The following is a 50516-nucleotide window of genomic DNA, read 5'->3' on the forward strand; positions in this document are numbered from 1 at the left end:
CTGGTGCTGGTGAAGCAGATCCCGTTGTACTCCACCTGCGAGCACCACCTGGTGGCATTCCACGGCGTGGCCCATTCTGCGACCACCACCGAGCGACTGTTCGATCAACCCCGCGCCGAGGCAGCGATCCGTGAGCTGTTGATCGCCGTCGGTGAGGATCCCGACCGGCACGGCCTCGAGGCCACACCGGCTCGCGTCGCTCGCGCTTACAAGGAGATGTTCGCCGGGCTGTACACCGACCCGGATAGCGTGCTGGACACCACATTCGACGAACAGCACGACGAACTGGTGCTGGTGAAGCAGATCCCGTTGTACTCCACCTGCGAGCACCACCTGGTGGCATTCCACGGCGTGGCCCATGTCGGCTACATCCCCGGTGAGGATGGCCGGGTGACCGGACTGTCGAAGATCGCTCGGCTGGTCGACCTGTACGCCAAGCGGCCGCAGGTGCAGGAACGTCTGACCGCTCAGATCGCCGACGCGGTCATGCGCAAGCTCGAGCCTCGCGGGGTGATCGTGGTCGTCGAATGCGAGCATTTGTGCATGTCGATGCGCGGGGTGCGTAAACCCGGAGCAGTCACCACGACCTCTGCGGTGCGGGGACAATTCAAGACCGACAAGGCATCCCGGTCCGAGGCGCTGGAACTGATCCTGCGGAAGTGAGCCCAACGAACGTGCGGGTCATGGGGGTCGTAAACGTCACCGACGACTCCTTCTCCGACGGAGGACTGTTCCGCGACCGCGACCGGGCCGTCGAACATGGGCTCGCGCTTGCCGCCGAGGGCGCCGCCATCATCGACGTCGGCGGCGAGTCGACCCGCCCCGGCGCCGCCCGCGTCGATCCCGCCGTCGAGTCGGCGCGCGTGCTTCCGGTTGTCAAAGAGCTTGCGGGCCACGGTCTTACCGTGAGCATCGACACCATGCACGCCGGCGTCGCGCGGGCCGCGCTCGAGAACGGCGCGCAGATCGTCAACGACGTGTCCGGCGGGCGGGCCGACGCGAACATGGCCGGGGTGGTCGCAGACGCGAAAGTCCCCTGGGTGCTGATGCATTGGCGTTCGGTGAGCGCAGAACGTCCGCATGAGGTGCCACCGTACGACGATGTGGTGGCCGAGGTGCGCGACGAGCTGCTCGCCGCGGTGGACGCCGCCACGAACGCGGGCGTCGATCCGGCCAACCTCATCATCGATCCAGGGCTCGGTTTCGCGAAGACCGGCGAACACAATTGGGCGCTGCTGCGCGCCCTACCCGAACTCGTCGACACCGGGATCCCGGTTCTGATTGGAGCGTCTCGAAAGCGTTTCCTCGGAACGCTTCTCGCCGGCTCCGACGGACTTCCGCGACCGCCGGACGGCCGCGAAACCGCTACTGCGGTGATCTCCGCACTTGCCGCCCTGCACGGTGCGTGGGGAGTCCGCGTGCACGACGTACGCGCCTCGGTCGACGCGCTGAAGGTCGTCGAGGCCTGGGGTGGGAGACAGGGACGCGATGACTGACCGAATCGAGTTGCGCGGCTTGACCGTTCGCGGCAACCATGGCGTGTTCGATCATGAGCGGCGTGACGGGCAGGACTTCGTCGTCGACATCACCGTGTGGATAGACCTCGCCGCTGCCGCCGCCAGCGACGACCTCGCCGACACCGTCGACTACGGCGCACTGGCAAAGCGCGCCGCCGCCATCATCGAGGGCCCGCCCCGCAACCTGATCGAGACCGTCGCCGGCGAGATCGCCGAGGACGTGATGACCGACGAACGGGTGCACGCCGTCGAAGTCGTGGTGCACAAGCCCAAAGCCCCGATCCCGCAGCAGTTCGCCGACGTCGCAGTGACGGCCCGGCGGTCCCGTCGGGGAACCCAGCGTTGACTTTCGCGGACGTGAGGAGCACCGATTGACTTCTGTCGTGCTGTCGATCGGCTCAAACCTCGGCGACCGGCTGGCGCACCTGCGATCGGTCGTCGACGGCCTCGGCGCCGCGGTGCGTGCGGTCTCGCCCGTCTATGAAACCGACGCGTGGGGCGGAGTCAAGCAGGGGCCCTTCCTCAACGCGGTGGTGACCGCGGATGACCTGCGCCTTGATGCGCACGGTTGGCTGCGGCGCGCGCACGAGTTCGAAGACGCCGCCGGCCGAGTGCGCGAGCAGCACTGGGGCCCCCGCACCCTCGATGTGGACCTCATCACCTGTCATGACGGTCCGACCGAGGTGGTGCTGCGCGAACCGGCCCTGACGCTGCCGCATCCCTACGCCCACCTGCGCGCCTTCGTGCTCGTCCCGTGGTTGGACGTCGACCCGGACGCGGCGCTGACACTGGGCCACGAAACCCGACCCGTCGTGAAACTGCTCGCCGACCTCGATGCGGCCGAGCGCGACGGCGTCCGCCGCACCGACCTGGCGATGACCTGATGGGCCCGACCCGCAAGCGTGACCTCACGGCCGCAACGGTCATCGCGGCCGTCCTCGGCTACCTGCTGGTGACGATCCTCTACCGGTGGTTCCCCCCGATCACGGTGTGGACCGGCCTATCGCTGTTGGCCGTGGCGATCGCAGAAGGGGGCTGGGCCTTTTACGTTCGATCGAAGATCAACGACGGGCAGATCGGCGACGGACCGGGTTGGCTTCATCCGCTGGTGGTGGCCCGGTCGGTGACGATCGCGAAGGCCTCGGCGTGGGTCGGCGCGCTGGTGCTCGGATGGTGGGCCGGGGTGTTGATCTACCTGATGCCGCGACGTGAATCGCTGCGTGTCGCAGGCGAAGACACGACGGGGGCGGCGGTGGCCGCGGTGAGCGCGGCAGCCCTGGTGATCGCCGCGCTATGGCTTCAACATTGCTGCAAGTCCCCACAGGAGCCGCCGGAAAACGGCGAAGGAGTCACGGAGTAGCCGGACGACAATAGCCGCTTGCGAATCGCCGTCATGCACGACACGCGCAGTGACCTGTGACAGGTACAGTCGCCCCATGACCGTTCTGTCCCGTGGGCCCCGGCCGCGGCGCAGCGGTCGGCGGCCGGGCTGGGTCTTGCTGACGATGTTGCTGGTCTTAGCAATCTTGGCGAGTTCGGCGCTAGTGTTCACCAACCGGGTGGAATTGCTCAAGCTGGCGGTCATCCTGGCGTTGTGGGCAGCGGTGGTCGCCGCCTTCGTGTCGGTCATCTATCGGCGCCAGAGCGATATCGACGCGGCCAAGGCCCGAGACCTCAAGCTCGTCTACGACCTGCAGCTGGACCGCGAGATCTCCGCGCGACGCGAGTACGAGTTAACGGTCGAATCGGAACTGCGCCGCGAGCTCGCCAGCGAGATACGCGCGCAGGCAGCCGACGAGGTGGCCGCGCTGCGCGCCGAGCTCGCCGCTTTGCGGGCCAACCTCGAGTACATCTTCGACACCGACCTCAGCGACCGGCCCGCCATCGAAACCGAGCACGGGTTGGCGCGTCCCGGCCGGGTCACCAGCAGCAGGCTCGATACCGACGACAGCCCCACCGATCGGACCGAAGAGAACCCGATCATCGATGTTTCTGCCGAACCCCACGCGCCGGAACACGAATGGACGTCGAGTTCGTTGTTCGGCGGATCTCATCGCAGGACATCAGACACCGAACCGTCTGCCGACGACCGGTTGGCATGGACGGCTGAACAACGCGCCGCCGATCATCGCGCGGCCGAGGAGCGGGCCGCCGCCGAGCAGCGCGCAGCAGCCGAAGCCCGGGCCACCGAGCAGCGGGCCGCGGCCGAACGGCGCGCCGCAGAACAACGGGCCGCCGAAGAGCGCGCCGCCGAAGAGCGACGCCTGGCCGAGCAGCGTGCCGCCCAGGATCGCGCCATCGCCGAGCAGCGCGAGGCCGCTCAGCGCGCCGCTCAGGAGGAAGCTGCCCGACCGGCCTGGACGCCCACTGCAGCACAGAACGGCTCCCTCGGCGAGTACGTGGGGAGGCGCCGCGCGCCTGAGCCCGAGACGCCGCCGCCGCGAGGACGCCACTACGCGCCGGCAGATGCCGGTGATCCGGGGCATCCGGACGCGTCCACGCCGGAGACCTTCGCCACACCCCCGACACCCGAACCACCGGCCGCGCCGCCGGCTCCCGAGCCGGACGCTGCGGCCTCGACCAGCAACGCCCCACGTCACCGCGGCGCCGACGACCCCGATTCGGGCGGCGGCTACTCGGTTGCGGAGCTGCTGGCCAGGTTCGAGGTCGGTTCGCGCGGCGGTGGTCGGCGCCGGCGCCGCGAAGATTGAGCTAATCTCGATGCGACCGTCCGGTACCCGCGACGCAGGACCGGAACGAAATATACCTTCTGCGAGGCTCGCTGCAATGGAGCAGTCCCTTTGGGCTCCCCACGACGGACCCATGCGTCCGGCCCGGCTGTCGGTCGGCATCGTCTCGGCCGGCCGGGTCGGGACCGCGCTAGGCGTGGCACTCGAGCGGGCCGGTCATGTGGTGGTGGCGTGCAGCGCGATATCGCGGGCCTCGCGTCAGCGGGCCGAGCGCCGTCTGCCCGACACCACCGTGCTGCCCGTCGACGAGGTCGCCGGCCGCGCCGAACTGCTGCTGCTCGCCGTTCCCGACGCCGAATTGGCGTCGGTGGTGTCCGGTCTGGCGGCCACCGACTCCGTGCGCCCGGGCACCATCGTTGCGCACACCTCCGGTGCCAACGGCGTCGCGGTGCTGAGCCCATTGACCGAAAAGGGTTGCATGCCGCTGGCCATCCACCCGGCGATGACGTTCACCGGGGCCGACGAGGACATCGCCCGCCTGCCCGACACGTGTTTCGGTATCACCGCCGCAGACGACATCGGTTACGCCATCGCGCAGTCGCTGGTGCTCGAGATCGGCGGTGAACCGTTCCGCGTCCGCGAAGACGCCCGCACGCTGTACCACGCGGCGCTCGCCCATGCCAGCAATCACGTTGTCACCGTTGTGCTCGACGCTGTCGAGGCGCTGCGCGCCGCGCTGAGTGGTCAAGAGCTGCTGGGCCAGGAGCTCGTCGGCGACGATCCGGGTGGCATCGCCGAGCGCGTGGTCGGTCCGCTGGCGCGGGCATCGTTGGTGAACGCGCTTCAGCGTGGCCAGGCGGCATTGACGGGCCCCGTCGCCCGCGGTGACGCCGCCGCCGTCGGCCATCACCTGGACGCGCTCGCCGAGGTGGATTCCGCACTGGCGCAGGCATATCGGGCGAACTCGTTGCGTACCGCGCAACGAGCCCACGCTCCCGACGACGTGTTCACCGTGCTCGAGGAGGCGGGGTAGAGGTGACCGTCCGCAAGCCGCCGAAGTTCGCCGCCAGGGAGCTGAACGTCTACCGGTCACCGCGCGAGGTCTCCGATGTCACCCGCGCGCTGCGGCAGACCGGGCGGCGGGTGATGCTGGTGCCGACCATGGGCGCGCTGCACGACGGGCACCTCGCCCTGGTGCGGTCCGCCAAACGCGTTCAGGGCGCGGTCGTCGTGGTGTCGATCTTCGTGAACCCGTTGCAGTTCGGCGCGAACGAAGACCTCGACAAGTACCCGAAGACACTCGAGGCTGATCTTGCTCTGCTGCGCGCGGAGGGTGTCGAGATCGCGTTCACCCCCACAGCGGCCGACATGTACCCCGACGGTCCACGCACGTCGGTGCATCCTGGCCCGCTGGGCGCGGAACTCGAAGGTAGCTCGCGGCCAACGCATTTCGCGGGTGTGCTGACCGTCGTCCTCAAGCTCCTGCAGATCGTCGGGCCCGATAGCGCATTCTTCGGGGAGAAGGACTACCAGCAGTTGGCCCTGATCCGGCAGATGGTCGCAGACCTCAACATCGACACGAAGATCGTCGGCGTGCCCATCGTGCGCGAACCCGACGGGCTGGCGTTGTCGTCACGCAACCGCTATCTCACCGACGTCGAACGCGAACAGGCGGGCGCGTTGTCGGCCGCGCTGCTGGCCGGCATGTACGCGGCGGGGGAGGGCGCCGCAAGCGCCGTCGATGCGGCCCGCGCCGTTCTCGACGAAGTGCCGGCTATTGATGTCGACTACCTCGAGGTGCGGGATCCGATGCTCGGACCTGCCCCGCTGCTGGGCGCCGGCCGATTGCTCGTCGCGGCCCGTCTCGGCACCACCAGACTGCTCGACAACATCGCCATCGACATCGGGACGCCGTCTGGGCCCGGCCCGCATGTTCCCTACGACGAACACGAATTGCCCTGGAGGAATTAATGTTACGAACCATGCTTACGTCGAAGATCCACCGCGCGACGGTGACGCAGGCGGACCTGCACTACGTCGGATCGGTGACGATCGACGAGGATCTGATGGACGCCGCTGGCCTACTGGAAGGCGAACAGGTGACCATCGTCGACATCGACAACGGGGCCCGGCTGGTCACCTACGCCATCACCGGCGAGCGCGGCAGCGGCGTGATCGGGATCAACGGCGCTGCAGCACATCTCGTGCACCCCGGTGACCTGGTGATCCTGATCAGCTATGGGATGATGGACGACGCCGAGGCGCGGGAGTACAAGCCCCGCATCGTGTTCGTCGACGCCAACAACAAGCCGATTGACCTCGGTCACGACCCTGCGCACGTGCCGGCCGACGCGGCCGATCTGGTATCGCCGCGGTAATCGTGCTGCTCGCAATCGATGTTCGCAACACACACACCGTGGTCGGCCTGATCACGGGATCGGGTGAGCATGCAAAGGTCGCCCACCACTGGCGGATCCGCACCGAAACCGAGGTGACGTCCGACGAGCTCGCACTGACGATCGACGGGCTGATCGGTGACGACTCCGAACGCCTGACGGGTGCGGCCGGGCTTTCGACCGTACCGTCGGTGCTGCACGAGGTGCGCGAGATGCTCGACCAGTACTGGCCGTCGGTGCCGCACGTACTGATCGAACCCGGGGTACGCACTGGTATACCGCTGCTGGTCGACAACCCGAAAGAGGTCGGCGCCGACCGGATCGTCAATTGCCTTGCGGCGTTTCACAAATACGGCACGGCGGCGATCGTCGTCGACTTCGGGTCATCCATCTGTGTCGACGTGGTATCTGCCAAGGGGGAGTTCCTCGGCGGCGCGATCGCGCCCGGCGTCCAGGTGTCGTCCGATGCCGCGGCCGCACGGTCGGCCGCGCTGCGCCGCGTCGAGCTGACCCGGCCCCGATCGGTGATCGGCAAGAACACCGTCGAATGCATGCAGGCCGGCGCCGTGTTCGGTTTCGCAGGCCTGGTCGACGGTCTGGTGTCGCGGATCCGCGAGGACATCGACGGGTTCGGCGGCGACGACGTGGCCGTGGTCGCTACCGGGCACACTGCGCCGATGCTCCTGCCCGATCTGCGCACCGTGGCCGACTACGACCGTCACCTGACGCTCGACGGCCTGCGACTGGTCTTCGAACGCAATCGCGACAGCCAGCGTGGACGGCTCAAGCAGGCCCGCTGATCGCTTAGACGGCCACGGCGCCTGCTCGCCAGGGCGCAGTCAGAAGAACGTGCGGATCAGGTCGACGACACGGTCGGTGTCATCGAGGACCGGGATCATCCGCCACTTGTCGAACGTCGTGCAAGGATGCGAGATCCCGAACCGCAGCCAACCGCCCACCTCGACGGCGGGTTGGTCGTCCGGCCCCACCCGCAGGAACGCGTGCTGATCATTGAGCCTTGTCACCGCGCTGTCGGTCAGCGTGAGCGGCAACGGCAGGTCCTGGTCGAACGACACGTCGCGCCGGCCCATCGTCAGCAGTGCCAGACCCGGTTCGGGGCGCGATGTCACCTGTGCCCACACTTCGAGAGCCGGCCGCAGTTCGTCGCGCAGCGGCGACGTGCTGGCATACAGCCCGTGGTCGTGGGTCAGGTAGCAGCCGCTGCGGACGATGGTGCGCACGGTGCGGCCGCCGACCGATCCGATCGCGAGCACGTCGGCTACGGTGTCGAAATACGTACTGCCGCCGGCGGTGACGACGGCTGTCTCGGTCTCGAAGACATCGGCCAGTCGTTCGACGGCAGACCGCATCTCCGACAGGTACGCCCTGACGCGCCTGTGGCCTTCGGCCGTGACGACGTGACCCAGCGCCGCCTCATAGCCGGCGACACCGACCAGCCGCAGCGCCGGGCAATCCGCGGCGGCGCGAGCCACCGCGGCGGCGCTGGCCGCGTCGCGGCAGCCCGTTCGCCCGCCGGCCAGGCCGATCTCCACACAGACGTCGACCGGCCGGCCCGCGGCCGCCAGGTGCCGGGCCATCAGCTGCACCCCGTCGACGGAATCGACCCAGCATGTGACCGCGAAGTCGGGGTCACGGGCCGTTTCTGCGGCCACCCACCGCAGCGCCGCGGCGTCCACCAGCTCGTTGGCGACTATGAAATCGCGCACACCGAAGGCGCGGTACACCCATGCCTGGCCGATCGTCGCGACGGTTACCGCGCATGCGCCCGACGAGAATTGCCGCGCCAACAACTGCGGTGACATATGCGTCTTGCCGTGCGGCGCGAGCTCCACTCCCCGGTCGCGGCACCACCGCGCCATCGTTGTGAGGTTGTGCGACAAGGCTTCGGCTCGAAGAACGCACACCGGGCCGGCCACATCGCCGACGTCGAGCACCGGAGCGGAAGCGCGGATCTGTGCGGGGCTGGCCCCCCACCATGAAGCGGGCAGCCCCTTGAACCGCCAGTCGAGCGGCTCGTCTGCCAGGGCGGCGAGGCCCGCTGCGTCGATCGCTCGGGTCATTTGTTCATTTAAGCTGGCAGGTCGTGACATCACCTGAGCAGCCCAATAACGACGCGGCAGACATCCCCGAACAATTTCGGATCCGTCAAGGCAAGCGGGAGCGGTTGCTCGCCGAGGGTCGCGAGCCCTATCCAGTGGAGGTCGAGCGCACCCACACGCTGGCAGAGATCCGCGCCGCCTATCCCGATCTTCCCATCGACACCGCGACCGGCGAAGTCGTGGCGGTCGCCGGCCGGGTCGTCTTCGCGCGTAACTCCGGCAAGCTGTGCTTCGCCACCCTCCAGGAGGGTGACGGCACCCAGCTGCAGGCGATGATCAGCCTGGCCAAGGTCGGACAGGAATCGCTGGACCGATGGAAGTCGGATGTCGACCTCGGCGACATCATCTCCGTCCACGGCGAGGTGATCAGTTCACGTCGCGGCGAATTGTCTGTGCTTGCCGACTCCTGGCAAATAATCTCCAAAGCGCTTAGACCGCTGCCCGTGGCTCATAAGGAAATGAGCGAGGAGTCGCGCGTGCGGCAGCGTTACGTCGATCTGATCGTCCGCCCCGAGGCCAGAACGATCGCTCGGCAACGCGTTGCGGTCGTGCGCGCCGTGCGCTCGGCGCTGGAGCGGCGCGGTTTTCTCGAGGTCGAGACGCCCATGCTGCAGACGCTGGCCGGCGGCGCCGCCGCTCGCCCATTCGTCACCCATTCCAACGCGCTGGACGCCGACCTCTACCTCCGCATCGCGCCGGAACTGTTCTTGAAGCGATGCTTGGTCGGTGGATTGGAGAAGGTTTTCGAACTGAATCGGGTGTTCCGAAACGAAGGCGCGGATTCCACACATTCACCGGAATTTGCAATGTTGGAGACATACGAGGCCTACGGCACCTACGACGATTCCGCTGTGATGACACGAGAACTTATACAAGAGGTCGCCGATGAGGCGATTGGAACCCGAGCCGTGCCATTGCCTGATGGCACAAGCTACGACCTCGACGGCGAATGGGCGGCCATACAAATGTATCCGTCGTTGTCGGAAGCACTCGGTGAAGAAGTGACCCCGCACACCTCGGTAGAGCGGTTATGGGAGTTCGCCGACAGGCTAGGTGTCGAGATTCCCCGAGACCGCGGATACGGCCACGGCAAGCTGGTAGAGGAACTGTGGGAACACACCGTGGGAAACTCCCTTTCGGCCCCCACATTTGTTCGTGACTTTCCCGTCGAGACCACCCCGCTTACCCGTGCTCACCGCAGCATTCCCGGTGTCACGGAGAAGTGGGACCTGTACGTGCGCGGTATCGAGCTCGCTACGGGATATTCGGAGCTAATTGATCCGGTGATCCAGCGGGAAAGGTTCGCTGCTCAAGCCCGCGCCGCCGCGGCAGGAGACGACGAGGCAATGGTGCTGGACGAGGATTTCCTCACCGCTCTTGAGTACGGTATGCCACCGACAACTGGCACTGGAATGGGCATCGACAGGTTGTTGATGGCGCTGACCGGACTGTCAATTCGGGAGACCGTTTTGTTTCCGATTGTTCGTCGACAGACCCACTGACTGCCCTCATCCTCAACGCTGTTGAATGACCTGTCTTTATGTGGCAGATTGGTGCTCGGTTCAACAATGAGCTGGGCATCTTGTGCTCATCATGAAGGGCGTGTGTGAAGAAATGGCCAAGAAAGTGACCGTCACCCTGGTCGACGATTTTGACGGTGAAGGCTCCGCCGATGAAACCGTCGAATTCGGCCTCGACGGTGTGAGCTATGAGATCGATCTTTCTTCGAAGAATGCCGCGAAACTGCGCAACGATCTCAAGCAGTGGGTCGACGCCGGGCGTCGGGTCGGCGGCCGCAGGCGCGGGCGTTCGGCCGCGTCGGGCAGGGGCCGCGCTGCGATCGACCGGGAGCAGAGCGCAGCGATCCGTGAGTGGGCAAGGCGCAACGGTCACAGCGTGTCTACGCGCGGCCGTATCCCTGCCGACGTCATCGACGCTTTTCACGCTGCCACCTGAAATTGGCAACGAAATCCGCCGTTGCCAAAGCACGATCCCGGCCGGGCCGGGATCGTGCTTTCGCTAGTGGCGAACTATCCGCGCCGGGTCGAAGGAAACGATTTGTTCCACCAGCGCGTTGCTGACCTACGGAGCCCGGGTACATGGGGATACGGCATACCGCCAAGCAGGGCACCGGGGACGGCCGCCCATTAGAGTGGGTGGCAGGTACGCCGTGCGGTGTACGGCCGCATTACGTACCGACCAATTTATGGAGAGCAGGTAACCACCGATGTTTGAGAGATTTACCGACCGCGCCCGCAGGGTCGTCGTCCTGGCTCAGGAAGAAGCCCGGATGCTCAACCACAACTACATCGGCACCGAGCACATCCTGTTGGGACTTATTCACGAGGGTGAGGGCGTGGCCGCCAAGTCGCTGGAGTCACTGGGCATCTCGCTGGAAGGCGTGCGCAGCCAGGTCGAGGAGATCATCGGCCAAGGCCAGCAGGCCCCGTCCGGCCACATCCCGTTCACCCCGCGTGCCAAGAAGGTTCTCGAGCTGAGCCTTCGCGAGGCGCTGCAACTCGGCCACAACTACATCGGTACCGAGCACATCCTGCTCGGCCTGATCCGCGAGGGTGAAGGCGTGGCCGCCCAGGTTCTGGTCAAGCTGGGCGCCGAGCTGACCCGCGTGCGTCAGCAGGTCATCCAGCTGCTGAGCGGCTACCAGGGCAAGGAAACGGCCGAGGCAGGCACCGGAGGCCGCGGCGGCGAGGCGGGCAACCCGTCGACGTCGCTGGTTCTCGACCAGTTCGGCCGCAACCTGACCGCCGCCGCGATGGAGGGCAAGCTCGACCCCGTCATCGGCCGCGAGAAGGAAATCGAGCGGGTCATGCAGGTTCTCTCGAGGCGCACCAAGAACAACCCGGTGCTGATCGGCGAGCCCGGTGTCGGCAAGACCGCCGTCGTCGAGGGCCTGGCGCAGGCCATCGTCCACGGCGAGGTGCCCGAGACGCTGAAGGACAAGCAGCTCTACACCCTCGACCTGGGTTCGCTGGTCGCGGGCAGCCGCTACCGCGGTGACTTCGAGGAGCGCCTGAAGAAGGTGCTCAAGGAGATCAACACCCGCGGCGACATCATCCTGTTCATCGACGAGCTGCACACGCTGGTCGGTGCCGGTGCCGCCGAGGGTGCCATCGATGCCGCGTCGATCCTGAAGCCGAAGCTGGCCCGTGGCGAGCTGCAGACTATCGGCGCCACCACTCTCGACGAGTACCGCAAGTACATCGAGAAGGACGCCGCGCTGGAGCGTCGCTTCCAGCCGGTGCAGGTGGGTGAGCCGACCGTCGAGCACACCATCGAGATCCTCAAGGGTCTGCGTGACCGCTACGAGGCACACCACCGCGTCTCGATTACCGACAGCGCGATGGTCGCGGCCGCGACACTGGCTGACCGCTACATCAACGACCGGTTCCTGCCGGACAAGGCGATCGACCTGATCGACGAGGCGGGGGCGCGGATGCGCATCCGCCGGATGACGGCGCCGCCAGACCTGCGCGAGTTCGACGAGAAGATCGCCGATGCGCGCCGGGAGAAGGAATCCGCGATCGATGCGCAGGACTTCGAGAAGGCCGCCGCGCTGCGGGACCGGGAGAAGCAACTGGTCGCCCAGCGCACCGAGCGTGAGAAGCAGTGGCGCTCAGGCGACCTTGACGTCGTGGCCGAGGTCGACGACGAGCAGATCGCCGAGGTGCTGGGCAACTGGACCGGCATCCCCGTGTTCAAGCTGACCGAGGAAGAGACCACTCGGCTGCTGCGCATGGAGGAGGAGCTGCACAAGCGGATCATCGGCCAGGAGGACGCCGTCAAGGCGGTCTCCAAGGCGATCCGCCGCACCCGTGCCGGCCTGAAGGACCCCAAGCGTCCGTCCGGCTCGTTCATCTTCGCCGGCCCGTCCGGTGTCGGTAAGACCGAGCTGTCCAAGGCGCTGGCCAACTTCCTGTTCGGCGAGGACGACGCGCTCATCCAGATCGACATGGGTGAGTTCCACGACCGCTTCACCGCCTCGCGGTTGTTCGGTGCCCCTCCGGGCTACGTCGGCTACGAGGAGGGTGGCCAGCTCACCGAGAAGGTGCGGCGCAAGCCGTTCTCGGTCGTGCTGTTCGACGAGATCGAGAAGGCCCACCAGGAGATCTACAACAGCCTCCTGCAGGTCCTCGAGGACGGCCGTCTGACCGACGGCCAGGGCCGCACGGTCGACTTCAAGAACACCGTGTTGATCTTCACCTCGAACCTGGGTACCTCCGACATCTCCAAGGCTGTCGGCCTCGGCTTCACCCAGGGCGGCGGGGAGAACAACTACGAGCGGATGAAGCAGAAGGTCAACGACGAGCTCAAGAAGCACTTCCGGCCTGAGTTCCTCAACCGCATCGACGACATCATCGTCTTCCACCAGCTGACTCGCGACGAGATCATCCGGATGGTCGACCTGATGATCAGCCGGGTGGAAAAGCAGCTGAAGGCCAAGGACATGGCTTTGGAGCTGACCGACAAGGCGAAGGCCCTGTTGGCCAAGCGCGGCTTCGACCCGGTGCTGGGCGCGCGCCCGCTGCGGCGCACCATCCAGCGCGAGATCGAGGACCAGCTGTCGGAGAAGATCCTCTTCGAGGAGGTCGGTCCCGGCCAGCTCGTCACCGTCGACGTCGACAATTGGGACGGCGAAGGCTCCGGCGAGGATGCGGTGTTTACCTTCAAGGGCACCAAGAAGCCGGCTGCGGTCGCAGAGCCGGACCTCGCCCAAGCCGGTGCCGCGGGCGCAGCAGCCGCCGAATAAGCGACACAACGTCAGCCTGAGACTGCCGTCGCGCGTATATGTACGTCGCGACGCTCTCAGGCTGACTTTGTGTTTAGGATGTGCGATGTAATCAGGCGGGCGAAGGAATCTGGTGAGAATCCAGAACGGTCGCGCCACTGTGACAGTCAGACCCGGCAGCCGCCGTCGACCTTCTAACTGGGACGCGAAATCCCGGAGAGGAAATACCCATGACGTCTCCAGAGGCACGCAAGAGCGCAGCGCCCGCCCTCGACATCTCGGCGGCAAAGGCGGTCGTCTGGCTGTCGGCGACAGCGTTCCTTGCCCTGCTGGTGCTCTACTTCGTCGGCCTGGATCAGGGCGCGACGTCGGTGTTCGGCGGCAACACCTCGGTGCACGAGTTCATGCACGACGCACGTCATCTGCTCGGCTTCCCCTGCCACTAGTTCCGCCGTCGCATGGAAAAACGAATAATCGGGCGCGGCCTGCTGGCCGGCGCAATCGCGAGCGTCGCGGCATTCGTCTTCGCACGCACCTTCGTCGAACCGGTGATCGAACAGGCGATCGCGTTCGAGGAACTACAGGCGGGCGGCCACGATCACGGGGCTGAGCTTTTTACCCGCGGGGTGCAGGCCAACATCGGCATGGGTTTCGGCGTACTTGCGTTCGGCGTTGCGATGGGCGCGCTGTTGGCGGTCGTCTTCTGCGTGGCCTACGGCCGGGTGGGGCATTCGTCACCGCGGCTGCTGTCCGTGCTGCTCGCGGGCGGAATGTTCCTATCGCTCTACGTGGTTCCGTTCCTGAAATACCCCGCGAGCCCGCCCGCGGTGAGCCTCGAGGAGACGATCCGGCAGCGCACCCTGCTGTACCTGCTGGCGGTGGTGGCATCGGCGGTGCTACTCGTCGCGGCGGTCTCGCTGGGTCGCCGCTTGCTCGAGCGCTTCGGCGCTTGGAGCGCGACGCTGATCGCGGCGGCGGCTTATGTGGCCGTCCTCGCGGTCGTGATGGCGGCGCTGCCGACCATCGACGAGACACCGCAGGGTTTCCCCGCCGACGTGCTCTACGAGTTCCGGCTGTACTCGCTGGGCACCCAGGCCGTCCTGTGGACGATCATCGCGGTGGTGTTCGGCTCGACGGTGCACGGGCTGCTCGGTGAGCGGCAGCGCGAGAAGAGTTACCTCGCCGCGTGAGTGAAGTCGTCCGGCTGACGCTGGTATCGCATGCCATGACCGACGCGATGTCGGCCGGCCGGTTTCCCACCGACGAACCGCTGAACTCGGTCGGGCACCGCCAGGTGGACGCCTCGGTGGAGCTCGGCATCACCGACAGCGCGTTCTGCGGGCCGGAGAAGCGCACCAGGCAGACTGCGGAACTGCTTGGCCTGCAAGCTGATATCGATAACAGGCTGGCCGACCTGGACTGCGGCCGGTGGCGCGGCGATGTTCTCGGCGGCGTCCGGCCTGCCGACCTCGCCGTCTGGCTGACCGACCCGGCCAGGGCACCGCACGGCGGCGAGTCGATCGTCGACCTGGTCGACCGGGTGCGCGACTGGATGGACACGCTCACCGCACACCGCGGCCGGCTGGTCGCCGTCACGCACCCCGCGGTGGTCCGCGCAGCGATCCTGGTCGCGCTCGACGCGCCCGTAAAGTCCTTCTGGCGGATAGACGTTGCACCCGTCAGCCTGACCGTCATGCACTTTCGCGGCCACGCATGGAATGTGCGCTGCCGCAAGTGAATCAGGCGACGGGTATCAAGTCGAACGTCTGATGCACGATCGACAACAGCCAGCCCGCCGCGGTCTGACTGCGGAACTTCGGCCAGTTCAACTGGAAACTGACCACATACGGTTGCCCGGTCCGGTCGACGGCGTACCAGCTGAAAGTCAAGTCGCCCGGCAGGTTTCCGCCCTTGGCGCCGATGTAGGGCCACTTGGCGCGGTCCAGGTCGATGCCAGGGATCGCCGACAGAATCTGCTTCACCGGAGCCGCCGGGCCGACCGCTGAGGCCTGAAGCGCGGCATGCACGCGGCAGATGTCAGCAGCCGAGCCGTACCACTCCGCCCCGATGTCAGAGGCCGGCGTGTGGGTACGCTCAGGATCGGGATCATACGGCCGGGTGTCGGTCTCCTTGAACAACCGGGCGCGGCCTTCCTGCGACGACGACGCCTCCTGCCACTGCTCACGCAGATTCGGTCTGCCCCATCCGATCGAGAACAGCTCGTGCGTGGTCGGGAACGGCGTCATGCTCGTGGGGTCGTGATGTCCGGCGGCCGCCAGCGCCCGCTCGACGGCACCGGGACCGAGCCGGTTGATCAACAGGTCGGTGGCCATGTTGTCGCTGGCGGAGATCATCTGCTGGGCGGCCGTGCGCACCGACACGGTGGTGCCGTCGGGAACCTTGTCCAGGCCCGCCGCGCCGACGGCTTTGCCCTCCTTGGTGACCTTGAGCTGATCGTCCCAGCTGACCGAGCCGTCCTTGACGGCGTTCGAAACCGCCAGCAGCACATAGAGTTTGAAGATCGACGCCAACGGCAACGACAGATCGGTGTTCGTGCCCGCAACCAGGGAGCAGCGGCCGCTGTTCACACTCGATACCGCATAGGAGTACTTCGCACCGGTCTTGGCGATCTCGGTATCGATGTCCTGCCACGATTTGATGACCGGCGGCACCAGCTTCACATCGAACCGGTCCACCAGGCCGGCGTCGTTGGTGCGCAGCTCGATGGTCTGGGGCACCTGGTAGGACGTCAGCACGTGAAGGGTGGCGTGCCTGGCGCCGACGTCCAGATCGGTGAGCGTGAACGGGCGGTCCCACCAGATCTTGTCCATGGTGACGCCGACGTCGTCCATGATCGGCGGCGCGGCCAGCGTGCGGATCCCGTTGGGCCCGATAGGCCAGTCCGAGTTCAGCATGTCCAAGATCTGCTTCGCGCGCAGACCCTGCGGAGTATTCGTGTCGATGCGGATGCTCTGTGCGGCCCCGGCAGGTCCGGTCGGCCCGGCATCGGCGCAACCGCAAGCCAGGGCGGTGATCAGCGTGACGACGACCGACAGTGCGATCGCGCAGCGGCGCGCCCTGCTCGCGTCAGCCCTTGGCGTCGGTCCCTGCAACGTCCAGTACAACCTCGAACTCGAGCAGCGACGCCCCGGTGGCAACCGGATTGGCCCGTTGACCGGCATGCGCCTCGATGGCCGGGCCCTGTGCCCAGGCCTGGAACGCCTCCTCGGACTCCCACTGCGTGACCACGAAATAGCGATCCTCGCCCTTGACGGGCCGCAGCAGCTGGAAGCCGAGGAAGCCGGGCTGGTTGTCGACGGCGTGGGCGCGGTGGGCGAACCGCTTCTCCAGCTCGGGGCCGGCGTCCGGCGGGACCTCGATTGCGTTGATCTTCACCACAGGGTTCTGGCTGGGCATGCGGTCAAGGCTACCGCCTGCGCGCAGGGCGTCCGACGCACCTAGGGTTCCCCCTATGCGGCGCCTCGACCGGTTCTTCGAACTGTCCGCGCGCGGATCGACGCTGACATCGGAGATCCGCGGCGGCGTGGTCACGTTCATCGCGATGGCCTACATCGTCGTGCTCAACCCGATCATCCTGTCGGACGCCAGGGACGTCGATGGCCACAGCCTCGACTTCGCGCAGATTTCGGCTGCGACGTCGCTCGCCGCCGGCGTCATGACGGTCCTATTCGGCCTGATCGCCCGGTTGCCGTTCGCCTTCGCTGCGGGTCTGGGCATCAACTCATTCCTCGCCACGACGGTCGTCGGCTCGGTCACCTGGCCCGAGGCGATGGGCCTGGTGGTGATCAACGGCGTCATCATCGTGGTGCTCGCGGCGACGGGCCTGCGCACGCTGATCTTCGACGCCGTGCCCATGCAGCTCAAGCTTGCGATCACCGCGGGCATCGGCGGTTTCATCCTGTTCATCGGCCTCGTCGATTCGGGCTTCATCGGCTCGACGGGCATGCCGTCACCCCCCGTGGGGCTTGGCGTGCATGGCGCCGGGTCCATCAGCACGGTCCCGACGCTGGTCTTCGTGGTCACGCTGCTGCTCACCTGCATCCTGGTCGCCCGCCGGGTGCGCGGCGCGATCTTTGTCGGCCTGCTGGCGGGGACCGTGCTCGCGGTCGTGATCGAGGCCGTCTGGCATCTCGGCTCGGCGACCGATCACCCCGGTGGATGGGGGCTGTCGGTGCCGACGATGTCGGGGTCGCCGTTCGCGATTCCCGACCTGTCGCTTGTCGGCGCGTTCAGCCTCAACAGCTTCGGCCGCATCGGCGTATTGGCCGCGGTCATGCTGGTGTTCACGCTCGTGTTCGCCAACTTCTTCGACGCGATGGGCACCTTCACCGGTCTGTCGCGTGAGGTGAACGTCGCCGACGACCGCGGCACGTTTCCGCGCCTCCGGTCGGCGCTCATCGTGGAAGGTGCCGGGGCGGTGGTCGGTGGCGCGACGTCGTCCTCGTCCAACACCGTCTTCCTCGAGTCGGCGGCCGGCATCCAGGAGGGCGCGCGCACCGGGTTGGCGAATCTGGTGACGGGCCTGCTGTTCTTCGCGGCGATGTTCGTGACGCCGCTCGCGTCGATCGTGCCCAACGAGGTCGCCGCCGCCGCACTGGTCGTCGTCGGCGTGATGATGTTCTCGCATCTGCGCGACGTTGACCTGTCGGAGTTCGCCGTCGCTGTGCCGGTCGTGCTGACCGTCGCGGTCATGCCGCTGTCCTATTCGATCGCCAACGGAATCGGCGTGGGGTTCATCGCCTGGGTCGTGGTGCAGTCGGCGGTAGGCAAATGGCGCGAGATCAGCCCGCTGCTTTGGATCGCAGCCGCAGGATTTCTGGTGTACTTCGGACGCGGTTGGCTCGAATCGATGATCGGCACGTAACCCGATGGGTCACGAATTCCTCACGCGCAGAGGAGGTCACGGTGTGACGATCGTGCTTGTGCACGGCCTCATGGGTCGCGGCAGCACGTGGTCACGCCAGCTGCCATGGCTGACCTCCTACGGCGAGGTGTACACCTACGACGCGCCGTGGCACCGCGGCCGCGAGGTCGCCGATCCGTACCCGATCTGCACGGAGCGGTTCGTCGACGACCTCGGTGACGCGGTGGCGTCGCTGGACGGGCCCGCTGTCCTCGTCGGCCATTCGATGGGCGGACTGCATTCATGGTGCCTTGCCGCATCGAAGCCCGAACTCGTGTCGGCCCTCGTCGTCGAAGACATGGCGCCGGATTTCCGCGGACGCACCACGGGTCCGTGGGAGCCGTGGTTGCACGCCCTGCCTGTCGAATTCACCTCACAGCAACAGGTTTACGACGAGTTCGGACCAGTAGCCGGGCGGTATTTCCTCGAGGCTTTCGACCGCACGCCGACCGGTTGGCGGCTGCACGGGCACACCACGATCTGGATTGACATCGCCGCGGAGTGGGGCACCCGTGACTACTGGGCGCAATGGCGCGAGGTCAGCGCGCCCGCCCTGCTCATCGAGGCGGGCAATTCGGTGACGCCGCAGGGGCAGATGCGGCAGATGAACGAAACCGGCCGCCGCGCAACGTATCTGCGCGTGCCCGACGCCGGTCATCTGGTCCACGACGAACGCCCGGACGTCTACCGGACGGCGGTCGAGTCGTTCCTATCGCCGCTCGCCGGTCGCCCCTGAAGCCGGCCAGAAGGGCTGCTTCTCGAAGCGGGTGCGGATCGCGTCGAGATCGTGAGCGACGCGGAACCCGTCGCGGTCATCGTCAGAGAGCCCGCGCACACCGCGGTCCCGGTGCGCGGCCCAGCTCAACAGCGCCGCCACGGCGAAGGGGGCGATCAGAATCAGAAAGGTCAACGCCGTACTCATGGCAGTAATGCTGCGCCCGCATACATCCCGCCAACAGTGGCAGCAGTGACACGTTACGCTAAAATACTGCCATGGCCATCGAGAAGGTGTCGGCGCTGGTGCTCGACGGTTTGGCGGTGTTCGAGTTCGGCGTGATCTGCGAGGTGTTCGGCATCGACCGCTCCGAGGACGGGGTACCGAACTTCGACTTCAAGGTGTGTGGTCCGGAGCCCGGCAAGCCGGTTCGGACGACGGTCGGCGCGTCGGTCGTGCCCGACCATGGGCTCGACGACCTGGTCGGCGCGGACCTGGTCACGATCCCGGCCATCAGCGGCTCCGACTATGTGCCTGAGGCGCTGAAGGCGGTCAGGGCCGCGGCGGACGCGGGCGCGATCGTGCTGACCGTGTGCTCGGGTGCCTTCGTCGCGGGCGAGGCCGGGTTGCTGGACGGCCGGGCGTGCACCACGCACTGGATGCATGCCGACGAACTTGCCCGGCGGTTCCCAACCGCACGCGTTGACCGCAACGTGCTGTTCGTCGATGACGGCGACCTGATCACCAGTGCGGGTACGGCGGCGGGCATCGACGCGTGCCTGCACCTGGTGCGTCGCGAACTCGGCAGCGAGATCACCAACAAGATCGCGCGCCGCATGGTGGTGCCGCCGCAGCGTGACGGCGGCCAGCGGCAGTACATCGATCAGCCGATCCCCGTTCGATGCTCGGAAAGGTTTGCGCCGCATCTCGATTGGATCCTGGCCAACCTGGACAAACCGCACTCCGTGGCCACCCTCGCCCGTCGCGCGAACATGTCGGCGCGAACCTTTGCACGCCGGTTCGTCGAAGAGACCGGCACCACCCCCATGCAGTGGGTGACCGACCAGCGCGTGCTCTACGCCCGGCGGCTGCTCGAAGAGAGCGATATGGACATCGACCAGATCGCCGACCGGTCGGGTTTCGGCACGGCCACGCTGCTGCGCCACCACTTCCGCCGGATCATCGGCGTGACGCCATCGGATTACCGGCGCAGCTTCGCCTGCGCCTAGCCTTCGCCGGCAAGGGCAAAACGACCGTCGGCCGTCTGCTCCACCAGCCCGTCGACGAGCAGGGAATCCAGCGCGCGGTCCCGCTGCGCGGTGTCCGACAGCCACGCCACGTCGAGCTCGGCGCGGGTTACCGGAGAATCGTTGCCGCGCAACACATCAAGTAGCCGTCCCCGGACCTGCCGGTCGGTGCCGGCGTACCGCTGTACCCGCCGCGCAGGCGTCGCCGACGCCGGATGCCCCGCCGATCGCCACTCGCATGCGCTCAGCGGGCACACGCCGCAGCGTGGCGCGCGCGCCGTACACACCGTCGCGCCCAATTCCATCAGCGCGACCGAAAACCGTGGTGCGTCAGCCTCTTTCGGCAGGAGCGCGGCGACATCGTCGAGATCGCGCGGCGAGGTCGACGCGGCCGCGTCGGCCCGACCGTGAACGGCGCGGGCCACCACCCGGCGCACGTTGGTGTCGACAACCGGAACCCGCTGCCGGTAGGCGAAGCACGCGATGGCGCGCGCCGTGTACGCGCCGATGCCCGGCAGCGACAGCAGTGCCTCGACGTCCGAGGGCACGACATCGCCGTGGTCGCGGGCGATCACTACCGCGCACTCGTGTAACCGTTTCGCCCGCCGCGGGTAGCCCAGCTTGCCCCATGCACGCAGCACGTCGGCCGCGCTCGCCGTCGTGGCGGCCGACGGCGTCGGCCAGCGCGCCACCCAGTCCAACCAGATCGGCTCCACCCGTGCCACCGGCGTCTGCTGCAGCATGAACTCGCTGACCAACACCTGCCACGGCGTGACACCGGGTCGCCGCCACGGCAGGTCTCGCTGCTCGCGGTCGTACCAGTGCAGAAGCTCGGTCGAATCGATCATGAGGGGCTCAGGCAGAATGACGGCCATGCCCAACCCGAACCCGGTAACCGCTTGGAAGGCACTCAAGGAGGGTAACGAGCGATTCGCCGCCGGTAAGCCCGAACATCCGCACCAGGGCGGTGACCGCAGGGCAGAGCTGACCAAGGGGCAGCACCCCATCGCGGCGCTGCTGAGTTGTTCGGACAGCAGGATCGCCACCGAGATCGTCTTCGACCAGGGACTTGGTGACGTCTTCGTGGTGCGCAACGCCGGCCACGTGCTCGACGCCGCAGTGCTCGGCTCGCTCGAGTACGCGGTCGCGGTGCTGAACGTGCCGCTCGTCGTCGTCGTCGGTCACACAAGCTGCGGAGCCGTGCAGGCCACGGCGGCAACCGTCAACGGCGAACCCGCGCCGTCGGGCCACATCCGCGACGTCGTCGCGCTGCTGACGCCGTCGGTGCGCGCGGCCCGCAGCGCCGGCTTCACCACCGTCGATGAGTTCGTCGTCCAACACGCGAAGGAAACCGTCGCGCAGTTGCGCATTCGCTCGTCGGTCGTGGCCCAGGGCATCGCGGCCGGCAGCCTCGCGGTGGTCGGCGCGACGTACAGCTTGGCCGACGGCCACGTGGTCCTGCGCGAACATCTGGGAGACATCGGCGAAAGCTAAGGGGCCGACACGCCGGTCCACCTCGGACAATTGTGTGTGACCTGGCCTTACCGTGAGTTTGTGCTGGATCTAGAGCCGCATGGCCCACTACCCACCCAGATTTACTGGCGTCGCAGGGCACTTGCGTTGGGCATGGCGGTCCTGGTCGTCGGAATTGTCGCCGCGATCGTGGTGATGGTCGTCATGAACTCCGGTGGCGAGACGAAAAACGCCGAAAAGCCAACGCCCGTACCCGCAGCCGCCCCAACGCCGCTTCCCGGCGAAAACCCGGCGGTGAAGACGCCGATTGTGCCGCCGGCGGTCGCTGCGCCCGCGCCTACGCCGACCCCGACCGCCGCGGTCATGCCGCCGCCCGTGCTGAAGGAGGGTGACGACTGCCCCGACTCCACGTTGGCGGTCAAGGGCATCACCAGCCAGCCGGAGTACGTCGTCGGCGACCAGCCGAAGTTCACCATGGTCGTCACGAACATCGGGTTGGTGGCCTGCAAGCGCGACGTCGGAGCTGCGGTGCTCGCTGCCTACGTCTACGGCCTGGACAACACCCGGCTGTGGTCGAACCTCGACTGCGCGCCGTCGAACGAGACCCTGGTCAAGACGTTCAATCCAGGCGAGCAGGTGACGACCGAGGTGACGTGGACTGGCATGGGTTCAGCGCCCAACTGCCCGCTGCCGCGCCAGCCAATCGGACCAGGCACTTATAACCTGCTCGTCCAGTTGGGCAATCTGCGCTCGGCCACGGTGCCGTTCGTGCTGGCTCAGCCGGCCCCGCAGCCTGGCGTACCGGCAGACGGCGCCCCGGCGCCCCAGCAGGCGCCCGCACCCGCGGGCTAAGCCAACCGGTCAGCGATCGTCGACTCGGCGAGCTGCGACAAACCCTCGCGGATATGGCGGGCCCACATCGAGCCGATGCCTTCCACTGATTGCAGATCGCTGGCGCTCGCGGCGAGCAGGCCCTGCAGCGAGCCGAATGAGCGCACCAGCAGGTCGACATGGGCGAACTGCAGACGTGGAATGCCCGCCATCGCCCGGTAGCCGCGCGAGCTCATCGCAGAGTCCTGCGCTTCTGCAGTCGACGGGTAACCGAAAACCCTTGCCAACGTGGTGAAGTCGAGCAGCTCGGTGTCGGTGAGCCCGTCGAGTTCCTCGAGCGTCGCGGTCACCTGCGCGGGTGTCGGCGGGTCGGGGTTGGCGTGGTAGTCGCGCACGATGAGCTCGCGTGCGGTGTCGTTGTCGCCGACCAGCTCTTCGAGCTGGAGCTTCAACTGACGCCCGTCGGTGCCCAATTCGACGACGTCGGCATCGATTTCGAGGCTGATCCGCCGGACCATCTCCAGCCGCTGCACGACCGTCATCACATCGCGCAGCGTGACGAAGTCCTCGATCTCGGCGGTCGACAGCTGCCTGCTCACCTCGTCGAGACGCGACTTGTACCGCTCGAGCGTGTCGATGGTCTGGTTGGCCCGCGACAGGATCGTCGCGGAGTCGGGCACCACGTGCCGCTCACCCGCGACGTAGACCGTCACGATGCTCATCGAATGGCTCACCGAGACAACGGGATAACCGGTTTGAACCGCGGTGCGTTCGGCAGACCTGTGCCGGGTGCCCGATTCGTCGGTAGGAATGGACGGGTCGGGCACCAGCTGGACATTGGCCCGCAGGATCCGGGTGCCGTCGCTCGAGAGCACCACGGCGCCGTCCATCTTCGACAGCTCACGCAACCGGGTCGGGGCATAGGCGACGTCGAGCGAGAAGCCGCCGTCGCAGATCGACTCGACGCTGTCGTCGTATCCCAGCACGATCAGCGCGCCGGTGCGGCCGCGCAGGATTCGCTCGAGCCCGTCGCGCAGAGCTGTGCCGGGGGCGAGTCGGCCGATGGTTTCACGCAGGGTCGGACGGGCGAGTTGCACCACGTTGCGGCGTCTGGACTTCACGGCCATGGCCCCTCCTCGCCGCGGCCGGCCTTCACGCTGCTGCTGATCTCGGTCAGCACCCTCATGGCAGCGGTGATGTTGTCGGCCGCTATCGCCCGTAAGCCTATCGGGACCGTTTTAACTCCGGGCGGAACTACAGCACACGTGAAACCGAGTCGGGCGGCTTCGGCCAGCCGCCGCTCCATGCCGCTGACCCTGCGCAGGTCGCCCGCCAGGCCTACTTCGCCGATCGCGATGGTTGTGGTCGGCAGCGGCAGGTCGGCGTAGGCCGATGCGATGGCCATCGCCACGGCGAGGTCCGATGACGGGTCGGTAAGCCGCATTCCGCCCACCGTGGACAGGTAGATGTCGCATTGCGCGACCCGAAGATGGGCCCGCTTCTCCAGCACCGCGGCGATCATCGCCGCGCGGGCGGAATCGATACCGCTGACCGCGCGGCGCGGCGACGACGTCGTCGGAGCGGCGATCAAGGCCTGCACCTCCCCGATGAGGGGACGCTTACCGTCGAGCGAGACCGTCACCGCGGTGCCCGAAACGGGAGCGGGGCGTTGGTCGAGGAACAAGCCGGATGGATCGGCGACGCACTCGATTCCGTTGTCGTGCAACATGAAACAGCCGACCTCGTCGGCCGCGCCGAATCGGTTCTTGACGCCGCGCACCATGCGCAGCATCGACGTCTTATCGCCCTCGAAGTGCAGCACGACGTCGACGAGATGCTCGAGTGATCGCGGCCCCGCGATCGCGCCGTCCTTGGTGACGTGGCCGACCAGGATGATCGCCACGCCCGTGGTCTTCGCCGTCATCGTCAGCGCCGTCGTCACCGCCCGCACCTGGGTGACGCCGCCGGTTACGCCGTCGGCGTCCGTTGTCGACATCGTCTGCACCGAATCCACCACCACCAGTGAGGGTTTCACCTCGTCGATGTGGCCGAGAGCGGTCTGTAGATCGGACTCGGCGGCCAGATATACCTCGTCGTGGTGGCAGCCGGTGCGCTCTGCGCGCAACCGGATCTGGCCCGCGGACTCCTCGCCGGACAGGTACAGCGCGCGGCGCCCCGCCTCCGCCCAGCGGTGGGCAACCTCGAGCAGCAGCGTCGACTTGCCGACGCCGGGATCACCGGCGAGCAGCGTGACCGACCCAGGGACGATGCCGCCGCCCAGCACTCGGTCCAATTCGCTGACGCCGGTGGGATCGTGCCTGGTACTGCCGGGATCTATGGAGCTGATGGGCACAGCGGGCGTGGTCGGGGCCACCGCACGTCGCGTCACCGAGCCGTTGACGGCGGTCAGCACGGCTACCTCGTCGACCGTCCCCCAAGTGCCGCAGTCGGGGCAGCGGCCGACCCACTTCGCGGTGACGTGGTGGCACTCCGAACAGCGGTACTGCGAACGCGCTTTGGCCACGGTGTGACGGTATCCGTCAGCACCGACAGATCCAGTCAGATCGTTAGTGGTGACCGCTCGTGTCGCCGGGCTCGTCGTGGGACGCATCGCCGGCCGGGTCGCGCCGTGGCGCCTGACCGGCCGACAGCGGCACGGCAACGGTGGTGTGGCCTGCCTTCTCGAAGTTGAACGTGAAGTTGTACGTCAGCCCGTTGGTGATCTGCTTGGCGAGAGTGACCGTGGCCTTTGCCGCGTCGGCCGTCTCGGCCTGTTCGAGCGCTTCGATCTGACCGTCGGGCCGGCCGACCTCGAGCACGTCGCCGGCAGGCAACGACGTGTCACCCGACAGCGACACCGTGCCGTAGTCGGATGTGATCGAGGTCAGCTTGTCGTTGGTGTCGGGCGATTGGTTGGACGCCACGAACAGCAACTCGACCTCAGTGCCCGGCTGCACGAAGTCGGACTTCTGCGTCGCGCGCAGGAACACGTTGCGCAACGCGATGTTTCCGACCGTTGCTGCGGTGCCGTCGACCGCCGCCTGTTGGGTGGCCGTTTGGGAAATCTGTCCAGCGCCGCAGCCGGAGAGGGAAACGGCGGCCAGCGCACACGCCGCCAAGGCGACGGTGACGCCGGATCGGCGGGACTTGTCGCGGTTCACCCAAAAGCCTCCTGCTCGGCCGGACCTGTTCGACTATGCAGAGTAGTAGGTGGTGGTTGACGGCGGTAGCGGAGGTGCCGGCTCGCCATCAAGCTGGCCCATCGGGTGGCCATCGGGGTGCTGCCAGGGTTTGCCGTACGGTGGCCGACGCGACGCCGCCTTGCACGTAATCGTCACCCTGTCAACCCCTGCTCTTCACCTGCGGTGCCCCTGACCTGCACCGTTGTGCGGCACGTGTCAGGGCCCCGTGTTAGCATGGAGTATCGAAAGGGGCTCGAAACAGATGATTTTCAAGGTCGGAGACACCGTTGTCTATCCACACCACGGTGCTGCGTTGATTGAGGCGATCGAAACCCGAACCATCAAAGGCGAACAAAAAGAATATCTTGTCTTGAAGGTCGCCCAGGGAGACCTCACAGTCCGAGTCCCAGCCGACAACGCCGAGTATGTCGGCGTCCGCGACGTGGTCGGCCAGGAGGGCCTCGACAAGGTTTTCCAGGTGCTCCGCGCCCCCCATACCGAAGAGCCGACCAACTGGTCTCGCCGCTACAAGGCCAATCTCGAGAAGTTGGCGTCCGGCGATGTGAACAAGGTTGCCGAAGTTGTTCGTGACCTGTGGCGCCGCGATCAGGAGCGCGGCCTGTCCGCCGGCGAAAAGCGGATGCTGGCCAAGGCGCGGCAGATCCTGGTCGGCGAACTCGCGCTCGCCGAGAACACTGACGATGCCAAGGCCGAGACCATCCTCGACGAGGTTCTGGCCGCCGCGTCCTGACCGCATGAGCACGGTCGCCGTCGTCCCGGCCGCAGGGTCCGGGGAGCGGCTAGCCGCAGGCGCGCCGAAGGCGTTCGTCAATCTGCATGGTCGACCCATGCTGGAATACGCGCTCGGCGGCCTGCGTGATTCCGGTGTCGTCGACACCGTCGTCGTGGCGGTGCCGGCCAGTCGGACCGACGAGGCCAAGCTGGTGTTCGGCGGCGACGCCGTGATCGTCGCGGGTGGATCGGACCGCACCGAATCGGTCCGGCTCGCCCTCGCCGCCGCCGGCGACGCCGAATTCGTCCTCGTCCATGACGCCGCGCGCGCCCTCACCCCGCCGTCGCTGATCGTGCGGGTGGTGACGGCCCTCAAGGATGGCCATGCCGCCGTGGTGCCCGCGCTGCCGGTCAGCGACACCATCAAGGCCGTCGACGCCAACGGCATAGTGCTGAGCACACCGGAGCGCACGGGTCTGCGCGCGGTGCAGACTCCGCAGGGCTTCCGCACCGAGCTGCTGAGGCGCGCCTACGACCGGATGGGCGCCGGCGGGTTCACCGATGATGCTTCGGTGGTCGAGGCCATCGGCACGCCGGTGCAGGTGGTCGAGGGCGACCCGCTGGCGTTCAAGATCACCACGCCGAACGATCTCCTGCTCGCCAAGGTGCTGCTCGGCGGGGCCGCATGAGCATTCCGCGGGTAGGACTGGGCGTGGATGTCCACCCGATCGAGGCGGGCAGGCCGTGCCGGCTGTTGGGCCTACTCTTCGACAACGCCGACGGCTGTGCCGGGCATTCGGACGGCGACGTGGCCGCCCATGCGCTGTGCGACGCGTTGCTCAGTGCCGCGGGACTCGGCGATCTCGGCGGGGTCTTCGGTACCGACGACCCGCGCTGGGCCGGGGTCAGCGGCGCAGACATGCTGCGCCACGTGCACAGGCTGGTGCGCGCCCAGGGGTACCGGGTCGGTAACGCGGCGGTACAGGTAATCGGGAATCGGCCGAAGGTGGGGCCGCGGCGGTCGGAGGCCCAGCAAGTACTTTCCGAGCTGCTCGACGCCCCGGTCTCGGTCTCGGCGACCACGACCGACGGCCTGGGGCTGACCGGACGCGGCGAAGGTTTGGCCGCCATCGCGACCGCTTTGGTGGTCGCCACCGAATAGGCCGGTAAGCTGGCCCGTCGTGAGTGGAGCGAACGGTGCGGCTCCCGTGACCGACCTACGGCTATACGACACGATGACGGGCGCTATCCGTGACTTCGTGCCGGTGCGCGCCGGCCATGTGTCGATCTACCTTTGCGGCGCCACGGTCCAGGGCTTGCCGCACATCGGCCACGTCCGCAGCGGGGTGGCGTTCGACGTGCTGCGACGGTGGCTGCTGGCCAAGGGTTTCGACGTCGCGTTCGTCCGCAATGTCACCGACATCGACGACAAGATTTTGAACAAGGCCGCGGACGCCGGCAGGCCATGGTGGGAGTGGGCCGCCACCTACGAGCGGGCGTTCTCAGCGGCGTACGACGCGCTGGGTGTGCTACCGCCGTCCGCAGAACCGCGCGCCACCGGCCACATCACGCAGATGGTCGAGCTGATCGAGCGGCTGATCGACCGCGGCTACGCCTACGCCAGCGGCGGTGACGTCTACTTCTCCGTGTTGCGCATGCTCCCGAAGCCCGGCTACGGCAAGCTGTCCGGCCACAAGTTCGACGACGTGCATCAGGGCGAAGGTGTGGCGACCGGCAAGCGCGATCAACGCGACTTCACGCTGTGGAAGGGCGAGAAGCCCGGCGAGCCGTCGTGGCCGACACCATGGGGCCGCGGCCGACCCGGCTGGCACACCGAATGCGTGGCGATGTGTGAGACCTACCTCGGCGCGGAGTTCGACATCCACGCCGGCGGCATGGACCTGATCTTCCCGCATCACGAGAACGAGATCGCCCAAGCCGAGGCGGCCGGTGACGCGTTCGCCCGGTACTGGTTGCACAACGGGTGGGTCACCATGGGCGGCGAGAAGATGAGCAAGTCGCTGGGCAATGTGTTGGCGATACCCGCTGTGCTGCAACGGGTCCGGCCCGCCGAGCTACGCTACTACCTGGGCAGCGCGCACTACCGGTCGATGCTCGAGTTCTCCGAGACCGCTCTGCAAGACGCTGCGAAGGCCTACACCGGCATCGAGGATTTTCTGCACCGGGTGCGTAACCGGGTCGGCGCCGTCGAACCGGGGGAATGGACGCCCGCTTTCGCCGCCGCACTCGACGACGACCTCTCGGTCCCGATCGCGCTGGCCGAAGTTCACGCCGCGCGCGCGGAAGGCAACAGGGCGCTGGAGGCCGGCGACCATGAAACGGCGATGGCCCGCGCCACCTCGATACGAGCGATGATGGGCATCCTCGGTTGCGACCCGCTCGACGAACGGTGGGAGTCGCGCGACGAGACCTCTGCGGCACTGGCGGCGGTAGATGTGTTGGTGCAGGCCGAAATTCAGCGCCGCCAGGAGGCGCGCGAGCGCAGGGACTGGGCCGAGGCCGACGCCATCCGTGACCGGCTGAAGCAGGCAGGCGTCGAGGTCACCGATACCGCCGACGGTCCGCAATGGACTCTGTTGGACGGGTATTCGAAATAGATGGCCGGCAATTCACAGCGGCGCGGCGCGGTTCGCAAAGCGGGCACCAAGAAGGGACCGAAGGTCGGGTCGGGCGGTGTGCGCCGACGCGGCCTCGAGGGTCGCGGAGCCACCCCACCGGCGCACATGCGGCCAAACCATCCGGCGGCCAAACGCGCCAAGGCGCAAGAGAAGCGCCGCCAGAACCGGCGAACCGACGACGTCGAGGTGGTGCTCGGCCGTAACCCTGTGGTGGAGTGTCTACGCGCCGGTGTGCCCGCGACTGCGCTGTACGTGGCGTTGGGCGCGGAGGCCGACGAACGGCTGACGGAGTCGGTGCGTCGCGCGGCCGATGCGGGCATCTCGATCCTCGAAGTGCCGCGTAGCGATCTGGACCGCCTCAGCGCCAACGGGATGCACCAGGGGATAGCGCTGCAGGTCCCGCCCTATGAGTACACGCACCCCGACGACCTGCTTGCCGCAGCGTCCGCCGACAGCGCACCGGCGTTGCTGGTGGCGCTGGACAACATCTCCGATCCGCGCAACCTGGGCGCCATCGTTCGCTCGGTGGCTGGCTTCGGCGGACACGGAGTGCTGATTCCGCAGAGACGATCAGCGTCAGTCACCGCGGTCGCATGGCGGACCAGCGCGGGCGCGGCCGCCAGGCTGCCGGTCGCAAGAGCGACGAATCTCAATCGGACACTGAAGAATTGGCATGACAGCGGCCTGCAGGTGATCGGGCTCGACGCCGAGAGTGACACCACGCTCGACGAGCTGGATGGCACTGACCCACTGGTCGTGGTGGTCGGCTCTGAAGGCAAAGGACTGTCCCGGTTGGTGCGCGAGAACTGTGACGCGGTGGTGTCCATCCCGATGGCTGGGCCGACCGAGTCGCTCAACGCGTCGGTGGCCGCTGGCGTGGTGCTGGCCGAAATCGCCCGCCAGAGAAGGGGTTAGCGCACCTTCGTCAGCGTAGGCAGTTTCGGGTCGATGCCTGCGCCTCGCTTTGCGAGCCGCATCCGCTTCGCGACATAGGGAGCGGCGAAGGCCGCGGTCCAGCGAAGGTTCGAGCCGAAATCGCGCACGGGCGGGTCGGATGACAGCAACGCAGCGGAGCACGACGTAAGCTCGTGGGAAACATTCAGTGCGTCAAGCACTTTGGCGGCGAATCGTTCGTGGCCCAGTGGTGACAGGTGTATGCGATCGCCGTCCCACAGCCGGGCGTCACGAAATTCGGTGAAGCGCCAGAAATCCACCAGTTGCAGACCAATGTCGTCGGCGATGGCGCGCAACAGTTCGTTGTAGACGGCGGCTCGTCCCCTTAGCCGTCGAAACAGCGGCACCGTGCCGAGGTCGGCGGCGGTGAAGGCAAGCACTTTCGCGCCTGTCTGTTGTAGTTGTTTAAGGCCCTCGGCGTATCTGGCCATCATCGCGTCGACATCGTTGCGCAGCAGGATGAGGTTGTTCATGCCGGCGTAGACGGTGACGAGGTCCGGCGCCATCATGGCGGCGGCTTGAACCTGCTCATCGAGGATCTCGTCCATCCGCCTGCCCCGGACGGCGAGGTTTGCATAGCGGAGATTGGGATTGCGCTCGGCCAGTGCGAAAGCGACGTGATCGGCCCACCCGCGCAAGCCGTTGCTACTCGCCGGGTGTGGGTCGCCGACACCCTCGGTGAACGAGTCGCCGAGTGCCACATACCGCGTGAACACGACCACGTGTTCAATCTTGCGGATCGAATGACAGATCGCTAATCGCACCGCTGTCGATCAATGAGTGGACGTCAACTGTCCCAGCACTGTTCGCGGTGTGGTAACCGCTACGTAAGTAACTGCCCGGCTGGGCGGCGCTTAGAACGGTGGTGGTTTGTTGCGTTCGACGACGAGGTCGTCGTTGAGCCGGCGCTCGGTGGCAACGGTTTTGTTGGTGTATTCGGCACGGGTTTGACGGCGTCTGGGCATCATCAGGCCGCGCTGATCGTCAGGTTGCACGATCGGCGGCTCGCCAGACCATAGGTCGGCGGTGGGTTGGCATAGTCGTGGGTAGAGATGTTGGGCACCGGGGTGGGTGGTGTAGGTGTGCCCAGTTGGGCTGGTCCAGATCACGGTCCCGTCGGGCAGTTGTCGGTCCTGCCAGCCGGCGCGGCCGTTCCAGAACGTTTTGAGCATGTGATGAAAACGGCACAGGCACTTCAGGTTTGACGGGTGGGTGGGGCCGAGCGGATAGGGCACCGTGTGGTCGATATCGCAGACCTGGGCGGGTTGGTCGCAACCGGGGAAGCGGCAGGTCAGATCACGGCAGCGGACGAACTCACAGGTCTGCCGTGACGGGGTGTAGCGCGGTTCGGGTGCCGTTTCACCGGGATGGCGCACCTCGCGCAACTGCGCCCGGCCCAGGATCGCGCTCAACAGAGCGGGGGGCAGGACACCGCCTCCGAACACATAGGCCGGCGGCGCCGGGCGACATTGGGCGGGCAACTTTTCGGCGGCGGGCTCAGCGGCGGGCTGGGGGGCCGGGTCAGCAGCGCGCTCGGCCGGCGGTTCACTGGCGTCAAGGGCTTCTTCGTCCACGACGACGTAGACGACGGTGTTCTTGGTGGGCCGCTGTCCGGTGCCACGGGTGCAGTCGGGCTGGCCGCAAGTGCAGGCCAGTGCGGCGCCGGCGGCGATGGCTTCCAGGGCTTCCACGCGGCGTTGCTCGAGGGTGCGCGGATCGCCATCGCACACGCTGCGGGCCATCTCGTCGAGGCGGGCTTCGATGAGGGCGGCGCGGGCGGCATTGAGGCGGGCCCACATGCTGGTCATGCCGGCCACATCGCCAGGGGAGCCGAATTGCACCGACTCGGTGCTGGCGGTTTCTCGGGTCCGCCGCAGGGCGCCAGGGTCATGCTCTTCGACCAGGGCGTCGATGGCGTCTTCGGTCTTGCGGACCGACAACGGACCCCAGCGGGTGACCCGCTCGGCGAGGGCGGCATCGACGGCGGCCATCACGTCCGGATCGATGATCAGGTAAGTGCGGGTGACGATGGCACGCACCAGGACCTCGCTGATCAGCCCGGCGGTGAACAGTGCCGCAACGCGGGGCAGACGGTCGCGTAGGGCGACGCCGCGGTGCGTTTGGTGGAGCGCCATCGCGGGGCTGACGTTGACCGCGGCCCCGATTTCGGCGGTGACCGCGGCTTGGGGGTCGATCCACCAGAGTTCGCGTTCGCCGGCGGGCAGGCCGGTACGTCGGGCGAACAGTTCGGCCATGAAGGCCAGCTTGCGGGCGCAGGCGGCGTTTTCCGCCCGCGCCCACTCGGCGGCGCCGTCGACGACCTCGGCGTCGGACAACGACGCCAACCGCGCGATCTCGGGCAACGATCCATCGAACATACTTTCGAAGATAGTCCTCCCGCCCGACGCCACACCACGCCAAAACTCAACCTGTGGATGAACTCGCCACTGTGGACAACTAGACACCGAAAAGCGCGATGCCCAACCACAGTCCGAACACGGCGACAACCAAAGTGACCGGGGTGACGAGAAATCCGACACGGCTGAACTCACCGAAACCCACAGAGACGTCTCGACGGACGACGCTGCGCCACAGCAGGTTCGCCAGCGACCCGACATAGGTCAGGTTCGGGCCGATGTTGACGCCGATCAACATCGCCAGGATCGCCGCCGGTCCCGATGGAGTGACCAGCGGCAGCAGCACCAACACCGCAGGCAGGTTGTTGACGACGTTTGACAACACGGCCGCGACAGCGGCTATCGCGAGCAGCGCTGGCAACGCAGCTCCATCCGGCAGCACGCCGCGCATCGCCGATTCCAGGCCGTGCAGCATGAGCCCGTTGACGACCACACCGAGACACAGCACGAACACCAAGAACGGCACATCGGCGGCCGCCGCAATCCGCCCAACGGTCGTCTTCCGCTGTATCAACGCCCGCACTCCCAGCAGCACAACACCCGCCAACGCTGCCCACGCGGGCGAGAAGCCCAACATCGACACCACGCCGAAGCCCACCAGCGTCAGCGTGAGCACCGCCAACACGAACACCGGCACCTCCACCGGCTCCGAAGCCGGCTCCGAACGAGGCTCGACACCGAGATCCTTCACGAAAAGCCAACGCAGCAACACGAATTCGACACCGATCGCCAGCACCCACGGCGGCACCATGACCGCGGTGAAATGAGCGAACGACAACCCCGCCGCCGAAAACGCCAGCAGATTCGTAAGATTCGACACCGGCAACAGCAGCGACGCGGTGTTGGCCAGGTGCGCGGTGGCGAATGCGTGCGGTCTGGCCGGCACCCGTAGCGCGCGCGTCGTCGCGAGCACCACCGGCGTCAACAGCACGACGGTCGCGTCGAGGCTCAACACCGCTGTCGTGACGGCCGCGATGACAAACACCTTGCCCAGCAGCCTCAGGGTGCTGCCGTCCGCCGACCGCGCCATCGCCGCGCCTGCCGCGGCGAACAGGCCCTCGTCGTCACACAGCTTCGCCAACACCAGCACCGCCGCCAAAAAGCCGACGACCGGCAGCAACGATTGCACTTCATGCACGGCGCTTTGCAGCGGCACCACGCCCGCGGCGATCAGCAACAAGGCGGCGGGCAATGCGACGGCGGCTTCGGGCCAACCCCGCGGCTTGACCATCGCGAACACCAGCACGACGGCCAGCGCCACCAGCGCCAGCGTCAGCGCCACGGGTCGGCGCGCTGCCAGAGTGTCGGCAAATGCAGAGGGATACCGTCGTCGCGCGCCAGCGCGCCGAGCACTCGCATCGACACGTCGAGATCATCGGCGGCATAGGGGATGGCGCGCAACGGCTTCGTCAGCGGCCGAAAGAAATCGTCCCAGTGAATCAGCACAACGCGGCGAGCGCCGACGGCCCGCACCGTTTCAGTCCAGTAGTCGATGATGTATTGCTCCGGTTGCACGCCCAGCTGGCCGATGCCGAGGTACACCACCTCGGCGCGGTAGCCGGACAGGGCACCCGGAACGAAGCCCGCACTCCCGACCACGAGCAGACGCCGGTCAGACGGCCCGTGGTGCACCAGCGTCGACCACGCCTCCCCGCACTTGTACGCCGATGCCTTCGCCGGCGGGACGACCGGTGCGGTGATAACGCCCGGAAAGCGGTCAGGCGGACAGTGTTCCGCTTCCACCAGGGTGACTTCGTAAGCGCCCACACTCACGGGGTCACCCGGCGTCACGACCACCACCCGGTCGTCGGAGAGTCCGCCGCCGATGCCGACCTGCGCGGCCGACCTCCCTCCCACCACAACAGCTCCGGTGCGCTGCGCGACCACCGCGGAATCCAGCGCATGGTCGAAATGGGTGTGCACCGGTAGCACGGCTTCGAGCTGGCGCACCCCCAACCGTTCGAGGCTGCCGTCGATCCGCGCCGCCGATGGTGAAATCCGGCCCAGGCCCACACGGCCCAAGCCCGGCCGGGTGAAAAAGCCGTCGGTCATCAAGGCCGACGACCCGTCGTCCACGACCAGCGTCGTGACACCGGCCCAGGTGACCCCCAACGGCGCATCGGGCGCCGCAGTCGGTGCATCGAAATACGTTGCGTAGTTCCGTAGATCGGGTCTGCCCGGTTTGAGTCGCATCAGCTGAACGGCTCCAATTCGACGCCGTCGCTGACCAGTCGGTCGCGGACCGCCGTAGCGATCTGCACGGCACTCGGCGAATCACCGTGTACACAAACGGAGTCGACGGTGATCGGAATCGTCGACCCGTCCACCGCGACAACCCGCCGGGACTGCACCATTGATGCCACCCGCTCGGCGATCTCGGTGGGGTCGTGGAGCACTGCGTTACGCTCGCGGCGCGACACCAACTGCCCGTCGGGCCGGTAGGCGCGGTCGGCGAATGCCTCGGGCACGGTGCGCAACCCGAGCCGCTCCGCTTCGGCGAAGAACACCGAACCCGCCAGTCCCAGCACGGGTAATCCAGGGTCGACCGCGTGCACCGCCTCCGCGACGGCGCGGGCCTGATCGCGATTGCTGACTATCGTGTTGTACAGCGCCCCATGTGGTTTCACATAGGAGACTGCTGATCGGGCGACGTGTGCGAGCGCCTGCAGCGCTCCGATCTGGTAGATCACATCGGCGGCGAGATCGGCGGGCGTGATGTCGATGAACCGCCTGCCGAACCCCGCGAGGTCGCGGTAACCGACCTGGGCACCGATCCGCACGCCCTTGGTCGCCGCCTCTGCGCAACTGTGGCGCAGCGTCGCGGGGTCGCCGGCATGAAATCCGCAGGCGACGTTGGCGCTGGTGACCAGTCCGAGCATTGCGTCGTCGTCACCGAGCCGCCACGCCCCGAAGCTTTCCCCCAGGTCCGCGTTGAGATCGACGGAGACCATTGCGCCAGCCTAGATGGCAGGCTGGACGCGTGGACCCACGACGTCGCGACGAGGTGCTGATCACTGCGAGAGAACTGGCGGCGCTGCTGGCCACCGCAGATCCGGTCAGCGTGCTCGACGTGCGCTGGCAGCTGACCGAGCCGGACGGGCGCGCGGCGTACGAGCAGGGCCACATCCCCGGCGCGGTGTACGTCTCGCTGGAGGATGAACTGAGCGACCACACGGTGAAAGGGCGCGGACGGCACCCTCTGCCGTCGGGCCGCGCCATCGAGGCTGCGGCGCGTCGGTGGGGTATCCGCAAGGGCGCACCCGTCGTCGTGTACGACGACTGGAACCGGGCCGGCTCGGCACGCGCATGGTGGGTGCTCACGGCTGCCGGTATCGCGAACGTGCGCATTCTCGACGGCGGCCTCGCCGCCTGGGTCGAGGCAGGCAGCGCATTAGAGAGCGGCTCGACCACACCGCAGGCCGGCGACATCACCGTGACATACGAGGACCTGTACGCCGGTGCGCTGCCGACGTTGACGGCCGACGAGGCAGCAGCCGCCCAGACCCTTCTCGACGCGCGCGCACCCGAGCGGTTCCGCGGGGAGGTCGAACCAATCGATCCAGTCGCCGGGCACATCCCCGGCGCGCGCAATGTGCCGAGCACTGCGCTGCTGGCCGACGACGGAACGTTCCTGGCAGAGCGGGATCTCGGTCGACTCATCGGCGCGACGGGCGAAGTGGGCGCCTACTGCGGGTCCGGCGTCACCGCGTCGGTGCTCATCGCAGCGTTCGCGACGCTCGGCGTCGACGCGGCCCTCTATCCCGGATCCTGGTCCGAATGGTCGGCAGACAGCACACGAGAAAAATCGCGAACGAAATCGTCGTGACGAACACCGACACCGGCACGCCGGGCGCCAGCGAGAGCACGATGCCACCGACAGCCGAAATCTCCGCAAAAACGACGGACGCGACGACCGTGATGGCGGGCGAGACGAAAACCCGTGCGGCGGCCGCGGCGGGCGTGATCAACAACGACATCACCAACAGCGCTCCGACGACCTGCACTCCCTGTGCGGCCACCACGCCGACCAGCGCGGCGAACACGTTGCCCAGCACCCGGACGGGAACGCCGCGCGCCGCGGCCACCTCAGGGTCGACGGTCGCAAACAGCAGCGGCCGGTAACAGACCGCCAGCACTAGAACCACCACGACCGTGACGGCCGCCAGCAGCGCCAGACCCGAATAGCCGACGCCGACGATCTGACCGGTCAGCAGCGCGAAGCTGGCGCCGGTGCGGCCCGGATACAGGTGGATGAACAGCACCGCCAGACCGAGCCCGAAGGCGAGCACGACGCCGATCGCCGAGTCGCGCTCGCGGACCCGCTGCCCGAGGACACCGAACAGCACGGCCGCCAGCGCGCTGCCCACCAGCGCGCCGAGCCCGACGTTCAACCCCGTCAGCAACGCGAATGCCGCGCCCGTCAAGGACAATTCACTCGACCCATGCACCGCGAACGACATCTGACGCATCACGATGAACGGCCCGATCAAGCCCGCCACAAGGGCCAGCAGTGCACCGGCGATCAGCGCCTGTTGGACGAAGTCGCGGGCCAGCAGGTCGGTGGTGACGCGGAAGTCGAACAGGTGCATCAGCAGGTGGGTGAGTCGGTCATTCATGCGAGTGCCCGCTCGTGTGGCCGGAATGGTCGATGTGTTCGCCGACGACGACGTAGCGGCCGTGGACCTTCACGACCTGGATGTCGGCGCGATAGAGCTCGGACAGCGTGTCGGAGGTCATCACCTCATCGACGGTCCCGATGCGGAACCGCCCGTCGACCAGGTAGAGGATCCGATCCACAAACGGTAGAACGGGATTCACCTCGTGGGTGACAAATAAAACAGCGGTCTGCGCGTCGCGGCGACGCCGGTCGATGAGCGAAGACACCAGGCGCGCATTGGCCGGGTCGAGGTTCAGCAGCGGTTCGTCGCACAGCAGGAGCAACGGATCGCTGGCGAGCGCTTGCGCGACCCGAACCCGTTGCAGCTCACCGCCTGACATGACCCCGACGGGGGTGTCGGCGAGCCGGTCGGCGTTCACCTGACCCAGCGCGGTCGCCACGGCCTCGCGCCGCCGCGTCCGCTCACCGGAGCGCAGGCTCGTGAGCCCCCAGCGATGGCCGTCGAGTCCGAGCCCGACCATGTCCCGGCCCCGCAACGTCAGACCGGGATCGACGGCCCGGTGTTGCGGGACGTATCCGATGAGGCGGCTGCCCGCGGTCACCGGTTGGCCCGCGATCGACAGCGTGCCCGCCGTCAACGGCAACTGGCCCAGCAGAACTTTCAGCAGCGATGTCTTGCCGGTGCCGTTGGGCCCGAGCACCGCAATGAATTCGCCTGCCGCCACCGCGAGGTCGAGGTGCTGCCACAACACCCGGTCTCCGAACGCCAGACAACCCGCTGTGAGGTCGACGACTGGGTCACGCTTTGTTGAATTCACTCGCCAGCTCGTCGACGATGTCACGCTGCCATTTCAGGTAGTCGACACCCTCCGGCAGCGTCTCGGTGACCGTGACCAGCGGCAGCTTTGCCCGCCGCGCGGCGTCGGAGATCTGCTGGGTGGCCGACGACTCGGTCTGCGGATTGACCAACACAACCGACACCTGACGGGTCTTGATCAGATCGAGCATCGCCGCGACGTCGGCCGGCGACGGGTCGTGGCCGTCTTCGACCGCGCTGGCGAAGCCGGGCGGGGTCCGGTCGGCGATACCGGCATTGCGCAGCAGGTAATGGGCGACCGGTTCGGTCGCGACCACCGCCGCGGATGGGTGCGCGGCGCCGATCGCCCGCTGCGAGGCCAAGATGTCGTCGGCCTGACGTCCGAATTCTGTTGCGTGAGAGTGATATTCGTCGGCGTTGGCGGCGTCGAGCTCGGACAGGCGCTTGCCAATTTCCTCTGCGACGGACTTGACGACGGCGACGTCATAGAAGACGTGTTCATTGGCGTCGTCTTTCGCTCCGCGGAGCGGGTAGGCGTCGACCGCATTGATTGCGGGATCGCGCGCCAGCACGTCGTCCATCCAGTGGTCGTAGCCGCCCCCGTTGTACACCACCAGCGACGCGTCGCTGATCGCCGCGACGTCCGCGGGGCTCGCCTCGAACGAGTGCGGGTCGGCGTTCGCGGCGGTCTCGATCGACTTCACCGACGCATGCCGGCCCGCCACAGCGGCGGCCACATTGCCCCACACATTGGTGGTGGCGACGACGTTGAGGTCACCGGAAGCGTGCTCGGATGCTCCCTGGCACGCCGCCACGGTGAGCGCGACCGTCGCCACCGCGGCCGCCAGCCGAACTGCGCCCACCGAACCTCCAAATACAAATGAAAACCGTTTCCATTAACTGTAACGCACCCTGCGGCGCTACGCGAACGGGCAGCCGCGTCGGCTAACGTCACCCCCATGTCCAGGAGCCCCGCGCCACGGCGGCGGGCCACCCTGGCCTCCTTGGCCGCCGAGCTGAAAGTCTCGCGGACCACGATCTCCAACGCCTACAACCGCCCCGACCAATTGTCGGCCGATCTGCGCGAACGGGTGCTGGCGACGGCCAAGCGTCTCGGCTATCCCGGCCCCGACCCCGTGGCCCGCTCGCTGCGCACCCGCAAGGCCGGCGCGGTCGGGTTGGTGATGACCGAACCGCTGACCTATTCGTTCAACGACCCCGCTGCGCTGGACTTCGTCGGCGGCCTGGCGGAGTCGTGCGAGGACGCAGGGCAGGGACTGTTGATCGTCGCGGTGGGGCCGAACCGATCGGTGAGCGACGGCTCGGCCGCGGTGCTGTCGGCGGGTGTCGACGGGTTCGTGGTGTACTCCGCCTCCGACGACGACCCATACCTGCAGGTGGTGTTGCAGCGGCATCTGCCGGTGGTGGTCGTCGACCAGCCCAAGGATGTGCCGGGTGTGTCGCGGGTGTGCATCGACGACCGTGCGGGCATGGCCGAGCTCGCCAAATACGTTATGGAACTTGGTCATCGGGAGATCGGCCTGCTGACCATGCGGCTGGGCCGGGAGCGTCCACCCGGCGACGGCGCGCCTGTGGTGGCGAACCCGGACCGGCTGCAGACACCGCACTTTCACGTGCAGCGCGAACGGATTCACGGCGTCTATGACGCGATGGTGGGCGCGGGGCTGAATCCGCAGTCGCTGACCGTGGTGGAAAGCTATGAGCACCAACCAACTTCGGGCGGAGCGGCTGCCGAAGTGGCGTTGGAGGCTAATCCTCGGATCACGGCGTTGATCTGCACCGCCGACGTGTTGGCGCTCTCTGCGATGGACTATCTGCGCGCCCGCGGAATCTATGTGCCCGGCCAGATGACCGTGACCGGATTCGACGGCGTGCCAGAGGCATTGCGCCGCGGCCTGACCACGGTGAAACAACCGAGCCTGGAGAAGGGTCGACGGGCGGGTGCGCTGCTGTACAACCCGCCGCGGTCCGGGTTGCCGGTGATCGACGTGCTCGAAACCGAGTTGATCCGCGGCCGCACCGCGGGCCCGCCGACGTGACTCAGGCGCTGCGCGCCCGGAGCAGGTAGTCGAGCGCATCGGCCACATCGTCGGGTGATTCGACCCGGTATTCGGCCAGCGAGTCGCCCGCTCCCACTTTGATGCCGACATCGGCCGCGCGCAGCCGACGGAACGCCTTCTCGTCGGTGACGTCGTCGCCGAGGAACACCACAGCCGATGCGCCGTACTGGTCGCGCAGGATGTCGACGGCCTCGCCCTTGTCCGTCGAGACCACTGCGAACTCCAGCACTGCCTTGCCCTCGGTGAGCTGGACGTCCCAGGATTGCGCGGCCGCACGCGCTTCACGCAACGCCGCATCGCCGTCTTCGGCCGCCGCATTGCGCACGTGCAGCGCGACGCTGGCCGGCTTTGTCTCCACCGTCACGCCGGGCCTGTTGGCGGCTACGCTGTTGAGCTCGTTGGTGATTCGCGCCAGCAACGCATCATCGACGGCGTGTGTGAAGCCGGTGTCGAACTCGGCGCCGTGGCTGCCGACCAGATGCACCGCCTGCGGCATCGAGGAGAGCTCGCGCAGCACGGCCAATGCGCGGCCCGAGATCAGCGCGACGTGCGTGGCGGGCAGGTCGGCCAGCGCGGTCAGCGCCTGGGCCGCAGCGGGCAGCGGCCGCGCATCGGCGGGATTGTTGACGATCGGCGCCAACGTGCCGTCGAAGTCGCAGGCGATCAGCAACTGCGGGACCTCGGCGACACCGTCGAGCGCCCGCTGCAGTTCGGCCGGGAGCACGCGTCAGATCTTAGGGTGCTCCCCGTCACCGATCAGCAACCGGACGGCCAGGTCGAGTCGCTTGCTGACGTCCGTCGCCGACGCCCGGCGTGTCAGCCATGCCAATAGGTTGGACAGCCACACATCCGAGATGACCCTGGCGATGTGGTACTGGTCCTCGGTCGGCTCGCCGTCGCTCATCGCCCGCGCAAACATCGAATCCATCAGCTTGCCAACATGATCCACTTCGCCGGCAGCTGAGGCGTCGGCGAAAACGAACGCCCGCGTCATCGCCTCGGTCAGCAGCGGGTTGCGTTGCATGGCGCGGTTCAGCTTGCCGACCATGAGATTGAGCCGCTGATACGGCGTGCCGCCCGCGAGCGACGCGCGGTCGGTCTTGGCGTCGATGCGTTCGAACTCCCGGCCGAGGGCCGACACCAGCAGATGCACCTTCGACGGGAAGTAGCGGTACAGGGTCCCGACGGCGACGTCGGCGCGCTCGGCGACCGCGCGCATCTGCACGGCTTCGTAGCCGCCCTTGGAGGCAATGGCCAGGGTGGCGTCGAGGATCCGCTTACGGCGCTCCCGCTGGGCCTCGGAGCCCAGTTCGGACTCGGCAAGCACAGACACAGGCATCACCTGCGGCGGTCGGGACTCCGACCCCGACGACGGGTTGCTCTGTGCTGGCACAGACGTCTTTGACATCCCTGGCATCCCAGACATCCGGCGGACAGCTCCTTCATCATGCGGTGTCGTAGAAAACGATACGCAAGCCGATCCGTATTTCCTTCACCTCAATACCCGTTCGGCACCGACGTGTCCTGCTGGTACGGCGTTCGACTTGACGCTCGATCGCTGGCACTATTAGAACACGTTCTAGTGGGAAGCACCCCCTTCTCACACGATGGCATAGGAGTCCGAAAATGTCGCAGGCGTCAACGGCCGCCACCGACGAGCAGTTTGCCGCGCGTGAACTGGTTCGTAGCTGGGCGGTGGGGGCAGGCGCCGTCAAGGCCGCCCGCGATATCGAGGCCGGCGAACCCGACGCCTGGCGCGCCCCGTACGCCAGCCTGGCTCAACTAGGGATCTTCGGCGTGGCGCTGCCCGAAGAGTCCGGTGGCGCGGGCGGGGCCGTCGACGACCTGTGCGTGATGGTCGACGAGGCCGGCGCGGTGATGGTGCCGGGACCCATCGCCACCACCGCCATCGCCACGTTGGTGATCCCTAGCGCGAAGGGCGAACTCCTGGAGGCACTGGCGACAGGGGAGCGCACCGCGGGGCTCTCAATCACCGCGGACCTGACGTTCGAGGGCGGCCGGGCTTCCGGCACCGCCGATTACGTGCTGGGCGCTACCGCCGACGGGGTGCTGGTGCTGCCCGCCGGCGAGGAATTCATTCTCGTCGACGCCGCTGCCGACGGCGTGACCGTCGAGCCTCTCACCCCCACCGACTTCTCCCGGCCGCTCGCGCGCGTCACGCTGGCCGACGTCCCGGCCGAAGCGCTGGCCGTTGCGGGACAACGCGTTCGAGACGTCGCGGCGACGGTGTTGGCCGCCGAGGCTGCCGGGCTCGCGCGCTGGGCGCTTCAGACGGCCACCGAATATGCGAAGGTCCGCGAGCAGTTCGGCAAGCCGATCGGCAGCTTCCAGGCTGTCAAGCACATGTGCGCCGAAATGCTGTTGCGTTCAGAGCAGGTCGCGGTGGCCGCTGCGGATGCCGCCAGCGCCGCCAACGGCTCCGACGACGCTCAGCTGTCGATCGCCGCCGCCGTCGCGGCCGCGGCGAGCATCGAGTTCGCCAAGGCCAACACCAAGGACTGCATCCAGGTGCTTGGCGGCATCGGCATCACCTGGGAGCACGACGCTCACCTGTATCTGCGTCGGGCATACGGTATTTCGCAGTTTCTCGGCGGCGCGTCGCGCTGGCTGCGGCGGGTGGCTACTCTGACCCAGAACGACGTTCGGCGCGAACTGCACATCGATCTGGCGTCCGTCGAGCACCTGCAACCGGAGATCGCTGCGGCGGTCGCCGACGTTGCCGCCCAACCCGTGGAGAAGCGTCAGATCGCGCTCGCCGAAGCGGGTCTGCAGGCACCGCACTGGCCGCGCCCCTACGGGCGCGACGCGTCGCCCGCCGAACAATTGCTGATCGACCGCGAGCTGGCGAAGGCGGGTGTCGAACGGCCCGACCTCGTGATCGGCTGGTGGGCGGCGCCGACGATCCTCGAGCACGGCAGCCAGGAGCAGATCGAACGGTTCGTGCCGCCGACGCTGAGCGGCGAGCTCATCTGGTGCCAGCTTTTCAGCGAGCCCGGCGCGGGTTCCGACCTGGCGTCGCTGCGCACGAAAGCCGTTAGGGCAGAAGGCGCGGACGCAAGGAGCAATGGGAATTCCGGTTGGAAGCTCACCGGCCAGAAGGTGTGGACCTCGTCTGCGCACAAGGCGCAATGGGGTGTGTGCCTTGCCCGTACCGATCCCGACGCGCCGAAGCACAAGGGCATCACGTATTTCCTCGTCGACATGAGCTCGCCGGGCATCGAGATCAGGCCGCTGCGCGAGATCACCGGCGACAACCTATTCAACGAGGTGTTCTTCGACGACATGTTCGTCCCCGACGAGATGGTCGTCGGCAAGGTGAACGACGGCTGGCGGCTGGCCCGCACGACGCTGGCCAACGAACGCATCGCGATGGCGGCCGGCACCGCGCTGGGCAATCCGATGGAGGAGCTGTTGCGCACGGTGGCGACGCTCGAGCTGGACCCAGTGGTGTCCGATCAGCTCGGCCGGTTGATCCTTGCCGCGCAAGTCGGTTCGCTGTTGGACCAGCGCATTGCGCAGCTGGCCGTCGGCGGCGGTGACCCGGGCCCGCAGGCCAGCGCCCGCAAGCTGATCGGCGTGCGCTACCGGCAGGCGCTCGCGGAGTTCCGAATGGAGTTGGCCGAAGGCGCGGGTGTCGTCGAGGGCCGCACCGTGCACGACTTCCTCAACACCCGATGCCTGACCATCGCGGGTGGCACGGAGCAGATCCTGCTCACGATGGCCGGCGAACGGCTGCTGGGGCTGCCGCGCTAGGAGAACGTGGTCTGTGCGCAGGCCGTCGGGGTGGTCAGGTTCACCCCGCCGTACACCACCTGAATCTGCGAGCACGCGTAGAACGCCGACTTCGTGTCGGTCCGTCCGTCGTTCCAGTTTATGGGCGTCGACTCGCCGTCGGCCTGGAAGCGTTCGATCGGGCCGCCACCGAAGTAGGTGATCGAGATCTCGACGTCGTTGATCGCCTTGTACATCTTCGACAGCACGTTCTCGTGGTTGGAGCCCTTGACCTCACGCGGGTTCCCCGAGGGCGCGCTGTAGGAGGCTTCCTGCCAGGCGTCGCGGCTGTTGCTGCGCAGCGTGATCGTCTGGCGGGCCCAGGTGTCGCCAGGGAACCCGGTGGGGCCCTCGGGCGTCAGCAGGTTGGCGGTGGTGTTGAAGTAGCACTTGTTCTCGGCCAGCACGCAGTTGGCGGTGGCATGCATCTCGATCTGCGTCGTCGGGTCGACGGGTATCGAGGTGACGGAGGTGTTGGACGCGGCCGTTGCCGTCGCGGGGTGCGTCAGCACGGCGGTCAGCAGTGCCGCCGCACTTGCCGGTGCAAGCCGATTCATGTGTGCTCCCCTCAGTGCGGCGAATGGTAGCCCGGCAGTTATTCGTCGTAGGTGACTTCCACGGAATCCGACCGTGGCTTGGCCTGGCAGCCGAGTATCAGGCCCTCGTCGAGGTCCTGCTGCTCGAGCACGTCGTTGACCTCCATCTCGACGTCGCCGCTCTTCTTCAGCACCGCGCAGGCGCCGCAGTGGCCCTCGCGGCATGAGAACGGCGCGTCGAGTCCCTTGTCGAGCAGCACATCGAGCAGTTTGGCGTTGCGGGGCCAGCGAATCTCGTGCTTCTCGCCGTCGAGCGTGACGATCGCGGTGGCCGGCCCCTGGTCGCTGTCGTCCTCCTCGATGACCACCGCTGCGAACGGATCGGAATCGAGCGACTTGAACACCTCGATATGGACGCGATCGGCAGCGGCGCCCGCACTTTTCATCGCCTCTTCCGCGGCGGCCATGAACGGGCCCGGCCCGCAGATGTAGGCGTCGTGACCGGCATACGGGGCCGCCAGTGCCGACAGCGCGGCCGAGCTGGGCAGACCCTGCACCGATTCCAGCCAATGCACGACCGTCAACCGGTCAGGATATTTGGCCGCAAGCTCGCGCAGTGCGGCGCCGAAGATGACGGCGTTTTCGTCGCGGTTGGCGTAGATCAGCACCACCCGCCCGCTGCCCTCGGCGAGCGCGGACTTGCAGATCGCCATCATCGGGGTGATGCCGCTGCCCGCGGCCAGAAGCAAGAAGTCGGTGTCCAGCGTCTTGGGCACGAAGGTGCCTGAGGGTGCCAGCACATGGATGCGCATGCCGGCGTGGGCGTTGTCGCACAGCCAGTGGCTGGCGTAGCCCCCGTCGGTGCGCTTGACGGTGACGGTCAGTGGGTCACCGGTGTGCGGTGAGCTGCACAGCGAATAGCAGCGGGCGACCGAGCCCGTCCGGTCGCTGGGCACCCGCAGCGTCAGGAACTGTCCCGGCTGGTAGGCCAACCGCTCGGCCGGGATATCGACACCGTCGGGGACGGTGAACACGATCGAGCGGGCGTCGTCGGTCTCCTCGACGACCTCGGCCACCTGCAGTTCGAGCACGTGGCTGCCGAGCGGCTCGTCCGTCACGCGTTGCCCTTCCTCATCCGGCTTGGAGGCCGTCCCTGCCCCCATAACTAGAACAGGTTACAGAAATGCATGTCTGCAGGTCCAGCTCCCGCAGGAATGCGCTGCTCGACACAAATCGTAACGTGTTCTAATCTTTGTTGAAGTCCGATCTTCTGTTGGAGGCAAGCCAGTGACGTCCATTGAACAGCGTGACGTGCAGTCGGTCCTAGCCGGCATCGACGATTTGTTGCCGCTGATCGCCAAGCGGGCACAGGCAACGGAAGACCTTCGACGGCTGCCCGACGAGACGGTCAACGAACTCAACGAGGTGGGCTTCTTCAAACTCCTTCAGCCCAAGCAGTGGGGCGGCCTGGAGTGCGACCCGACCTTGTTCTACGAAGCGGTGCGTCGCATTGCCACGGCGTGCGGGTCGACCGGCTGGGTCAGCTCGATCGTCGGCGTGCACAACTGGCATCTCGCCCTGTTCGACCAGCAGGCGCAGGAAGAGGTTTGGGGCAACGATCCGAGCGTGCGCGTGTCCTCGTCGTACGCGCCGATGGGGGCCGGACACGTGGTCGACGGCGGCTACCTGGTCAGCGGTTCGTGGAACTGGTCGTCGGGCTGTGATCACGCGACGTGGACATTCGTGGGCGGCCCGGTCATCAAGGACGGGAAGCCCGTCGACTTCGGCAGTTTCCTGATCCCGCGCAGCGAATACCGGATCGACGATGTGTGGCACGTCGTCGGGCTGCGCGGCACGGGCAGCAACACGCTGGTGGTCAAGGACGTCTTCGTGCCCCGGCACCGGTTCCTGTCCTACAAGGCAATGAACGACCGCACCGCCGGTGGGTTGACCACCAACACTGCGCCGGTCTACAAGATGCCCTGGGGCACCGTGCATCCCACCACGATCTCGGCACCGATCGTCGGCATGGCCTACGGCGCATATGACGCCCACGTCGAGCACCAGGGCAAGCGGGTGCGCGCCGCGTTCGCCGGGGAGAAGGCCAAGGACGACCCGTTCGCCAAGGTGCGCATCGCCGAAGCGGCCAGCGACATCGACGCCGCATGGCGTCAGCTCATCGGCAACGTCGGCGACGAGTACGCATTGCTGGTGGCGGGCAAGGAGATCCCGTTCGATCTGCGGGCCCGCGCACGCCGCGACCAGGTGCGCGCCACCGGTCGCGCCATCGCCTCGATCGACAGGTTGTTCGAGGCGTCGGGTGCCACCGCGCTGAACAATGACGCTCCGGTGCAACGGTTCTGGCGTGACGCCCACGCCGGCCGGGTGCACGCGGCCAACGATCCCGAGCGGGCCTACCTGATCTTCGGCAACAACGAATTCGGGCTGCCGCCCCAGGACACGATGGTTTAACGGAAGACCTGATGACGTCCTACATCCAGGAAACCGAGCAGCAGGTCGAGGTCACGTTCGAGTCGACGTCGCGATTTGCCCAGGTTCGCGATGACATGCGGTTGCACTATCACGAAGCCGGCGTTGGTCATTCGCAGACGATCGTGCTGCTGCACGGCGGCGGCCCCGGCGCGTCGAGCTGGTCGAACTTCGGCCGCAACATCGCGGTGCTCGCCCAGCACTTCCATGTCATTGCAGTCGACCAGCCCGGCTACGGGCATTCCGACAAGCACACCGAACACGAACAGTACAACCGCTACAGCGCCACTGCCGTGCTCAACTTGTTCGACCATCTGAAGATCGAACGCGCTGCGCTGGTGGGCAATTCGCTGGGCGGCGGCACCGCGGTGCGGTTCGCGCTCGACAACCCGGACCGCGCCGGCCGGCTGGTGCTGATGGGCCCGGGCGGTCTGTCGGTGAACCTATTCGCGCCCGACCCGACGGAGGGCGTCAAGCTGCTCGGCAAGTTCACCGCCGAGCCCACCCGCGAGAACATGGAGAAGTTCTTGCGGATCATGGTGTACGACCAGAAGCTCATCACGCCCGAACTCATCGACGAGCGGTTCGCGATCGCCAGCCAGCCGGACTCCCTGGCTGCCGCACGAGCCATGGGCAAGTCGTTCGCGGGCTCCGACTTCGAGCTCGGCATGATGTGGCGCGAGGTGTACAAGCTGCGGCAGCGCGTGCTGCTCATCTGGGGCCGAGAGGACCGCGTCAACCCGCTCGACGGGGCGCTGGTGGCTCTCAAGCAGATTCCGCGCGTGCAGTTGCACGTCTTCGGGCAGTGCGGACACTGGGCGCAGCTGGAGAAGTTCGACGAGTTCAACAAGCTCACCATCGATTTCCTCGGGGGTGGATCGTGACCATCAAATCCCTTGGCTACCTGCGCATCGAGGCCACCGACGTCGCGGCGTGGCGCGAGTACGGTCTCAAGGTCCTCGGCATGGTCGAGGGGTCCGGTGCCACCGAGGGGGCGCTCTACCTCCGGATGGACGAGTTTCCCGCCCGCCTGGTGATCATTCCGGGTGAGAAGGACCGGCTGCTCCAATCCGGCTGGGAGACAGCCAACGCCGCCGCGTTGCAGGAGATCCGCAACCGCCTCGATGTCGAGGGCACGCCCTATAAGGAGGCCACCGCCGCCGAGCTGGCAGAGCGCCGCGTCGACGAGATGATCACGTTCGACGACCCGTCGGGCAACACCCTCGAGGTGTTCCACGGCGTGGCCCTCGAGCACCGCCGCCTCGTCAGCCCGTACGGGCACAAGTTCGTTACCGAAGAGCAGGGCCTCGGCCACGTCGTGCTAACGACGAAGGACGACGCCGAGTCGCTGCACTTCTACCGCGACGTGCTGGGCTTCTACCTGCGCGACTCGATGCGGCTGCCACCACAACTCGTGGGTAGGCCCGCCGACGGTCCGCCCGCGTGGCTGCGGTTCTTCGGCGTCAACCCGCGCCATCACAGCCTGGCCTTCATGCCGGGTGAGACGCCAAGCGGCATAGTGCATCTGATGGTCGAAGTGGGTAACTCCGACGACGTCGGCCTGTGCCTGGACCGTGCACTTCGGCGCAAGGTGCCGATGTCGGCGACACTGGGTCGCCACGTCAACGACAAGATGCTGTCGTTCTACATGAAGACGCCCGGCGGCTTCGACGTCGAATTCGGTTGCGAGGGCTTGCAGGTCAATGACCACGATTGGGTTGCGCGGGAAAGCACCGCCGTCAGCCTGTGGGGGCACGACTTCAGCATCGGCTTCAAGTAAGCAGTGACGAGCGCTTGCGCGAGGAACCATAGATGAAGACGAGCGCTTGCGCGAGGAACCATAGATGATGTCGAGTGCATCGATAGATCCGCGCACATTTCGAAATGTGCTGGGGCAGTTCTGCACCGGCATCACGGTGATCACCACCATGCATGACGATGTGCCGGTCGGTTTTGCCTGTCAGTCGTTCGCCGCCCTGTCGCTGGAACCGCCACTGGTGCTGTTTTGCCCCACCAAGGTGTCGCGATCCTGGAAGGCCATCGAAGCCACCGGGAAGTTCTGCGTGAACGTGCTGCACGAGAAGCAAAAAGATGTCTCGGCGCGGTTCGGATCACGCGAACCCGACAAATTCGCCGGGATCGATTGGAGCCCATCGCAACTCGGCTCGCCGGTCATCAAGGGCACGCTGGCGCACATCGACTGCACGGTGCACTCGGTGCACGACGGCGGCGACCATCTGGTGGTGTTCGGCGCCGTGCACTCGTTGACCGACGTCCCGCACAAGAAGCCGCGGCCGCTGCTGTTCTACAAAGGCCAGTACACCGGAATCGAACCGGACAAGAACACGCCCGCGCACTGGCGCGACGACCTCGAGGCGTTCCTCACCGCCACCACCGACGACACCTGGCTCTAGCGCTCGATGAACGCGACGATGGCTTTGGCTACCTCACGATGCATGGTGTCGTTGAGGATATCGTGATGCCCGCCGGGAAAAGCCTTGAGCTGCAACGGTTCTATCTGCTCTGCATAGGCCTGCACGGCGCCGATGGACGCGATCAGGTCGGCAGCGCCGTGCACCGCCAGCGTCGGCACCGACAGATGCGGCAGGTCGTTTCCAAAGCGGTCCCACGCCGTATCGAGCGCACGCGCCAGCGGCGCGCTGTCAGCATCGACGAACGCTAAGGGGTCGTTCTCCAGAGAATCAAGGTAGAACGGATCGTCGGAGAGCCAGCGCGGGTCAAGGTCGAATGAGGCGTCGGGGTTCAGCATGTCCTGGATCGGCACAAGCGGTGCGCCGGAAATGACGCCCGCGCGGTAGCGGTCGGGCTGGTCGAGCAGGCGCGTCAACGTCACCACCGCACCGAAAGAGTGACCCTGTGCGATCACGGGCAGGCCGGGACTGTGCTCCTCGGCCAACTCGGTCAACCTGTCGGCGAGCTCCGAGCTGTCGGCGATCGACCCGAAGTCGCCGCGCGGTCCGGGACTGAGGCCATGGCCGAACTGGTCGACGGCCCACAGATCGATACCGGCCGCATTGAGCGTGAAGCCGTAGCGGTGATAGATGCCGGTGTGCTCACCGAACCCGTGCAGAAAGACGACAGCGGCGCGTGGGTCTTCTGCCGGCCAGTGGCGATAGTAGGCCCGCCCCTTGGGGTGGTCGAAGAACGGCATGCGCCGAGTCTAGCGAGGGCCGAGAAGGCCGCTGGGCGAACGGAAACCAGGCGATTTCTGCCACGTGTCCACCATTTTCTGCCACCGGAATTAATTGGTTGACCTGCCTGTTCAACAAGTCAGCAGGAACAGAAAGAAGGCAGGAAAATGAAGAAGTTCTCCGTTGCCACAGTAATCGCAAGCGGCCTGGCCGCCGCGATGCTCGGGTTGGCCGGTCCTGCGCAGGCAGGCGTGGACCACCTCGACTGGCTCAACGACATTCACTACCACGCGACCGTCCCGCACGTCGACACCAGCGTGCAGCAGAGCCGCTGACCGGTCGGACAACCAACCGAAGGAGCACCCGAGAGGGTGCTCCTTTTGTTTGAATGGGCGCCATGAGCGAGCCGGGGCCGATAACGACTGGACTCAAGCGCGTTGTGATCA

Annotated in this window: 55 protein-coding genes; 34 read left to right on the forward strand and 21 right to left on the reverse strand. The window is 67.0% G+C overall.

The window, feature by feature from the left end; all coding sequences use genetic code 11:
* The 10 genes from folE to A5651_RS01950 all read left to right on the forward strand — a co-directional run bounded on the left by folE (position 1) and on the right by A5651_RS01950 (position 7403).
* Entirely contained in the window at positions 1-663 is a 663-nt protein-coding gene (folE, locus tag A5651_RS01905; RefSeq protein WP_369803900.1) for a GTP cyclohydrolase I FolE, read from the forward strand.
* A 20-nt stretch (positions 664-683) separates the two neighbouring features.
* Positions 684-1496: a dihydropteroate synthase gene (gene folP / locus A5651_RS01910; RefSeq protein ID WP_066975000.1), complete on the forward strand. Its 813-nt coding sequence runs from the start codon at positions 684-686 to the stop codon at positions 1494-1496.
* Complete coding sequence (gene folB / locus A5651_RS01915; RefSeq protein ID WP_066975002.1) at positions 1489-1863, forward strand: dihydroneopterin aldolase; 375 nt, start codon at positions 1489-1491, stop codon at positions 1861-1863. Before folP ends, folB begins: the two co-directional genes overlap by 8 nt.
* A 25-nt stretch (positions 1864-1888) precedes the next feature.
* The gene (folK, locus tag A5651_RS01920) at positions 1889-2401 is read left to right on the forward strand and encodes a 2-amino-4-hydroxy-6-hydroxymethyldihydropteridine diphosphokinase (protein ID WP_066975004.1); all 513 of its coding nucleotides are present in this window, start codon (positions 1889-1891) and stop codon (positions 2399-2401) included.
* Positions 2401-2877, forward strand: coding sequence for a DUF3180 domain-containing protein (locus A5651_RS01925; protein WP_066975006.1), 477 nt, complete (start codon positions 2401-2403; stop codon positions 2875-2877). The genes folK and A5651_RS01925 overlap by 1 nt, the downstream gene beginning before the upstream one ends.
* A gap of 76 nt (positions 2878-2953) precedes the next feature.
* A complete protein-coding gene (locus A5651_RS01930; RefSeq protein ID WP_231988497.1) occupies positions 2954-4228 on the forward strand; it encodes a DUF6779 domain-containing protein in 1275 nt (424 codons plus the stop codon).
* Positions 4229-4340: 112 nt separating this feature from the next.
* A complete protein-coding gene (locus A5651_RS01935) occupies positions 4341-5240 on the forward strand; it encodes a Rossmann-like and DUF2520 domain-containing protein (protein ID WP_369803901.1) in 900 nt (299 codons plus the stop codon).
* 2 nt (positions 5241-5242) lie between these two features.
* A complete protein-coding gene (gene panC, locus A5651_RS01940; protein ID WP_066975010.1) occupies positions 5243-6178 on the forward strand; it encodes a pantoate--beta-alanine ligase in 936 nt (311 codons plus the stop codon).
* A complete protein-coding gene (gene panD / locus A5651_RS01945; protein ID WP_066975012.1) occupies positions 6178-6585 on the forward strand; it encodes an aspartate 1-decarboxylase in 408 nt (135 codons plus the stop codon). The genes panC and panD overlap by 1 nt, the downstream gene beginning before the upstream one ends.
* A gap of 2 nt (positions 6586-6587) precedes the next feature.
* On the forward strand, positions 6588-7403 hold the full coding sequence (locus A5651_RS01950) for a type III pantothenate kinase (protein WP_066975014.1): 816 nt from the start codon (positions 6588-6590) through the stop codon (positions 7401-7403).
* A 39-nt stretch (positions 7404-7442) separates the two neighbouring features.
* Here the strand turns inward: A5651_RS01950 and A5651_RS01955 are convergent, their stop codons facing one another.
* Positions 7443-8684, reverse strand: a complete 1242-nt coding sequence (locus tag A5651_RS01955) for an alanine racemase (RefSeq protein WP_066975016.1) — start codon at positions 8682-8684, stop codon at positions 7443-7445.
* Between the two features lie 23 nt (positions 8685-8707).
* Between A5651_RS01955 and lysS the strand changes: the two genes are divergently transcribed.
* The 6 genes from lysS to A5651_RS01985 all read left to right on the forward strand — a co-directional run bounded on the left by lysS (position 8708) and on the right by A5651_RS01985 (position 15208).
* On the forward strand, positions 8708-10225 hold the full coding sequence (gene lysS, locus A5651_RS01960; RefSeq protein WP_066975018.1) for a lysine--tRNA ligase: 1518 nt from the start codon (positions 8708-8710) through the stop codon (positions 10223-10225).
* Between the two features lie 112 nt (positions 10226-10337).
* Positions 10338-10679 (forward strand): histone-like nucleoid-structuring protein Lsr2, encoded by a 342-nt coding sequence (gene lsr2 / locus A5651_RS01965; RefSeq protein ID WP_066975092.1) that lies wholly within the window; start codon positions 10338-10340, stop codon positions 10677-10679.
* Positions 10680-10950: 271 nt separating this feature from the next.
* Positions 10951-13491: an ATP-dependent protease ATP-binding subunit ClpC gene (gene clpC1, locus A5651_RS01970; RefSeq protein ID WP_066975020.1), complete on the forward strand. Its 2541-nt coding sequence runs from the start codon at positions 10951-10953 to the stop codon at positions 13489-13491.
* Positions 13492-13700: 209 nt separating this feature from the next.
* Entirely contained in the window at positions 13701-13916 is a 216-nt protein-coding gene (locus tag A5651_RS01975) for a CbtB domain-containing protein (protein ID WP_066975022.1), read from the forward strand.
* A gap of 12 nt (positions 13917-13928) precedes the next feature.
* Positions 13929-14660 carry a CbtA family protein gene (locus A5651_RS01980; protein ID WP_066975024.1) on the forward strand — a complete coding sequence of 244 codons (732 nt, stop codon included), beginning with the start codon at positions 13929-13931 and terminating at the stop codon, positions 14658-14660.
* Positions 14657-15208 (forward strand): histidine phosphatase family protein, encoded by a 552-nt coding sequence (locus tag A5651_RS01985; RefSeq protein ID WP_066975026.1) that lies wholly within the window; start codon positions 14657-14659, stop codon positions 15206-15208. Before A5651_RS01980 ends, A5651_RS01985 begins: the two co-directional genes overlap by 4 nt.
* Position 15209: 1 nt before the next feature.
* Here A5651_RS01985 and A5651_RS01990 read toward each other — a convergent pair whose 3' ends face one another.
* Together A5651_RS01990 and mhuD are read right to left on the reverse strand one after the other, a co-directional pair.
* Positions 15210-16583 (reverse strand): serine hydrolase, encoded by a 1374-nt coding sequence (locus A5651_RS01990; RefSeq protein ID WP_231988498.1) that lies wholly within the window; start codon positions 16581-16583, stop codon positions 15210-15212.
* Positions 16558-16887 carry a mycobilin-forming heme oxygenase MhuD gene (gene mhuD, locus A5651_RS01995; RefSeq protein WP_066975029.1) on the reverse strand — a complete coding sequence of 110 codons (330 nt, stop codon included), beginning with the start codon at positions 16885-16887 and terminating at the stop codon, positions 16558-16560. Before mhuD ends, A5651_RS01990 begins: the two co-directional genes overlap by 26 nt.
* Before the next feature lie 55 nt (positions 16888-16942).
* On the opposite strand from mhuD, the gene A5651_RS02000 reads away from it, so the two are divergent.
* Together A5651_RS02000 and A5651_RS02005 are read left to right on the forward strand one after the other, a co-directional pair.
* Complete coding sequence (locus tag A5651_RS02000) at positions 16943-18355, forward strand: NCS2 family permease (protein ID WP_066975031.1); 1413 nt, start codon at positions 16943-16945, stop codon at positions 18353-18355.
* 4 nt (positions 18356-18359) lie between these two features.
* Positions 18360-19130: an alpha/beta fold hydrolase gene (locus tag A5651_RS02005; RefSeq protein ID WP_066975033.1), complete on the forward strand. Its 771-nt coding sequence runs from the start codon at positions 18360-18362 to the stop codon at positions 19128-19130.
* On the opposite strand, the gene A5651_RS02010 is transcribed toward A5651_RS02005, so the two are convergent.
* On the reverse strand, positions 19104-19316 hold the full coding sequence (locus A5651_RS02010) for a hypothetical protein (protein ID WP_066975036.1): 213 nt from the start codon (positions 19314-19316) through the stop codon (positions 19104-19106). The two genes, A5651_RS02005 and A5651_RS02010, sit on opposite strands and share 27 nt — an antisense overlap.
* Before the next feature lie 71 nt (positions 19317-19387).
* Here A5651_RS02010 and A5651_RS02015 point away from each other — a divergent pair, with 71 nt between their 5' ends.
* Positions 19388-20338: a helix-turn-helix domain-containing protein gene (locus A5651_RS02015; RefSeq protein WP_066975038.1), complete on the forward strand. Its 951-nt coding sequence runs from the start codon at positions 19388-19390 to the stop codon at positions 20336-20338.
* Here the strand turns inward: A5651_RS02015 and A5651_RS02020 are convergent.
* Complete coding sequence (locus tag A5651_RS02020) at positions 20335-21231, reverse strand: A/G-specific adenine glycosylase (RefSeq protein ID WP_197496504.1); 897 nt, start codon at positions 21229-21231, stop codon at positions 20335-20337. The two genes, A5651_RS02015 and A5651_RS02020, sit on opposite strands and share 4 nt — an antisense overlap.
* Here A5651_RS02020 and A5651_RS02025 point away from each other — a divergent pair.
* Positions 21230-21850, forward strand: a complete 621-nt coding sequence (locus tag A5651_RS02025; RefSeq protein ID WP_066975040.1) for a carbonic anhydrase — start codon at positions 21230-21232, stop codon at positions 21848-21850. The two genes, A5651_RS02020 and A5651_RS02025, sit on opposite strands and share 2 nt — an antisense overlap.
* Positions 21851-21910: 60 nt before the next feature.
* Positions 21911-22681: a hypothetical protein gene (locus A5651_RS02030; protein WP_066975097.1), complete on the forward strand. Its 771-nt coding sequence runs from the start codon at positions 21911-21913 to the stop codon at positions 22679-22681.
* On the opposite strand, the gene disA is transcribed toward A5651_RS02030, so the two are convergent.
* From disA to A5651_RS02045, 3 genes are read right to left on the reverse strand one after another with little or no spacing between them, the layout of a single operon-like run.
* Positions 22678-23787 carry a DNA integrity scanning diadenylate cyclase DisA gene (disA, locus tag A5651_RS02035; RefSeq protein WP_066975042.1) on the reverse strand — a complete coding sequence of 370 codons (1110 nt, stop codon included), beginning with the start codon at positions 23785-23787 and terminating at the stop codon, positions 22678-22680. The genes A5651_RS02030 and disA overlap by 4 nt on opposite strands.
* Positions 23778-25184: a DNA repair protein RadA gene (gene radA / locus A5651_RS02040; protein ID WP_066975044.1), complete on the reverse strand. Its 1407-nt coding sequence runs from the start codon at positions 25182-25184 to the stop codon at positions 23778-23780. The genes disA and radA overlap by 10 nt, the downstream gene beginning before the upstream one ends.
* A gap of 43 nt (positions 25185-25227) precedes the next feature.
* Complete coding sequence (locus tag A5651_RS02045) at positions 25228-25821, reverse strand: hypothetical protein (RefSeq protein ID WP_066975046.1); 594 nt, start codon at positions 25819-25821, stop codon at positions 25228-25230.
* Positions 25822-26104: 283 nt separating this feature from the next.
* On the opposite strand from A5651_RS02045, the gene carD reads away from it, so the two are divergent.
* Genes carD through rlmB form a run of 5 tightly spaced genes read left to right on the forward strand, consistent with a single transcriptional unit; the run spans position 26105 to position 30128 of the window.
* Complete coding sequence (carD, locus tag A5651_RS02050; RefSeq protein WP_011731020.1) at positions 26105-26593, forward strand: RNA polymerase-binding transcription factor CarD; 489 nt, start codon at positions 26105-26107, stop codon at positions 26591-26593.
* Positions 26594-26597: 4 nt separating this feature from the next.
* A complete protein-coding gene (gene ispD, locus A5651_RS02055; protein ID WP_066975048.1) occupies positions 26598-27263 on the forward strand; it encodes a 2-C-methyl-D-erythritol 4-phosphate cytidylyltransferase in 666 nt (221 codons plus the stop codon).
* Positions 27260-27736, forward strand: a complete 477-nt coding sequence (gene ispF / locus A5651_RS02060) for a 2-C-methyl-D-erythritol 2,4-cyclodiphosphate synthase (protein ID WP_066975050.1) — start codon at positions 27260-27262, stop codon at positions 27734-27736. Before ispD ends, ispF begins: the two co-directional genes overlap by 4 nt.
* A 46-nt stretch (positions 27737-27782) precedes the next feature.
* Positions 27783-29192, forward strand: coding sequence for a cysteine--tRNA ligase (gene cysS, locus A5651_RS02065; protein ID WP_066975052.1), 1410 nt, complete (start codon positions 27783-27785; stop codon positions 29190-29192).
* Positions 29193-30128 (forward strand): 23S rRNA (guanosine(2251)-2'-O)-methyltransferase RlmB, encoded by a 936-nt coding sequence (gene rlmB, locus A5651_RS02070; RefSeq protein ID WP_066975054.1) that lies wholly within the window; start codon positions 29193-29195, stop codon positions 30126-30128.
* Here the strand turns inward: rlmB and A5651_RS02075 are convergent.
* From A5651_RS02075 to A5651_RS02095, 5 genes are all read right to left on the reverse strand, one after another.
* Positions 30125-30883 (reverse strand): SGNH/GDSL hydrolase family protein, encoded by a 759-nt coding sequence (locus A5651_RS02075; RefSeq protein ID WP_082943542.1) that lies wholly within the window; start codon positions 30881-30883, stop codon positions 30125-30127. The genes rlmB and A5651_RS02075 overlap by 4 nt on opposite strands.
* Before the next feature lie 138 nt (positions 30884-31021).
* The gene (locus A5651_RS02080) at positions 31022-32545 is read right to left on the reverse strand and encodes an HNH endonuclease signature motif containing protein (RefSeq protein ID WP_066975055.1); all 1524 of its coding nucleotides are present in this window, start codon (positions 32543-32545) and stop codon (positions 31022-31024) included.
* A gap of 79 nt (positions 32546-32624) precedes the next feature.
* Complete coding sequence (locus A5651_RS02085; protein WP_066975058.1) at positions 32625-33866, reverse strand: SLC13 family permease; 1242 nt, start codon at positions 33864-33866, stop codon at positions 32625-32627.
* A complete protein-coding gene (locus A5651_RS02090; RefSeq protein WP_066975060.1) occupies positions 33857-34777 on the reverse strand; it encodes an MBL fold metallo-hydrolase in 921 nt (306 codons plus the stop codon). The genes A5651_RS02085 and A5651_RS02090 overlap by 10 nt, the downstream gene beginning before the upstream one ends.
* Positions 34777-35535 (reverse strand): LamB/YcsF family protein, encoded by a 759-nt coding sequence (locus A5651_RS02095; RefSeq protein WP_066975061.1) that lies wholly within the window; start codon positions 35533-35535, stop codon positions 34777-34779. Before A5651_RS02095 ends, A5651_RS02090 begins: the two co-directional genes overlap by 1 nt.
* 29 nt (positions 35536-35564) lie before the next feature.
* On the opposite strand from A5651_RS02095, the gene A5651_RS02100 reads away from it, so the two are divergent.
* Positions 35565-36410: a sulfurtransferase gene (locus A5651_RS02100; RefSeq protein ID WP_066975063.1), complete on the forward strand. Its 846-nt coding sequence runs from the start codon at positions 35565-35567 to the stop codon at positions 36408-36410.
* Here the strand turns inward: A5651_RS02100 and A5651_RS02105 are convergent.
* The 3 genes from A5651_RS02105 to A5651_RS02115 are packed head-to-tail and all read right to left on the reverse strand — an operon-like array spanning position 36301 to position 38882.
* The gene (locus A5651_RS02105) at positions 36301-37200 is read right to left on the reverse strand and encodes a metal ABC transporter permease (RefSeq protein WP_066975064.1); all 900 of its coding nucleotides are present in this window, start codon (positions 37198-37200) and stop codon (positions 36301-36303) included. The genes A5651_RS02100 and A5651_RS02105 overlap by 110 nt on opposite strands.
* Positions 37193-38020: a metal ABC transporter ATP-binding protein gene (locus A5651_RS02110; protein WP_066975066.1), complete on the reverse strand. Its 828-nt coding sequence runs from the start codon at positions 38018-38020 to the stop codon at positions 37193-37195. The genes A5651_RS02105 and A5651_RS02110 overlap by 8 nt, the downstream gene beginning before the upstream one ends.
* Positions 38001-38882 (reverse strand): metal ABC transporter solute-binding protein, Zn/Mn family, encoded by an 882-nt coding sequence (locus A5651_RS02115; protein WP_066975068.1) that lies wholly within the window; start codon positions 38880-38882, stop codon positions 38001-38003. The genes A5651_RS02110 and A5651_RS02115 overlap by 20 nt, the downstream gene beginning before the upstream one ends.
* Before the next feature lie 96 nt (positions 38883-38978).
* Between A5651_RS02115 and A5651_RS02120 the strand changes: the two genes are divergently transcribed.
* Positions 38979-40079, forward strand: a complete 1101-nt coding sequence (locus tag A5651_RS02120) for a LacI family DNA-binding transcriptional regulator (RefSeq protein ID WP_066975070.1) — start codon at positions 38979-38981, stop codon at positions 40077-40079.
* Position 40080: 1 nt separating this feature from the next.
* Here A5651_RS02120 and otsB read toward each other — a convergent pair whose 3' ends face one another.
* Positions 40081-40824: a trehalose-phosphatase gene (gene otsB, locus A5651_RS02125; RefSeq protein WP_066975072.1), complete on the reverse strand. Its 744-nt coding sequence runs from the start codon at positions 40822-40824 to the stop codon at positions 40081-40083.
* 3 nt (positions 40825-40827) lie between these two features.
* Positions 40828-41433, reverse strand: coding sequence for a cholesterol catabolism transcriptional regulator KstR (gene kstR / locus A5651_RS02130; protein ID WP_197496506.1), 606 nt, complete (start codon positions 41431-41433; stop codon positions 40828-40830).
* A 293-nt stretch (positions 41434-41726) separates the two neighbouring features.
* Here kstR and A5651_RS02135 point away from each other — a divergent pair, with 293 nt between their 5' ends.
* Positions 41727-43874, forward strand: a complete 2148-nt coding sequence (locus A5651_RS02135; protein WP_066975076.1) for an acyl-CoA dehydrogenase — start codon at positions 41727-41729, stop codon at positions 43872-43874.
* On the opposite strand, the gene A5651_RS02140 is transcribed toward A5651_RS02135, so the two are convergent.
* Complete coding sequence (locus A5651_RS02140; RefSeq protein ID WP_066975078.1) at positions 43871-44449, reverse strand: hypothetical protein; 579 nt, start codon at positions 44447-44449, stop codon at positions 43871-43873. The two genes, A5651_RS02135 and A5651_RS02140, sit on opposite strands and share 4 nt — an antisense overlap.
* Positions 44450-44487: 38 nt before the next feature.
* Positions 44488-45546: a ferredoxin--NADP reductase gene (locus A5651_RS02145; RefSeq protein WP_082943540.1), complete on the reverse strand. Its 1059-nt coding sequence runs from the start codon at positions 45544-45546 to the stop codon at positions 44488-44490.
* A 169-nt stretch (positions 45547-45715) separates the two neighbouring features.
* On the opposite strand from A5651_RS02145, the gene hsaA reads away from it, so the two are divergent.
* The 4 genes from hsaA (at position 45716) to hsaB (ending at position 49332) form a co-directional block, all read left to right on the forward strand.
* A complete protein-coding gene (gene hsaA / locus A5651_RS02150) occupies positions 45716-46900 on the forward strand; it encodes a 3-hydroxy-9,10-secoandrosta-1,3,5(10)-triene-9,17-dione monooxygenase oxygenase subunit (protein WP_066975082.1) in 1185 nt (394 codons plus the stop codon).
* Positions 46901-46911: 11 nt separating this feature from the next.
* Positions 46912-47802 carry a 4,5:9,10-diseco-3-hydroxy-5,9,17-trioxoandrosta-1(10),2-diene-4-oate hydrolase gene (gene hsaD, locus A5651_RS02155; RefSeq protein WP_066975084.1) on the forward strand — a complete coding sequence of 297 codons (891 nt, stop codon included), beginning with the start codon at positions 46912-46914 and terminating at the stop codon, positions 47800-47802.
* Positions 47799-48698: an iron-dependent extradiol dioxygenase HsaC gene (hsaC, locus tag A5651_RS02160; protein ID WP_066975086.1), complete on the forward strand. Its 900-nt coding sequence runs from the start codon at positions 47799-47801 to the stop codon at positions 48696-48698. The genes hsaD and hsaC overlap by 4 nt, the downstream gene beginning before the upstream one ends.
* A 67-nt stretch (positions 48699-48765) precedes the next feature.
* Positions 48766-49332 carry a 3-hydroxy-9,10-secoandrosta-1,3,5(10)-triene-9,17-dione monooxygenase reductase subunit gene (hsaB, locus tag A5651_RS02165; RefSeq protein WP_066975101.1) on the forward strand — a complete coding sequence of 189 codons (567 nt, stop codon included), beginning with the start codon at positions 48766-48768 and terminating at the stop codon, positions 49330-49332.
* Here the strand turns inward: hsaB and A5651_RS02170 are convergent.
* Positions 49329-50090 carry an alpha/beta fold hydrolase gene (locus A5651_RS02170; RefSeq protein ID WP_066975088.1) on the reverse strand — a complete coding sequence of 254 codons (762 nt, stop codon included), beginning with the start codon at positions 50088-50090 and terminating at the stop codon, positions 49329-49331. The two genes, hsaB and A5651_RS02170, sit on opposite strands and share 4 nt — an antisense overlap.
* 147 nt (positions 50091-50237) lie before the next feature.
* Here A5651_RS02170 and A5651_RS25620 point away from each other — a divergent pair, with 147 nt between their 5' ends.
* On the forward strand, positions 50238-50405 hold the full coding sequence (locus A5651_RS25620; protein WP_197496507.1) for a hypothetical protein: 168 nt from the start codon (positions 50238-50240) through the stop codon (positions 50403-50405).
* Positions 50406-50516: the final 111 nt, after the last annotated feature.

The sequence above is a fragment of the Mycobacterium sp. 1274761.0 genome (genome assembly GCF_001668615.1).
Taxonomy (GTDB): domain Bacteria; phylum Actinomycetota; class Actinomycetes; order Mycobacteriales; family Mycobacteriaceae; genus Mycobacterium.

Bases quoted from the DNA above. Each gene is read 5' to 3' on its own strand.
- A5651_RS02140 (WP_066975078.1), bottom strand. From the start codon at position 44,449: ATGAATCGGCTTGCACCGGCAAGTGCGGCGGCACTGCTGACCGCCGTG.
- A5651_RS02080 (WP_066975055.1), bottom strand. From the start codon at position 32,545: ATGTTCGATGGATCGTTGCCCGAGATCGCGCGGTTGGCGTCGTTGTCC.
- A5651_RS01930 (WP_231988497.1), top strand. From the start codon at position 2,954: ATGACCGTTCTGTCCCGTGGGCCCCGGCCGCGGCGCAGCGGTCGGCGG.
- folP (WP_066975000.1), top strand. From the start codon at position 684: ATGGGGGTCGTAAACGTCACCGACGACTCCTTCTCCGACGGAGGACTG.
- A5651_RS02090 (WP_066975060.1), bottom strand. From the start codon at position 34,777: ATGCGACTCAAACCGGGCAGACCCGATCTACGGAACTACGCAACGTAT.
- mhuD (WP_066975029.1), bottom strand. From the start codon at position 16,887: ATGCCCAGCCAGAACCCTGTGGTGAAGATCAACGCAATCGAGGTCCCG.
- A5651_RS02020 (WP_197496504.1), bottom strand. From the start codon at position 21,231: ATGGCCGTCATTCTGCCTGAGCCCCTCATGATCGATTCGACCGAGCTT.
- carD (WP_011731020.1), top strand. From the start codon at position 26,105: ATGATTTTCAAGGTCGGAGACACCGTTGTCTATCCACACCACGGTGCT.
- A5651_RS02170 (WP_066975088.1), bottom strand. From the start codon at position 50,090: ATGCCGTTCTTCGACCACCCCAAGGGGCGGGCCTACTATCGCCACTGG.
- A5651_RS02015 (WP_066975038.1), top strand. From the start codon at position 19,388: ATGGCCATCGAGAAGGTGTCGGCGCTGGTGCTCGACGGTTTGGCGGTG.
- A5651_RS01955 (WP_066975016.1), bottom strand. From the start codon at position 8,684: ATGACCCGAGCGATCGACGCAGCGGGCCTCGCCGCCCTGGCAGACGAG.
- ispD (WP_066975048.1), top strand. From the start codon at position 26,598: ATGAGCACGGTCGCCGTCGTCCCGGCCGCAGGGTCCGGGGAGCGGCTA.
- A5651_RS01975 (WP_066975022.1), top strand. From the start codon at position 13,701: ATGACGTCTCCAGAGGCACGCAAGAGCGCAGCGCCCGCCCTCGACATC.
- clpC1 (WP_066975020.1), top strand. From the start codon at position 10,951: ATGTTTGAGAGATTTACCGACCGCGCCCGCAGGGTCGTCGTCCTGGCT.
- A5651_RS02005 (WP_066975033.1), top strand. From the start codon at position 18,360: ATGGGTCACGAATTCCTCACGCGCAGAGGAGGTCACGGTGTGACGATC.
- A5651_RS02135 (WP_066975076.1), top strand. From the start codon at position 41,727: ATGTCGCAGGCGTCAACGGCCGCCACCGACGAGCAGTTTGCCGCGCGT.
- A5651_RS02025 (WP_066975040.1), top strand. From the start codon at position 21,230: ATGCCCAACCCGAACCCGGTAACCGCTTGGAAGGCACTCAAGGAGGGT.
- hsaB (WP_066975101.1), top strand. From the start codon at position 48,766: ATGTCGAGTGCATCGATAGATCCGCGCACATTTCGAAATGTGCTGGGG.
- A5651_RS25620 (WP_197496507.1), top strand. From the start codon at position 50,238: ATGAAGAAGTTCTCCGTTGCCACAGTAATCGCAAGCGGCCTGGCCGCC.
- A5651_RS01935 (WP_369803901.1), top strand. From the start codon at position 4,341: ATGCGTCCGGCCCGGCTGTCGGTCGGCATCGTCTCGGCCGGCCGGGTC.
- disA (WP_066975042.1), bottom strand. From the start codon at position 23,787: ATGGCCGTGAAGTCCAGACGCCGCAACGTGGTGCAACTCGCCCGTCCG.
- panD (WP_066975012.1), top strand. From the start codon at position 6,178: ATGTTACGAACCATGCTTACGTCGAAGATCCACCGCGCGACGGTGACG.
- A5651_RS02095 (WP_066975061.1), bottom strand. From the start codon at position 35,535: ATGGTCTCCGTCGATCTCAACGCGGACCTGGGGGAAAGCTTCGGGGCG.
- A5651_RS02105 (WP_066975064.1), bottom strand. From the start codon at position 37,200: ATGAATGACCGACTCACCCACCTGCTGATGCACCTGTTCGACTTCCGC.
- A5651_RS02120 (WP_066975070.1), top strand. From the start codon at position 38,979: ATGTCCAGGAGCCCCGCGCCACGGCGGCGGGCCACCCTGGCCTCCTTG.
- hsaD (WP_066975084.1), top strand. From the start codon at position 46,912: ATGACGTCCTACATCCAGGAAACCGAGCAGCAGGTCGAGGTCACGTTC.
- A5651_RS02000 (WP_066975031.1), top strand. From the start codon at position 16,943: ATGCGGCGCCTCGACCGGTTCTTCGAACTGTCCGCGCGCGGATCGACG.
- lsr2 (WP_066975092.1), top strand. From the start codon at position 10,338: ATGGCCAAGAAAGTGACCGTCACCCTGGTCGACGATTTTGACGGTGAA.
- A5651_RS01980 (WP_066975024.1), top strand. From the start codon at position 13,929: ATGGAAAAACGAATAATCGGGCGCGGCCTGCTGGCCGGCGCAATCGCG.
- folB (WP_066975002.1), top strand. From the start codon at position 1,489: ATGACTGACCGAATCGAGTTGCGCGGCTTGACCGTTCGCGGCAACCAT.
- A5651_RS02010 (WP_066975036.1), bottom strand. From the start codon at position 19,316: ATGAGTACGGCGTTGACCTTTCTGATTCTGATCGCCCCCTTCGCCGTG.
- A5651_RS01925 (WP_066975006.1), top strand. From the start codon at position 2,401: ATGGGCCCGACCCGCAAGCGTGACCTCACGGCCGCAACGGTCATCGCG.
- ispF (WP_066975050.1), top strand. From the start codon at position 27,260: ATGAGCATTCCGCGGGTAGGACTGGGCGTGGATGTCCACCCGATCGAG.
- rlmB (WP_066975054.1), top strand. From the start codon at position 29,193: ATGGCCGGCAATTCACAGCGGCGCGGCGCGGTTCGCAAAGCGGGCACC.